At 73.3% G+C, this 43998-nt stretch carries 40 protein-coding genes (1 of these 40 only partly in view); 16 read left to right on the top strand and 24 right to left on the bottom strand.

The window, feature by feature from the left end; genetic code table 11:
* Positions 1-159: 159 nt before the first annotated feature.
* Positions 160-459, bottom strand: a complete 300-nt coding sequence (locus ACFVIU_RS06455) for a DUF5133 domain-containing protein (protein WP_358695150.1) — start codon at positions 457-459, stop codon at positions 160-162.
* 327 nt (positions 460-786) lie between these two features.
* On the opposite strand from ACFVIU_RS06455, the gene ACFVIU_RS06450 reads away from it, so the two are divergent.
* Together ACFVIU_RS06450 and glgX are read left to right on the top strand one after the other, a co-directional pair.
* Positions 787-1299, top strand: a complete 513-nt coding sequence (locus ACFVIU_RS06450) for a pep a2 (RefSeq protein ID WP_385841006.1) — start codon at positions 787-789, stop codon at positions 1297-1299.
* Entirely contained in the window at positions 1296-3440 is a 2145-nt protein-coding gene (gene glgX, locus ACFVIU_RS06445) for a glycogen debranching protein GlgX (protein WP_385841005.1), read from the top strand. The genes ACFVIU_RS06450 and glgX overlap by 4 nt, the downstream gene beginning before the upstream one ends.
* Before the next feature lie 709 nt (positions 3441-4149).
* On the opposite strand, the gene ACFVIU_RS06440 is transcribed toward glgX, so the two are convergent.
* A complete protein-coding gene (locus ACFVIU_RS06440; RefSeq protein WP_385841004.1) occupies positions 4150-4959 on the bottom strand; it encodes a VOC family protein in 810 nt (269 codons plus the stop codon).
* 128 nt (positions 4960-5087) lie between these two features.
* On the opposite strand from ACFVIU_RS06440, the gene ACFVIU_RS06435 reads away from it, so the two are divergent.
* Positions 5088-5402, top strand: a complete 315-nt coding sequence (locus ACFVIU_RS06435) for an ANTAR domain-containing protein (protein ID WP_385841002.1) — start codon at positions 5088-5090, stop codon at positions 5400-5402.
* Between the two features lie 2 nt (positions 5403-5404).
* Here the strand turns inward: ACFVIU_RS06435 and ACFVIU_RS06430 are convergent, their stop codons facing one another.
* Positions 5405-6202, bottom strand: coding sequence for an RNA polymerase sigma factor SigF (locus ACFVIU_RS06430; protein ID WP_385841001.1), 798 nt, complete (start codon positions 6200-6202; stop codon positions 5405-5407).
* Positions 6203-6628: 426 nt separating this feature from the next.
* Here ACFVIU_RS06430 and ACFVIU_RS06425 point away from each other — a divergent pair, with 426 nt between their 5' ends.
* Positions 6629-7153, top strand: a complete 525-nt coding sequence (locus ACFVIU_RS06425) for a hypothetical protein (protein ID WP_385841000.1) — start codon at positions 6629-6631, stop codon at positions 7151-7153.
* A gap of 15 nt (positions 7154-7168) precedes the next feature.
* Here ACFVIU_RS06425 and hemC read toward each other — a convergent pair whose 3' ends face one another.
* From hemC to ACFVIU_RS06410, 3 genes are all read right to left on the bottom strand, one after another.
* Positions 7169-8110 carry a hydroxymethylbilane synthase gene (hemC, locus tag ACFVIU_RS06420; protein ID WP_385840999.1) on the bottom strand — a complete coding sequence of 314 codons (942 nt, stop codon included), beginning with the start codon at positions 8108-8110 and terminating at the stop codon, positions 7169-7171.
* Between the two features lie 118 nt (positions 8111-8228).
* Positions 8229-9185 carry an ATP-dependent DNA ligase gene (locus tag ACFVIU_RS06415; RefSeq protein WP_385841343.1) on the bottom strand — a complete coding sequence of 319 codons (957 nt, stop codon included), beginning with the start codon at positions 9183-9185 and terminating at the stop codon, positions 8229-8231.
* Positions 9186-9338: 153 nt separating this feature from the next.
* A complete protein-coding gene (locus tag ACFVIU_RS06410; protein WP_385841342.1) occupies positions 9339-10151 on the bottom strand; it encodes a DMT family transporter in 813 nt (270 codons plus the stop codon).
* A gap of 153 nt (positions 10152-10304) precedes the next feature.
* On the opposite strand from ACFVIU_RS06410, the gene ACFVIU_RS06405 reads away from it, so the two are divergent.
* The 4 genes from ACFVIU_RS06405 to ACFVIU_RS06390 all read left to right on the top strand — a co-directional run bounded on the left by ACFVIU_RS06405 (position 10305) and on the right by ACFVIU_RS06390 (position 14470).
* Positions 10305-11168: a LysR family transcriptional regulator gene (locus ACFVIU_RS06405; RefSeq protein ID WP_385840998.1), complete on the top strand. Its 864-nt coding sequence runs from the start codon at positions 10305-10307 to the stop codon at positions 11166-11168.
* Between the two features lie 72 nt (positions 11169-11240).
* Positions 11241-11621: a hypothetical protein gene (locus tag ACFVIU_RS06400; protein WP_385840997.1), complete on the top strand. Its 381-nt coding sequence runs from the start codon at positions 11241-11243 to the stop codon at positions 11619-11621.
* The gene (locus ACFVIU_RS06395) at positions 11618-12085 is read left to right on the top strand and encodes a peroxiredoxin (RefSeq protein ID WP_385840996.1); all 468 of its coding nucleotides are present in this window, start codon (positions 11618-11620) and stop codon (positions 12083-12085) included. Before ACFVIU_RS06400 ends, ACFVIU_RS06395 begins: the two co-directional genes overlap by 4 nt.
* 54 nt (positions 12086-12139) lie before the next feature.
* Complete coding sequence (locus tag ACFVIU_RS06390; protein ID WP_385840995.1) at positions 12140-14470, top strand: SpoIIE family protein phosphatase; 2331 nt, start codon at positions 12140-12142, stop codon at positions 14468-14470.
* A 50-nt stretch (positions 14471-14520) separates the two neighbouring features.
* Here ACFVIU_RS06390 and ACFVIU_RS06385 read toward each other — a convergent pair whose 3' ends face one another.
* The gene (locus ACFVIU_RS06385; RefSeq protein ID WP_385840993.1) at positions 14521-15132 is read right to left on the bottom strand and encodes a DNA polymerase ligase N-terminal domain-containing protein; all 612 of its coding nucleotides are present in this window, start codon (positions 15130-15132) and stop codon (positions 14521-14523) included.
* Between the two features lie 181 nt (positions 15133-15313).
* Between ACFVIU_RS06385 and ACFVIU_RS06380 the strand changes: the two genes are divergently transcribed.
* Complete coding sequence (locus ACFVIU_RS06380) at positions 15314-16378, top strand: LacI family DNA-binding transcriptional regulator (protein WP_385841341.1); 1065 nt, start codon at positions 15314-15316, stop codon at positions 16376-16378.
* A 379-nt stretch (positions 16379-16757) separates the two neighbouring features.
* Here ACFVIU_RS06380 and ACFVIU_RS06375 read toward each other — a convergent pair whose 3' ends face one another.
* The 4 genes from ACFVIU_RS06375 to ACFVIU_RS06360 are packed head-to-tail and all read right to left on the bottom strand — an operon-like array spanning position 16758 to position 21386.
* Positions 16758-18161, bottom strand: a complete 1404-nt coding sequence (locus tag ACFVIU_RS06375; RefSeq protein WP_385840992.1) for a glycoside hydrolase family 32 protein — start codon at positions 18159-18161, stop codon at positions 16758-16760.
* The gene (locus ACFVIU_RS06370; protein WP_385840991.1) at positions 18158-19012 is read right to left on the bottom strand and encodes a carbohydrate ABC transporter permease; all 855 of its coding nucleotides are present in this window, start codon (positions 19010-19012) and stop codon (positions 18158-18160) included. The genes ACFVIU_RS06375 and ACFVIU_RS06370 overlap by 4 nt, the downstream gene beginning before the upstream one ends.
* A 14-nt stretch (positions 19013-19026) precedes the next feature.
* The gene (locus ACFVIU_RS06365; protein WP_385840990.1) at positions 19027-19980 is read right to left on the bottom strand and encodes a carbohydrate ABC transporter permease; all 954 of its coding nucleotides are present in this window, start codon (positions 19978-19980) and stop codon (positions 19027-19029) included.
* A complete protein-coding gene (locus ACFVIU_RS06360) occupies positions 19977-21386 on the bottom strand; it encodes an extracellular solute-binding protein (RefSeq protein ID WP_385840989.1) in 1410 nt (469 codons plus the stop codon). Before ACFVIU_RS06360 ends, ACFVIU_RS06365 begins: the two co-directional genes overlap by 4 nt.
* Positions 21387-21506: 120 nt before the next feature.
* On the opposite strand from ACFVIU_RS06360, the gene ACFVIU_RS06355 reads away from it, so the two are divergent.
* Entirely contained in the window at positions 21507-23069 is a 1563-nt protein-coding gene (locus tag ACFVIU_RS06355; RefSeq protein ID WP_385840988.1) for a glycoside hydrolase family 32 protein, read from the top strand.
* A 7-nt stretch (positions 23070-23076) separates the two neighbouring features.
* Here the strand turns inward: ACFVIU_RS06355 and ACFVIU_RS06350 are convergent, their stop codons facing one another.
* Positions 23077-24579, bottom strand: a complete 1503-nt coding sequence (locus ACFVIU_RS06350) for a metallophosphoesterase family protein (RefSeq protein WP_385840986.1) — start codon at positions 24577-24579, stop codon at positions 23077-23079.
* Positions 24580-24935: 356 nt separating this feature from the next.
* On the opposite strand from ACFVIU_RS06350, the gene ACFVIU_RS06345 reads away from it, so the two are divergent.
* Positions 24936-27368 carry a M4 family metallopeptidase gene (locus tag ACFVIU_RS06345; protein WP_385840985.1) on the top strand — a complete coding sequence of 811 codons (2433 nt, stop codon included), beginning with the start codon at positions 24936-24938 and terminating at the stop codon, positions 27366-27368.
* 85 nt (positions 27369-27453) lie between these two features.
* On the opposite strand, the gene ACFVIU_RS06340 is transcribed toward ACFVIU_RS06345, so the two are convergent.
* Positions 27454-28209, bottom strand: a complete 756-nt coding sequence (locus ACFVIU_RS06340) for a dienelactone hydrolase family protein (RefSeq protein WP_385840984.1) — start codon at positions 28207-28209, stop codon at positions 27454-27456.
* A gap of 166 nt (positions 28210-28375) precedes the next feature.
* Positions 28376-28996 carry an L-threonylcarbamoyladenylate synthase gene (locus tag ACFVIU_RS06335; RefSeq protein ID WP_385840983.1) on the bottom strand — a complete coding sequence of 207 codons (621 nt, stop codon included), beginning with the start codon at positions 28994-28996 and terminating at the stop codon, positions 28376-28378.
* A gap of 270 nt (positions 28997-29266) precedes the next feature.
* On the opposite strand from ACFVIU_RS06335, the gene ACFVIU_RS06330 reads away from it, so the two are divergent.
* Complete coding sequence (locus ACFVIU_RS06330; protein ID WP_385840982.1) at positions 29267-30814, top strand: helix-turn-helix domain-containing protein; 1548 nt, start codon at positions 29267-29269, stop codon at positions 30812-30814.
* A gap of 135 nt (positions 30815-30949) precedes the next feature.
* Here the strand turns inward: ACFVIU_RS06330 and ACFVIU_RS06325 are convergent, their stop codons facing one another.
* Positions 30950-32182 carry a cytochrome P450 gene (locus ACFVIU_RS06325; protein WP_385840981.1) on the bottom strand — a complete coding sequence of 411 codons (1233 nt, stop codon included), beginning with the start codon at positions 32180-32182 and terminating at the stop codon, positions 30950-30952.
* Between the two features lie 119 nt (positions 32183-32301).
* Positions 32302-33567: a serine hydrolase domain-containing protein gene (locus ACFVIU_RS06320; protein WP_385840980.1), complete on the bottom strand. Its 1266-nt coding sequence runs from the start codon at positions 33565-33567 to the stop codon at positions 32302-32304.
* Positions 33568-33804: 237 nt separating this feature from the next.
* Here ACFVIU_RS06320 and ACFVIU_RS06315 point away from each other — a divergent pair, with 237 nt between their 5' ends.
* Positions 33805-34080 carry a hypothetical protein gene (locus ACFVIU_RS06315; protein WP_385840978.1) on the top strand — a complete coding sequence of 92 codons (276 nt, stop codon included), beginning with the start codon at positions 33805-33807 and terminating at the stop codon, positions 34078-34080.
* 19 nt (positions 34081-34099) lie between these two features.
* On the opposite strand, the gene ACFVIU_RS06310 is transcribed toward ACFVIU_RS06315, so the two are convergent.
* Positions 34100-34567, bottom strand: coding sequence for a hypothetical protein (locus ACFVIU_RS06310; protein WP_385840977.1), 468 nt, complete (start codon positions 34565-34567; stop codon positions 34100-34102).
* Between the two features lie 218 nt (positions 34568-34785).
* Positions 34786-35892 carry a PP2C family protein-serine/threonine phosphatase gene (locus ACFVIU_RS06305; RefSeq protein WP_385840976.1) on the bottom strand — a complete coding sequence of 369 codons (1107 nt, stop codon included), beginning with the start codon at positions 35890-35892 and terminating at the stop codon, positions 34786-34788.
* Positions 35893-36168: 276 nt separating this feature from the next.
* Here ACFVIU_RS06305 and ACFVIU_RS06300 point away from each other — a divergent pair, with 276 nt between their 5' ends.
* Positions 36169-36810 carry a cysteine hydrolase family protein gene (locus tag ACFVIU_RS06300; protein WP_385840975.1) on the top strand — a complete coding sequence of 214 codons (642 nt, stop codon included), beginning with the start codon at positions 36169-36171 and terminating at the stop codon, positions 36808-36810.
* Here ACFVIU_RS06300 and ACFVIU_RS06295 read toward each other — a convergent pair.
* The 5 genes from ACFVIU_RS06295 to ACFVIU_RS06275 form a co-directional block, all read right to left on the bottom strand.
* Positions 36807-37691 carry a Gfo/Idh/MocA family protein gene (locus ACFVIU_RS06295; RefSeq protein ID WP_385840974.1) on the bottom strand — a complete coding sequence of 295 codons (885 nt, stop codon included), beginning with the start codon at positions 37689-37691 and terminating at the stop codon, positions 36807-36809. The genes ACFVIU_RS06300 and ACFVIU_RS06295 overlap by 4 nt on opposite strands.
* Before the next feature lie 35 nt (positions 37692-37726).
* On the bottom strand, positions 37727-38710 hold the full coding sequence (gene tgmB / locus ACFVIU_RS06290; RefSeq protein WP_385840972.1) for an ATP-grasp ribosomal peptide maturase: 984 nt from the start codon (positions 38708-38710) through the stop codon (positions 37727-37729).
* Positions 38711-38727: 17 nt separating this feature from the next.
* Positions 38728-38919 carry a putative ATP-grasp-modified RiPP gene (tgmA, locus tag ACFVIU_RS06285; RefSeq protein ID WP_385840970.1) on the bottom strand — a complete coding sequence of 64 codons (192 nt, stop codon included), beginning with the start codon at positions 38917-38919 and terminating at the stop codon, positions 38728-38730.
* Positions 38920-39029: 110 nt separating this feature from the next.
* Positions 39030-39896, bottom strand: a complete 867-nt coding sequence (locus tag ACFVIU_RS06280) for a fructosamine kinase family protein (RefSeq protein ID WP_385840969.1) — start codon at positions 39894-39896, stop codon at positions 39030-39032.
* A gap of 190 nt (positions 39897-40086) precedes the next feature.
* On the bottom strand, positions 40087-40971 hold the full coding sequence (locus ACFVIU_RS06275) for a hypothetical protein (RefSeq protein ID WP_385840968.1): 885 nt from the start codon (positions 40969-40971) through the stop codon (positions 40087-40089).
* A 370-nt stretch (positions 40972-41341) separates the two neighbouring features.
* Here ACFVIU_RS06275 and ACFVIU_RS06270 point away from each other — a divergent pair, with 370 nt between their 5' ends.
* Together ACFVIU_RS06270 and ACFVIU_RS06265 are read left to right on the top strand one after the other, a co-directional pair.
* On the top strand, positions 41342-42391 hold the full coding sequence (locus ACFVIU_RS06270; protein WP_385840967.1) for a hypothetical protein: 1050 nt from the start codon (positions 41342-41344) through the stop codon (positions 42389-42391).
* A gap of 142 nt (positions 42392-42533) precedes the next feature.
* A complete protein-coding gene (locus ACFVIU_RS06265) occupies positions 42534-43181 on the top strand; it encodes a class F sortase (RefSeq protein WP_385840966.1) in 648 nt (215 codons plus the stop codon).
* 27 nt (positions 43182-43208) lie between these two features.
* On the opposite strand, the gene ACFVIU_RS06260 is transcribed toward ACFVIU_RS06265, so the two are convergent.
* A protein-coding gene (locus ACFVIU_RS06260) for a GDSL-type esterase/lipase family protein (RefSeq protein ID WP_385840965.1) crosses the window boundary here: on the bottom strand, positions 43209-43998 show its 3' portion. The gene runs 377 nt beyond the window's last position; 790 of the gene's 1167 nt are visible here — the last part of the coding sequence; its start codon lies off the right edge, out of view — the gene reads right to left on this strand; the stop codon is at positions 43209-43211.

Raw genomic sequence — 43998 nt, 5'->3', positions numbered from 1 at the left:
CCCCTCACACCTCGCCCCTCCCGCGGTGTGCGGGGGGGGGCCCCGCTGATAAAACACCCCCCGCCGCGGCCCACGGGCGGCCCCCGGGCGCGCCCCCCCGCTCCGAGAAGCGGGCCGGCGCAGCCGGGTCCCGCAGGGAACGCCTTGTACGGTGCCAGGTCAGGGGCTTGGCGCCGTGGAACGCCGCTCCGGTGGCGGCGCTCTTCTGGCCGTCCGGCGCGGTTGCGGCCGCCCGTCCTGCTCGCGCAGATAGGTGACCAGGTTGGTGCGCAGATAGCGCTCGGCGGCGTCCGCGGCCTCGCGGGCGCAGCGTTTGCCCATCAGCACGCACAGTGTGTAACCCGAATCCTCGAAGGTGGCCCGGACCGTGCGGTCGTGCGGCGAGGCGAGCATCACGCGCTCCCACGCCCGGTAACGCCGCAACTGCCGGGCCACTTCGGCCTTGGCGGGTAGCAGCATGGCCCTCTTCACCCTCCACGCTCTCGACTGGGCGCGTTCCCGACGGTCGGGTGATGTCCGCGCAACGTAGGGCACGGCACCGTTACGGCGATCGAGGCTTTCACTTATGGTGCACGCGCGACGACGCAGCGTCTTGTTGGAGCTTCAACAACACGGCTGTCGGGTGCTCGTGTTGCACGAATGGCGTAGCGCCCGCACTGTGGAAGGTGACTCAGGAGCGAACAACGCTCACGCTGTGTGTCCGGGGTCTGTCCCGGACCGCGATCCGGGATCCCTCCCGGACGGGGCGAGGGGAGCGAGAGCTTCGCCGGTGAGGAGCAAGCGACGATGAAGACCGCAGTGCCCTGCTACTACCACCTCGATGTGGAAGTCAGCCCGGAACGGGTGGGACAGGTCAGCCGCATCCTGGCCGCCCACCTCCGCTACTGGGACCTCGAGAACCTCGCGGCCCCCGTCTGCCGCGGCGCCGAACTGCTGTTGCGGGCGATCGACGAACACGCCACCGACAAGCACACCTCGATCGAGATGTGGTGGAACGGCCAGCACCTCATCACCGCGTTCGGCGGCGACGACCCCGATCTGCGGCCCGACCAGGATCTCCGGGCCTGCCTGGCGGACATCGCCGCCATGAGCGACGGCTGGGGCTGCTGCGCCTCGGACACCGGCAGCAAGATCATCTGGTTCTCGCAGCGGGCCCGCGCCGGCGAGCGCGTCCCGCTGGTGCCCACCGCACCCGCGCCCACCCTGCGGCAGGGCCTGAAGGTACCGCGCGAACTGCCGGTGGTGGTGCTGGCCGGCCCCGCGGGGGCCCTGGAAGACGCCCTGGAGGGCAGCCGGTGAGCCGCCGTACGACCAGGAAAGGGCTGCCCGTGTGGAGCGGGCAGCCCTACCCGTTGGGTGCCGCGTTCGACGGACAGGGCACCAACTTCGCCCTGTTCAGCGAGGTCGCCGAGCGCGTCGAGCTGATCCTCGTCGACGACAGCGGCACCGAGACCCCCGTTCGGCTGCACGAGGTCGACGGCTTCGTCTGGCACGCGTACCTGCCCGGGGTCGGGCCCGGCCAGCGCTACGGCTACCGGGTGCACGGCCCCTGGCAGCCCGCCCTCGGCCACCGCTGCAATGCGCGGAAACTGCTGCTCGACCCGTACGCCCGCGCCGTGGACGGCCAGATCGACAACCACGCCTCGCTGTACGAGCGCGCCCCCGACGGGCCGGCCCCGGCCGACAGCGCCGGCCACTCCATGCTGGGCGTGGTCACCGACCCGTACTTCGACTGGGGCGACGACCGCCCGCCCCGCACGCCGTACGCGGACTCGGTGATCTACGAGGCCCATGTGCGCGGCCTGACCATGAACCACCCGAAGGTGCCCGGGCATCTGCGCGGCACCTACGCCGGCCTCGCCCACCCCGCGGTGACCGAGCACCTGACCTCGCTCGGGGTGACCGCGGTGGAGCTGATGCCGGTGCACCAGTTCGTGCAGGACGGCGTGTTGCAGGACCGCGGACTGTCCAACTACTGGGGCTACAACACCATCGGCTTCTTCGCCCCGCACAACGCGTACGCCGCCTTCGGCAGCCGGGGCCAGCAGGTCAACGAGTTCAAGGCGATGGTGAAGGCGCTGCACGCGGCCGGGCTCGAGGTGATCCTCGACGTGGTCTACAACCACACCGCCGAGGGCAACGAGATGGGACCCACCCTGTCCTTCCGCGGCATCGACAACGCCTCCTACTACCGCCTGGTCGACGGCGACTGGGGGCACTACTACGACACCACCGGCACCGGCAACAGCCTGCTGATGCGGCACCCCTACGTGCTCCAGCTGATCATGGACTCGCTGCGGTACTGGGTCACCGAGATGCATGTCGACGGCTTCCGCTTCGACCTCGCGGCGACCCTGGCCCGGCAGTTCCACGAGGTGGACCGGCTCTCGGCGTTCTTCGACCTGATCCAGCAGGACCCGGTGATCAGCCGCGTCAAGCTGATCGCCGAGCCCTGGGACGTGGGCGAGGGCGGCTACCAGGTCGGCAACTTCCCGCCGCTCTGGTCGGAGTGGAACGGCAAGTACCGGGACGCGGTACGGGACTTCTGGCGGGCCCAGCCCGGCTCGCTCGGCGAGTTCGCCTCACGCCTCACCGGCTCCTCCGACCTCTACCAGCACAGCAGGCGCCGCCCGCGCGCGAGCGTCAACTTCGTCACCGCGCACGACGGTTTCACCCTGCGCGACCTGGTGTCGTACAACGACAAGCACAACCAGGCCAACGGCGAGGAGAACCGGGACGGCGAGAGTCACAACCGGTCCTGGAACTGCGGGGCCGAGGGCCCCACCGACGACCCTGCGGTCCTCGAACTCCGCGCCCGCCAGCAGCGCAACCTGCTCGCCACGCTGCTGCTCTCCCAGGGCATCCCGATGCTCTGCCACGGCGACGAGCTGGGCCGCACCCAGCGCGGCAACAACAACGCCTACTGCCAGGACAACGAGATCTCCTGGGTGGACTGGGAGCTGACCGAGGAGCAGCGCGGCCTGGTGGAGTTCACCCGGCGCCTCATCGCGCTGCGCGCCGCGCACCCGGTACTGCGGCGCCGGCGCTTCTTCCGCGGCGAGACCGCGACCAACGCCGAGCAGCCGCTGCCCGACCTGATGTGGCTCAGGCCGGACGCCCGGGAGATGACCGACCGGGACTGGCAGCGCCGGGACGCGCACTCGGTCGCGGTGTTCCTCAACGGCGACGCCATCGCCGAACGCGACTCCTACGGGCGCCGGATGATCGACGACTCCTTCCTGCTGCTCGTCAACGGCTACTGGGAACCGGTCGACTTCCGGCTCCCCGACGGCTCCTTCGGCGAACGCTGGACCACCCTCATCGACACCGCGGACCCCGACGGCATCCCCGACGAACGCGAACGCAAGGCGGGCACGAGACTCCGGGCGGAGGCCCGCAGCCTGGTCCTCCTGACCCGGCCGTCCCGCACGGCGGACTAGGTGTGCTGTCCCGGGACGTTGGTGACACGCGTGCTGGGTTCTTGAACAGGTGAGGGCCTTCTGGGTTCGGTGTGGATTGCGACATCTACGACCGGTACTCAGGAGGCCCTCGTGTCCCACCGTAATGCCCCGCTGACGCCCGGCGTGCCGCATCGACGTCCGGCGCCCTGCGCGTGGCGATCGCTCGCATCGGCGTGGGGCCAGCGGGTCTGGCGTGCGGCACCCGTCACGGGCTCACCGCGCCCGGCCTGTTGCAGTCGCCCCCGGCCCAGGGGGATCGCCTCCGTGCGGGGTCGGCGGGCTTGGTGTGCCGCATTCGCGTGCGTCACGGCCTCACCGCGCCCCGTGCCAGGGGGAGCCAGCGCACCTGGCGTGAGCCCTCCGCGTCCGTCGCGGGCTCGTCGCGCCCCGGGCGGGGTCATCGCCCCGGCGTGGGGCCAGGAGGCCCCGTGCGATGGCTCCGCGCCCGTCAGACCTCACCCGCAGCCCATAGCGTCCACAGCGCGCCCCACGTGACGTCTCCGCGCCCGGCGTGTCGGGGACTTACCCCGCATGCGCGCCCGGAGGGGCCGTCATCGCACCCGGCGTGGGGCAGTGCGCCTGGCGTGATGGCGCCGAGTCCGTGACACGTTCGCGTCCGGCACCGTCTCACCGCACCCACCGGGTGGTGATCGCACCGGCGATGGGGCATGCGCGCCCGGAGGGGCCGTCATCGCTCCCTGCGTGACGTCACCGTGAACTGGGCGCCGTCGGGGTCGCGGAGGATGGCCTCGGTCTCGTCCTCCCGCAGCACGCTGCCGCCGTGTTTCTCCGCCGCCCGCGCACACACCGCCACGTCGCCGACCGCGAAGTGGATCTGCCAGTGCGGCCGTACGGACGGATCCGGGGCCGCCTCCACCGCGCCGGAGTCGATCCGCGCGACCACATCGCCCTGGCTGCGCAGCAGCACCTCGTCGCCGTTGTACTCGACCTCGCAGCAGCCCGGTTTCCCGGACGCCCAGTCGAGGATCTCGCCGTAGAAGATCGCGGAGTCGAAGGCGTTGCGGGTGTGCAGCCGGATGAAGGTCGGTGCCGCCCGCCGCCACGCCTCCCAGTTGGCGACCAGTTCGCCCTGCCAGATCCCGAAGGTGGCCCCGTCCCGGTCGGCGAGCAGCGCCGCCCGGCCCGGCGGGAAGGACAGCGGCCCGACCGCCGCCGTACCGCCCCGCTCCCGGGCCCGGGACACGGCCACATCGGCGTCCTCCACCGCGAAGTACGGCGTCCAGGCCACCGCCATCTGCCACATCGCGGCGACGGCGGCGATCCCGGCCACCGGGACGCCGTCCGCCAGTGCGACGCGGAAGTGTTCACCGAGCTTCACGCCGCGCCAGCGCCAGCCCAGCACCGCCGCGTAGAAGTCCTGGGTCGTCTGGAGGTCGCGGCTGGTCAGACTCACCCAGCAGGGGGCGCCGAATACGGAGTGCGTGGAGACGACGTCCCTTCTGCGCGGTCCGCCGCCGACAGGGGTCTCTGGGTTCATGGCAGTCGCGTCCTGCTCTCGGGGCCGGGTGGCCACCGCTCTGGGTTCAGTGTCCAACCACACGGGGGTGGGTCGCCTGTCGAGTACCCCGGGTGGCAGACGGACAGGCCGGTGAGGACCATGGAGGGATGGGAGAGAGCGAGTCTGACCGGATCGCCGCGTTGCAGACCGAGGTCGGCCAGCTGAAGGAGGCGATGGTCTCCCACGCCGTCGTCGACCAGGCCATCGGCATGATGGTGGCCCTCGGCCGGGTCACCCCCGACCAGGGCTGGCAGGTGCTCAAGGAGGTCTCCCAGCACACCAACATCAAGCTGCGCAACATCGCCGAGATGATCCTTGTCTGGGGACGCCGGGGCGACATCCCGGCCGAGGTCAGGGCCGAGCTGGAGGACGCTCTGGACCGGTACGGCCCGACCCAGATCCCCGGCAGCGAGGACGAGTAGCCTCAGCGGGCCTCGGCGAGCAGCTCCTCGCGCAGCCGGTCGAAGCAGCCGCTGAGCAGCCGGGAGACGTGCATCTGCGAGATGCCCAGCTGCGAGGCGATCCGGCTCTGCGTCATTCCCCGGAAGAACCGCAGGTAGAGGATGGTGCGCTCGCGCTCGGGCAGCGCCTCCAGACAGGGCTTGACGGCGGCCCGGTCGACCACGAGGTCGAACCCCGGGTCCGGCTCGCCGAGCGAGTCGCCGAGGGCGTAGCCGTCGGTGCCGGCCACCTCGGCGTCCAGGGAGAGCGCGGAGAAGCACTCCAGGGCCTCCAGTCCGGCCTGCACCTCGTCCTCGGTCAGCCGGGTGTACGCCGCGATCTCGGCGACGCTGGGCGGCCGGCCGGACGTGGTCTGCGCCAGCTCCTTGGTGGCGGCGCGGACCCGGTTGCGCAGGTCCTGCACCCGGCGGGGCACATGCAGGGTCCACATGTGGTCCCGGAAGTGCCGCTTGATCTCACCGGTGATGGTGGGTACGGCGTACGCCTCGAAGGCCCGGCCGCGGGAGGGGTCGTAGTGATCGACCGCCTTCACCAGACCCAGCGCCGCCACCTGGTAGAGGTCTTCGAGGGACTCGCCACGGCCGCGGAACCGCACGGCGATCCGCTCGGCCATGGGCAGCCACAGCCGGACCAGCTCATCCCGCAGCGCCTGCCGCTCGGGACCGTCGGTCAGGGTGGCGAGCCGTTCGAAGGACTCACCGGTGTCGGGGGCGTCGTCGTGGGGGTGGGGGCGGGGCTTCGTACTGCTGGTGACACGCATCGTGCGCACCTCTCTCAGCAGGTGCTGGATGGACAGACACCGTGGGAGGTGCGCTCGGACCGGGAAAAGGACACCGGGGCCCGGCACCGCCGGCTCCCACGGACGTGCCTCCTGTCCGAAGCACTGAGACTCTCTTTCCCATTATGGAGCACATCAAAACAAATGGGGCATATAGGATGATCGTTTAGTGGGTGGGGTGGCGACTGTGAGCGGCGAGCCGTGCACCGGGGTGCCGGCCCTGTCGCGGACGTGAGATGCGGCACGCGCGCGTACGCCGCCGGAAGCGCTCCAAAACGGATTCTTCCTGGGCAGCGCTTGATCACCGATCAAAGCGGGCGAACCGCCTGGCCACAGCGCATTCTGCTCATTTGACAGTGCGCTCAGCACACAGATAGACAGCAGCTCTCGAAGGTCGAGAGGGGCACTGTGTACGAGCCGAACGTGGTCGGTGACTGGCACGAGTACGACGAGCAGGCCGGTCTGCGAGTCCGCGTCCACCGTCTGGAGGCGGGCGAACCACCGCGCGGACGCGACGACGCGGCCGCCGGTCTGACGTACTTCAGTGTCCGGGTGACGGTCGAGAACCGTGGCGCGCGGCCCCACTGCATCCACCTTGAGGACGGTCAGCTCGACGTCCGGGTCGGCCCCGACGGCGAGGGCGCCTTCATCGACTGGCGCAACTCCCAGTTCATCGAGGGCTTCGACGTCTACCCGCTGCGCCGGGCCACCGCCGTGCTCTACGCCGCCGCCCCCGAGGCCGCACTCACCCATGTGGACGTGCAGGTGCAGCTGCGGGTGGACGAGGAGTGGGCCGAGCGCCGGCTGTGGACCGGCGGCATCGGCGTGCTGGAGGGCACCCCCGCGGCCGCCCCGGCCGGCACCGGGCAGGCCGGCCTCGCGCACCAGGTCAGCGCCTTCCTCAGGGAGCAGACGGAGCCCGACACCCCCTGAGGTCCCCGGCAGGGGTCAGTGCGGGATGCCGTCGATGATCTCCCGCGCCCCCTGCCGCAGCAGCGCCACCGCGACCGAGGTGCCGAGCGTGGCCGGGTCCAGCCGGCCCGCCCACTCGTGGGCGTTCAGCCGGATCTTGCCGTCCGGCGTGAACACGCAGGCGCGCAGGGAGAGTTCGCCGCTGCGGTCCACGCGCGCGTACCCGGCGATCGGGCTGTTGCAGTGCCCTTGCAGCACATGCAGGAACATCCGCTCGGCCGTGGCCTCCCGGTGGGTGTCCGGGTCGCCGAGCCCGCTGACCGCCTCGATCAGACCGGTGTCGTCCTCGCGGCACTGGAGCGCCAGGATGCCCGCGCCGATCGGCGGCATCATCGTCTCCGCGGACAGCACCTCGCTGATCACGTCGGTCCGGCCGATCCGCTCCAGCCCGGACACCGCCAGCAGCAGCGCGTCCGCCTCACCGGCGGCCAGCTTCTCCAGCCGGCGGTTGGCGTTGCCGCGGAAGGGCACGCAGTCCAGGTGCGGGTGGGTGGCGGCCAGTTGGGCGATCCGGCGCACCGAGGAGGTGCCGATCCGGGTGCCGGCCGGCAGCTCGTCCAGGGTGAGCCCGCCCGGATGCACCAGCGCGTCGCGGATGTCGTCCCGCTTCAGGAACGCGGCGAACACGGTCCCGGCGGGCAGCGGCCGGTCCGCGGGCACGTCCTTCACACAGTGCACCGCGAGATCCGCCTCGCCCGCCAGCAGGGCCGCGTCCACCTCCTTGGTGAACGCCCCCTTGCCCTCGACCTTGGACAGGTCGCCGAGCCACTTGTCCCCGGTGGTCTTCACCGGTACGACCTCGGTGCGCACCCCGGGATGCAGGGCGGCCAACTCGGCACGGACCCGCTCGACCTGGGCCAGGGCCATCGGCGAGTCGCGGGAGACGATGCGAATCAGTTCGGGAACCGGCATGCGCACACGATAGACCCCTGCCGCAGGGCCGTGGTTCCACAGCCGGTCCTTCGGGGGCCCGCGCCCGGCCGGCACCGGGGGAGACCGGCCCGCTCAGCCGAGGCCCTCGGGCAGGTCGGCCCGCTCAGCCCAGGCCCTCGGGCAGGTCGGCCGCCGAGTCCTCCGGCCGGAGGTCCGGGCGCAGCCGCAGCCACGACGGCTGGCGCAGCATCCCGGCCCGGGTGCGGGTGCTGTAGCTGACCTCGCCGACCAGCCGGGGCAGCACCCAGTGGGCGCCCGCGATCCGCGGTACGGGATCGAAGGGGCATCGTTCGCTCGCCGTGTCCCGCAAGCGCCGGGCCAGTTCCGTGCGCTCCGCCTCGCTCCAGCCGGTGCCGACCCGGCCGACGTACCGCAGCCGGCCGCCCGCGTCCCGCTGGCCGACGAGCGCCGCGCCGGGCAGCCCGGTCAGCCGCCCCTTGCCGGGCAGCCAGCCGCCGACGATCACATCCTCGGCCCGCATGTTCCGGATCTTGATCCAGGCGCGGGAGCGCACCCCGGGCTCGTACACCGAGTCCAGCCGCTTGCAGACCAGGCCCTCCAGACCGTGTTCCCGAGTCGCCCGCAGCGCCTCGGCGCCGTGCCCGGTCATGGCGCCCGGCGTCGACCAGTGCGGACCGGCCAGCCCCAGCTCCTCCAGCCGCGCCCGCCGGCGTACGTACGGCAGCCGGATCAGCGGCTCACCCAGGTACGGCACGTCGAACAGCACCAGGTGCACCGGCACCTGGGCGGCCCGCCGCGCGGCCCGCGCGGGGGCGTGCGCGAGGCCCATCCGGCTCTGCAACAGCTGGAAGTCGGCCCGGCCCAGCTCGTCCAGCGCCAGCACCTCGCCGTCCAGGACGGCGGGCAGCCCGCCCAGCGCCCCGCCGATCGGCCGGAGTTCGGGATAGGCGCCGGTGATGTCCTCACCCGAGCGCGCCCGCAGCAGCACGCTGCCGTCGCCGGGCAGATAGACCATCACCCGCTGCCCGTCCTGCTTGGTCTCGTACGCCCACCGCGCGTCCTGACCGGCGGGCGGCAGGGCGCCGGGTGTGGCGAGCATGGGCGCGATCAGCGGCAGGGGTACGACGGTCACGGCTGAAGGTCTCGACCACTGGGCCCGCCTTCACGCGCCCCGTGGCACCGGTTCCCCTGAACGGCCCGTTCCCGGACGGCATCGCACCTGCCGCGATCCCGCCCGCCGGATGGCGGCCGCTCAGCTCCGCGTCGTCACGATGCTCACCGCGTTGGCCGCCACCACCGCGCCGATGCCCGCCCACTCCGCGGCCCCCAGGCCCTGGCCCAGGATCGCCCAGCCGACCATGGCCGCAAGGACCGGGTTGACGCTCATGAAGAGGCCGAAGGTCTGCGCCGGCACATGGCGCAGGGTCAGCAGGTCGGTCAGGTACGGCACCGCGGAGGAGAGCAGGCCGGCCGTCACGGCGCACAGCACCGCCCCGGCCGTCGGCGGATGGCGCAGCGCGACGACGATGCCGACGGGCAGGAACACCAGCGCGGACACCGTCGCGGCCGCCGCCACGCCCTGCGCGCCGGGGATGCGCCGGCCGACGACACGGTTGAGCAGGATGTACGACGCCCAGCAGGCCGCGGCGACCAGCCCGAAGGCCATCCCGGTGTAGTCGGCGGAGGGGCGCGGCCGCATCAGGACGACGACCCCCGCCCCGGCCAGCACCGCGCACCCCGCGTCCAGCCGGCGCCGCGACGCCGCCAGCGCGACGGTCAGCGGCCCGAGGAACTCCAGGGTCACGGCCAGCCCCAGGCCGATCCGGTCGACGGCCGTGTACAGGCTGAGGTTCATGGTGCCGAAGACCAGGGCCAGCAGCAGCACCGGCCACCACTGCCGCCAGGTGAAGCCCCGCAGCAGCGGCCGGCCGACGGCGAGCAGGGCGAGTGCCGCGACGTACTGGCGCACCGCCACCACGCCGACCGGGCCGAGCACGGGAAAGGCCAGCGCGCCGACGGCGGCGCCGGTCTGGTTGGACAGCCCGCTGCCGACCATGGCGGCCACTCCGGTCAGCCGCCGGGTCTCCGGCAGGGCCCTTTCGGGCGTCAAGGAGGGGGCCGGGGCAAGGGGTTCGGTGGCGCGTCGCATGCACGGGATCGTGCGCCGCGGGCCTGCTTGCGCAAAATGCATACGCCTATCGATCTATACGCTTAGCGTATGCATATCTCGGACATCGAGCTGCGCCAGCTGCGCTGTCTCGTGGCCATCGTCGACGAGGGCACCTTCACCGACGCGGCGATCGCCCTCGGCGTCTCCCAGGCCGCCGTCTCCCGCGCCCTCGCCTCCCTCGAACGCGCCCTGGGGGTACGGCTGTTGCGCCGCACCTCGCGCGAGGTGACGCCGACCGCGGCGGGCCTGCGCGTGGTGGCACAGGCCCGCCGGGTGCTCGCGGACGTCTCCGGCCTGGTCCGGGAGGCCACCTCGGGACACTCCCGGCTGCGCGTCGGCTACGCCTGGTCGGCGCTGGGCCGGCACACCGTCGCCTTCCAGCGGCGCTGGAGCGCGGGCCACCCGGCCACCGACCTGCACCTGGTGCGGGTCAACTCGCCGTCCGCCGGGCTGGCCGAAGGCACCTGCGACCTCGCGGTGGTCCGCCGGGCGGTGGACGACCGGCGCTTCGACACCGCCATCGTCGGCCTGGAGCGACGGCTCTGCGCGCTCGCCGCCGACGATCCGCTGGCCCGGCGCCGCTCGGTGCGGCTCGCCGAGCTGAGCGACCGACTGCTGCTCGTGGACCGCCGTACCGGCACGGCCACCCCCGAACTGTGGCCGCCCGGCGCCCGCCCCACCACCGAGGAGACGCACGACGTCGACGACTGGCTCACCGTCATCGCGACCGGCCGCGGGATCGGGGTGACCGCCGAGTCGACCGCGAACCAGTACCCGCGGCCCGGGATCGTCTACCGGCCGGTGCGGGACGCGGAACCCGTCGCCGTACGGCTCGCCTGGTGGCGCGACGATCCGCACCCGGCGCTCCAGGACGTCCTCGAACTGCTCACCGAGCTGTACCGCACCGGATGAGCCGGCGCGAACGGGGCCACCCCGGCCCTACCCTCCAGTAATATCCGGCGGCAGATCACCAGAGGAGGCACCGTGTCCCGGTCCCAACGCTCACCCCTGCTGCTGGCCGGCCTGCTGGCCACGGCCGGAGTCGCCCATTTCGCCGTCCCGCGCCAGTTCGACGCCCTCGTCCCCCGCGCGCTGCCGGGCTCACCCCGGGCATGGACCTACGGCAGCGGAGCCGTGGAGCTGGCCCTGGCCGCCGGGGTCGCCGCACCCCGCACCCGCGCCGTCGCCGCCCAGGCCGCCGCGGCCTTCTTCGTCGGGGTCTTCCCGGCCAACGTGAAGATGGCCGTGGACTGGCGGCACCGGCCCGCACCGCTGCGCACGGCCGCCCTCGCACGGCTGCCCCTCCAGGTGCCGCTGGTGCTGTGGGCCCGCGGCGTCGCCCGGAACGGGGAGGGACGGTCATGACCGGACGCCTCCGGGTCGGGGACAAGGCCGAGGACTTCGCCCTGCCCGACGAGACCGGCACCACCCGCAGGCTCAGCGAGCTGCTGGCCGACGGCCCGGTAGTCCTCTTCTTCTACCCGGCCGCCCTCACCCCCGGCTGCACCGCCGAGGCCTGCCACTTCCGTGATCTCGCCGCCGAGTTCGCCGCGGTCGGCGCCCGGCCCGTCGGCATCAGTGGGGACACGGTCGACAAGCAGCAGGAGTTCGCCGGCCGGCACACCCTCGGCATGCCGCTGCTGTCCGACACCGACGGCACGGTCCGCGAGCGGTTCGGCGTCAAACGCGGCTTCTCCCTCGCCCCCACCAGGCGCGTCACCTTCGTCATCGCCCAGGACCGCACCGTCCTGGAGATCGTCCACAGCGAGCTGCGCATGAACACCCACGCCGACCGGGCCCTCGCCGCACTGCGCGACCACCGGAAGTGAACCGGTTCGTTCCCGCGCTTGATGCGCGGGAACAAACGGAACATCCTGGGGCTTATGAAGCACGTCGCCGCAGTGGCGACCATCGATTCCCACGGCACCGTCACCGGGTGGAGCGAGGGCGCGCGACTCCTCACCGGCCACTCCGCCCAGGACGCCGTGGGCCGGCCGGCCGCCGCACTGCTCGCCGAGGACATCCCCGCCGGCCTGCTCGCCGCCCGCTCCGGGACCGTCGTCCTGCGCCACCGCGACGGCCGCCGCGTCGAGCTGACCCTCACCGCCTGCCCCCTGGCCGGTGCCGACGGCGAACCCGCCGGCTTCGTCGTCACGGCCGAACCGCGCGGCGCCGCCCTGGCCGCCCAGGCCTTCCAGCAGGCGTCCATGTCCATGTCGGTCTTCGACCTCGGCCAGCACTATCTGCGCGTCAACGAGACGGCCGGCCATGTCATGGGCGTCCCCGAGGAGGAACTGCTCGGCCGGCACTTCTCCGACACCGTCGACGTCGCCGATCACAACCGTGGCTTCCTCGACCATCTGCGTCTGGTCGGCGAGACCGGACGGCCCGTGCGCTACGAGAGCTTCACCAGCGCCCCCGCCCTCAACCGGGACCACGCCTGGACCACCGAGATGTGGCCGCTGCGCGACGAGACCGGAGCGGTCACCGCCGTGGCGCTCGCCGCCTTCGACAGCAGCGACCAGTACTGGGCCCGGCGCCGCCTCACCCTCCTCAACGAGGCCGCCACCGCCATCGGCACCACCCTCGACGTCGTCCGCACCGCCGAGGAACTGGTCGAACTGCTCGTCCCCCGGTACGCCGACTTCGCCAGCGTCGACCTGCTCGACTGGGTGCTCGACGCGGACGAGCCCCCGATGATCGCCGACGGCAGTGTCCTGCTGCGCCGCGTCGCCCACGGCTCCACCCACAGCGGCAACCCCGGCGCCGCCGTGCACCTCGGCGAGGCCGACTTCTACGAGCCCTGCTCACCGCCCGCACGCGCGGTGCGCGAAGGCCACGCCGTCCTCAGCCAGGCCGGCGAGCCGGATTTCGTCGAGTGGCTCAACGAGCGCAACGCCCGCTCGCCCCAGGGCCGCCGCTTCCGGCAGGGCGCCCACTCGCTGATCGCGATGCCGCTGCGCGCCCGCGGCACCATCCTCGGCGTCGCCGTCTGCGTCCGCATGGAGCACCCGGAGGACTACGGCCCCGACGACGCCGTCTTCGCCGAGGAACTCGCCAGCCGCGCCGCCGTCTGCATCGACAACGCCCGCCGCTTCGCCCGCGAACGCACCACCGCCCTCGCCCTCCAGCACAGCCTGCTCCCGCGCGGACTGCCCGGCCAGGCCGCCGTCGAGGTGGCCCACCGCTATCTGCCCTGCAGCTCGCTGGCCGGCATCGGCGGCGACTGGTTCGACGTCATCCCGCTCTCCGGCGGCCGGGTCGCCCTGGTCGTGGGCGACGTCGTGGGCCACGGCATCCAGTCCTGCGCGACCATGGGGCGGCTGCGCACCGCCGTACGCACCCTCGCCGACGTCGACCTGCCGCCCGACGAACTCCTCACCCACCTCGACGACCTGGTCACCCATCTCGCCGCCGAGGACAGCGGGGAGGAGGTCGCCGAACTCGGCGCGACCTGCCTGTACGCCGTCTACGACCCGGTCTCCCGCCGGGTCGCCATGGCCGCGGCCGGACACCCCGCCCCGGCTCTCGTGCTGCCCGGCGGCGAGGCCGCGTTCCTCCCCATGACCGCCGGACCGCCGCTCGGCGTCGGCGGACTGCCCTTCGAGGCGACGGAACGCGACCTGCCCGAGGGCTCCGTCCTCGCCCTCTACACCGACGGGCTGATCGAGGACCGGGACCTGGACCTGGACGGCGCCACCGAGGAACTGCGCCGCGCCCTGAGCGCCCCCGCCGACTCCCTGGAGGCCCTGGCCGACAACGCGATCAAGGCCGTACTGCCCGAGCAGCCGGGCGACGACGTGGCCCTGCTGCTGGTGCGCACCCGCGCCCTCGGCACCGACCGCGTCGCCACCTGGGACGTGCCGGCCGACCCCGCCCAGGTCGCCCTGTTCCGGCAGGCCGCCGGCGAGCAGCTGGCCGCCTGGGGACTGGAGGAGGCCGCCTTCGTCACCGAACTCGTGGTCAGCGAACTCGTCACCAACGCCATCCGCTACGGCGAGCCGCCCATCCAGCTCCGCCTGATCCGGGACCGCGCCCTCATCTGCGAGGTCTCCGACGCCAGCTCCACCTCGCCGCACCTGCGCCGCGCCCACGCCTACGACGAGGGCGGCCGCGGACTGCTGCTGGTCGCCCAGCTCACCCAGCGCTGGGGCAGCCGGCAGACCGGCAGGGGCAAGACGATCTGGGCGGAACAGGCACTGCCGGACACCTGATCACCCGGAGCGCTCCCGGGCCATCTCGCCGGGGGTCCGGACCGCGCCGGTCACTCCTCGCCGGCGGCCGCCGCCACCTGGGCCAGCGTGCGGCCGGTGCGCACCGAGCGGGCCCGCCGCGGGTCCGGGGTGCCGTGCCCCGCGGACCTCGCCGGGCCCTTGCGCACCAGCAGCCAGGCCTCCTCCTCGTCCGGTCCGCCGCGGAACCGGGTGAGCGCGTACTCGCCGCGCAGCTTGTCGCCGTGCAGCCGGAAGGTGGCGTGCCCGCGCTCCAGCGACTCGGCGAAGTCCACCGGGCGGCCCCGGCGGTCATGGCTGAGCGGCTCGTAGGTCCCGCGGTCCCACACGATCACGGTGCCGCCGCCGTACTCGCCCCGCGGGATCACCCCCTCGAAGTCCTCGTACTCCAGCGGATGGTCCTCGGTCGGCACGGCCAGCCGCTTGTCCGCGGGGTCGCCGGAGGGGCCCTTCGGGACCGACCACGACTTCAGCACATCACCGACCTGGAGGCGGAAGTCGAAGTGCATCCGGCGCGCGTCGTGGATCTGCACCACGAACCGGGGCGCGCCGTCCCCCGCCGCCGACGCCCGCCCGGCCGGCTCCCGGGTCCGCTCGAAGTCACGCTTGCCGCGGTACGTCCGCAGCCGGTCCTCCGCCGCCACCTGTGGCTCCTTCCGTCCATCCCGCCGTACGCCGCCCGGGTACCCGTGCCGGGCCCGGTGACCACGTCGCCCCTGACCCCTCGGCCGTGTCCTGCGGCCCGGCGCACGGATAGGGTGAGCGGTGATCAGCCCCACGGGGAAAGCGGGCGAGAACCTGGCGGGAAGGCGGGCGGCGGACGGCATGCGCGGCGGTGCGGACGGCAACGGCACGGGCGGCGGGCGGCCCACCTCACGGGACGTCGCGCGCCTCGCCGGCGTCTCGCACACGGCCGTCTCCTTCGTGTTCAACGGCCGCGCCGAGGGCAACCTCTCGCCCGCCACCCAGGAACGCATCCGGCAGGCCGCCGCCCAGCTCGGCTACCGGCCCGACCCGGTCGCACGCGGTCTGCGCCGCCGCCGTACGGCCGTGATCGGACTGGTCACCGACGAGATCGCCTCCTCGCCGTTCGCCGGCCGGCTGCTGCGCGGCGCGATGGAGACCGCCTGGGACCACGACCACCTCGTGGTCACCGTGGACTCCGGCGGCGACCCGGCCAAGGAGGACGCGGCCGTCGCCGAACTCCTCGACCGGCGCGTCGACGGCATCATCTACGCCGCGATGTCCCTGCGCCGGGTCCGGGTGCCGGAGGGCCTGCACCGCATCCACTCCGTGCTCGCCAACTGCCTGCCCGAGGACGACTCGCTGCCCGCCGTCATCCCCGCCGAACGGGCCGGCGGGCGCAGCGCCGCGCGGCTGCTGCTGGAGGCCGGGCACCACCGGATCGCGCTGGTCGGCGGGCAGGACGACATCGCCTCCGTGGAACGGCTGCGGGGCTTCAGGGACGCGCTGCGCGCCGAGGGCATCACCGTGCCCAAGGAGTGGGTCGTCCGCACCGGCGGCGAGATCACCAGCGGCTACGAGGGCGCCGGCCGGCTCCTCGACGGCACCGACCCGCACCGCCGCCCCACCGGGATCTTCTGCTACAACGACCGGGTCGCGGCGGGCGTCCTGCACGCCGCGACCCGGCTCGGCATCCCCGTCCCCGAGGCGCTGTCCGTGGTCGGCTACGACGACCAGGAACACATGGCCGCCTTCCTCACCCCGGCCCTCACCACGGTCGCGCTGCCGCACCGCGCCATGGGCGAGACCGCCGCCCGGCTGCTGCTCGACGCCATCGACACCGGCCGCACCCCACCCGCCACGGTCCGCCGCCTCGCGTGCCCCGTGGTCAGCCGCTGTTCGGTGGGGCCAACGCCCACCCACTGACCCCGGCGTCGCCGTCGACGGTCGGTTCGGTGGGATCGTGTGGGTTGCAGGACCCGGACGCCGAGCCCGGCCGGCGGCGCCCGCACCGTGGCGGGTCCGGCCTCCTCGGCGCCGGGTGCTGTCGCCCGGCACCTACACGGTGACCGGTCCCGGCTGCGCTGTCCCGTGGTCAGCCGCTGCTCTGTGGGACCAGTTCCCACCCACTGACCTCGGCGTCGCCGTCGACGGTCGGTTCGGTGGGATCGTGCGGGGAGCAGGACCCGGCCGCCGAGCCCGGCCGGCGGCGCCCGCACCGTGGCGGGTCCGGCTTCCTCGGCGCCGGGTGCTGTCGCCCGGCACCCACACGGTGACCGGGCCCGGCGGCTCCTCTGTCCCGTGGTCAGCCGCTCCTCGATGGGACCAGTTCCCACCCACTGACCTCGGCGTCGCCGTCGACGGTCAGTTCGGGGATGTCGTCCGGGTGGCGGTAGATCCGCTCGGTGACCGAGGCCCGGTTTCCGGCGAAGAGTTCGAGCAGTGAGCCGTCCACCAGTATGCGGACGTCGAGCCGTGGGGCCGGCGGCACCCGCACCGTGACCGGTTCCGCTTCCCCGGCGCCCGCGCGGGGCCAGCCGCCGCGGTCCAGTACCACCTCGCCCGCCCGCGGGTCCACGTGGACCGTGACCGCCCGGTCCGTGGCCCGCAGCAGGGTGAGGACGGTCCGTCCGCGCGCGCTGACGCTGAGGTCGTACGACACCGGCAGCGGCACCCGGCGGCCGGGCGAGGTGACGAACGGCGCCGGGGCACGCAGGAGTTCCAGCTCCGGGGCCGGTGCGACGCGCAGGCGGCCGTCGGGGTGGACGTCGACGACCCGGGGTGCGGTGAGCGTGCCCGCCCACCCCGCTTCGCGTACCGCCGGAAGCTCCCGGGACTCCCAGGACCAGCCCCACATCAGGGCCCGGTCGGCGTCCTGGCGGACCGCGGGCGCGTAGAAGTCCCGGCCGTGGTCGAGGCGGTCGCCGAAGCGGGGGGTGAAGCGCAAGCCACCCGAGCCGTCCGCCTCCAGGCGGCCCGTCAGGTAGGCCGTGGCGCAGGGGTCGCCGTCCCACAGCGACACCACCAGCACATGGTCGCCGCCCGCCGCCCGGATCAGCTGCGGACACTCCCAGCCCACCGCCTTCGCGCCGAACGCCCCGGCCGCGACCGGGTCGTGGCCGTCCAGCAGGACACCGGCGAACCGCCACTCGGTCAGCACGGTGCAGTCGTAGAGGAGGACCGACGGCGTGCCGTCGGCGTGACCGGCGCCGACGAGGGCCCAGCGCCGGCCGGCGCAGCGGAAGACGAAGGGGTCGCGGAACATCACCACGCCCAGTCCCGGGGGCGCTGCCGCGACCACCGGGCGGGGCAGCGGCCGCCAGTGCAGCAGCCGCTCGTCGTCCGGGTCCGCCGCCCGGGCCAGGCAGATCGCACCGACACCGGTGTGCCCGTGGTCGACGCCGGTGTACACCGCCGTCGGCACGCCGTCGTCGTCCACCACGCACCCCGACCAGCAGCCCGCCTCGTCGGGGCCGCCCGGGACCGGGGCGAGGGCGATCGGGTGGTGCTCCCAGTGGACCAGGTCGGCACTGGAGACATGGCCCCAGTGGACGTTCGCGTGCACCGGGGCCGCCGGATTGTGTTGGTAGAAGAGGTGGTGGCGGCCACGCCAGACGAACGGGCCGTTGGGGTCGTTGATCCAGCCCGCGGGCGGGCGGACCCGGAAGCGGGGCGCGGCCGGGTCCGGGGCGGGAGCGAGCGGGTTCACCGGTTGACTCCCGCCGAGGTGATGCCCTCGCGCAGCGGACGCTGGCCGACGACGAACACCGCGACCGCGGGGATCATCGAGAGGACGACTCCGGCGAGCACGACGGAGATGGAGCCGGTGCCGAGGTTTCCCTGGAGCGAGACCAGGCCCAGCGGCAGCGTGTAGTTCTGGCCCGAGGTCTCCAGGATCAGCGGTCGGAAGAACTCGTTCCAGTGGTAGTTGAAGGCCAGGACACCGACGATCGCCAGCCCCGGCCGGGCCAGCGGCGCGTACACGGACCGGAAGATCCGCCAGGGCCCGGCCCCGTCCAGCATCGCCGCCTCGCCGAGGTCCTTCGGCATGCCGAGGAAGTACTGGCGCATCAGGAAGGTGCCGAACGCGGTCGGGAACGCCGGAATGATCAGACCGAGCAGGGTGTCGGTCAGGCCCATCGACTTCAGCACCAGGAACACCGGCACGATCGTGACCTGCAACGGCACCATCATGGTCGCCAGCACCAGCCCGAACAGCGGCTTCTTGAACCGGAAGTCGAGCCGCGCGAAGGCGTACCCGGCCAGCCCCGCCGTGATCATCTGGCCGATCGCGACCAGCGCGGTCACCAGGGTCGAGTTGAGCGCGAGCAGCCACACGTCGATCTGCTCGAAGACACCGTGATAGGCGGCCGTGCTCGGATGGGACGGAACGATCTGCGGGGGCAGGTCGAAGGAGTCCGCGGGGGTGCGCAGCGAGGTGGACACGGTCCAGACGACCGGGCCGAGCGTGAGCAGCGCGCACACGGTCAGTCCGGCGATCCGCGCCCACGGCCCGAGCGCGTACCGGGCGCGGCCGACGGTCAGGGTTGCATGGCTCATGGGACTCACCCGGCTCACTGGTAGTGGACGAAACGCCGGCTGAGCCGGAACTGGACGGCGGTCACCGCCATGATCAGCACGAACAGCAGCACCCCGACCGCGGACGCCTCGCCGAAGCGCAGCTGCTCGAAGGCCTTCTCGTAGATGACCATCACCACGGTCCGGGTGGCGTCACCGGGCCCGCCGTTGGTGAGGACGTACGGCTGCTCGAAGACCTGGAGGGCGTTGATGATGCCCACCACCGACGCCACCAGCAGGGTGGGGGAGAGCAGCGGCAGGGTGACGGAGAGATGCTTGCGCAGCCCGCTCGCGCCGTCGAGCGCCGCCGCCTCGTGGATCTCCTTCGGGATGTTGTTCAGCCCGCCCACGAACAGCAGGAACGAAAAACCGAACTGCTGCCACACGTACACGATGATCACCGTGGCCAGCGCGCCCCGCTCCGAGGTCAGCCAGGGCACAGGGGCGACCCCGAACAGCCCGATCAGCCAGTTGACCACCCCGAAGTCCTGGTTGAACAGGTACTTCATCACGACCGAGATGGACGCGGCCGACAGCACCAGCGGAAAGAAGAACGCCGAGCGGAAGACCGACCGCAGCCACCCGGGCATCCGGCCGTTGAGCGTGAGCGCGAGCGCCAGCGCGATCAGCAGCTGCGCCGCGACCGCGAGGACCATGAAGACGAGCGTGTTGCGGAAGGACACCAGCACGGTCGCGTCGGTGAACACCTCCCGGTAGTTGGCCCCTCCGGCGAACCGGGGCGGGTCGATCACGTTCCAGTGGAACAGGCTCAGCACGACCGAACCGACGATCGGTACGACCGTGAAGACCACGATGCCGACCACCGTGGGCGCCAGGAACAGCGCCGCCAGCAGCCGGGTGCCCCGCTCGCGCGCCGGGCGCCGCGCCACGGCCGGAGCCGGCACCGCCGCGGCCCGTGCCCGCACGGCGGGAATCTCGGTGTTCGTCATACGTCACGCTCCATGGCCTTCTCCAGATCCCCTTGCAGCCGGCGCAGCGCCGGCCGGACCGAACGCGGACTCGCCAGTGCCGTCCCGGTGTGCTTGAGCAGCGCCTGCGTCACCTCGGCGACCTGCGGCGGGGCCGGGATGGGCCCGGTGTCGGGGAACCGGTCGAGGGTGTCGTAGAAGACCCGCCAGTGCGCCGGGCCGGTCTCCCGGTAGCGCTCCGGGCTCAGCATCGAACGGCGGGCCGGAGTCGTCTGGTTGGTGGTGAACAGCTCGGTCAGGGTGTCCCGCCGGGCCGAGTACTTGATGAACTCCCAGGCCGCGTCCTGCTTGCGGGAGGTGCGCAGCAGCGCGTACCCGGCCGCGCCGAACTGGTGGCGCTGGGTGCGCCAGCGCGGGAAGTACTGCACGTCGAAGCCGTCGGACCGCAGCCCGGCCAGATGCAGCCCGCCCGCCCAGAAGCCCCCGGCCGGGGTGACCCCGACCCGGCCGGTGGAGAACACCCCGATCAGGTTCTGCCCGTTGCCCCCCTCGGGCCGGGTGCACAGGCCCTCCTGGACCAGCGCGGCGAGATAGTCGTACGCCTCCTCGACCCGGTCGGCCGTGGCCTGCGGTGTCGTCCAGCGGAAGCCGCCGCCCCGCCCGCGCCGCTGGGCTGCGGGATAGAAGGCGTCCCACAGCCAGGAGCCGCCGGGCGCCTTGGACTCGGCCAGCAGCCCGGTGCCGTTGGCGAAGAGCCACGGCACCACTCCGCCCCACAGCCGGTTGGTCCAGAAGTACGGCGTGAAGTGCGAGTCGCCGGCCTTCTTCATCCGGCGCAGCAGCGCGGTGAAGTCGTCGCGGGTCCAGTCCGCGGCAGGGAAGTCCGCGCCCGACCGCTCCAGCACCCGGGTGTTGAGGTACATGTCGGCCGCGTTGAACTCCACTGGCAGCTGGTAGAGGCTCCCCTCGTACATCATCGACTCCACCAGCGAGGGATGGACGTCGGCGAAGTACTCCCGCAGCTCCCCGGCGTCCCGCCGCACCCAGGGGTCCAGCGCCACGCCCAGATGCCGGGCGAACAACTGCACGCCCTCGGTGGCCACATAGACCAGGTCGGGTGCGGTGCCCGCCGCGATCTGGGTGAGGATTTTCGCGAAGAAGTCGGACCAGTCCACGGCCTGGACGGCGTTGACGCGGACCTTGATGTCGGGGTGCAGCCGCTGGAAGCCGTGGACAAGGGCGCGGACCCCCGCCGGGGAGAACGCGGAGCCCAGGGTCGCCACGACGAGGGAGCCGTCGTTGCGGCCGGGAATGTCGTTCCCGGTGAGGCGGTCCCAGCTCGCGGCGGTGCCGGCGAGCGCCGCGGCACCGGTGCCGTAGGCGCCGTAGCGCAGCAGGGCGCGGCGGGAGAGGAGCGAGTCGGTCATCCAAGCGCCTAACTCGTGTTAGCCAAGGGGTGATTCCCAGATCATGGGAAGCGGCCGACGGCGCTGTCAAGGTGCGGGAAACCTTGACCTTTAACGAGTTAGGTCTACAGTCCTGGTCCCATGAACCGACTGAGCCCGACGAGAAGAGCCCTGTTCGCCACGGCCGCCGCCGGAGCCGGTGCGGCTCTGCTGCCCACGGCGCCCGCGCAGGCGAAGCCCGGCCGCGCGCCGGCCCGCGGGTGCGCGAGCTACCGGGCCGGCTATCACTTCACGGTTCCCGACCAGTGGAAGAACGACCCCCAGCGACCCGTGTGGATCGACGGCGAGTACCACTACTACTACCTGTACAACGCCGACTACCTGGACGGCGAGACGGGCACCGCCTGGCGCCTGGCCACCAGCACCGACCTGGTCTCCTTCACCGACCGGGGGATCGCCGTACCGAAGGACACCACCGTCAACGGCGATGTGTGGTCCGGCTCGGCGGTGGTCGACACCGAGGGCACGGCGGGCTTCGGCGCGGGCGCGGTGATCGCACTGGTCACCATGTCGCCCGGCGGCGGCACCGACCACCAGGAACAGTTCCTGTACTGGTCCGCCGACGGCGGCCGCACCTTCCGCAACGACGGCACCGCCCCGGTGCTGGCGAGCCCGGGCACCGGCGCCGACTTCCGCGACCCCAAGGTCGTCCGCGACGACGACCGCGGCCGCTGGGTGATGGCCCTCGCCGAAGGCACCGGGATCGGCTTCTACCACTCCACCGACCTCAGGTCCTGGACCCGCGCGGGCGGCTTCCACAAGGAGGGCATCGGCACCCTCGAATGCCCCGACCTGTTCCGCATCACCACCGACGACGGCTCGGTGACGACCTGGGTGCTGGGCGCGAGCGCCGACGGCACCGGCTCCGGGCGGCCCCCCACCTACGCGTACTGGACCGGTTCGTTCGACGGAAGCACCTTCACCGCCGACTCCACCGACCCGCAGTGGCTCGACCACGGCTGGGACTGGTACGCCGCGGTCACCTTCGAGAAGCGGCGCGCGGACGGCTCCGTGGACCCCGCCGCGCGCTACGCCCTCGGCTGGCTCAACAACTGGGCCTACGCCCACACCACGCCTACCATCGACGCGGACGGCTTCAACGGCACGGACTCCGTGGTCCGCGAGATCGCGCTGCGCAGGGCCGCCGACGGTACCTGCTACCTCGCCTCCCGGCCGGTCCCCGCCCTGGACGCCTATGCCGGCCGTACGGTCCGCCTCGGCGACCTGACCGTCGACGGCCTGCGCCCGCTGGACTACACCGGCATCTCCTACGAACTGACCACCGAGATCAGCTGGTCCCGACTCACCGGCGCGGGCGTGCAGCTGCGGCGCTCACCCGACGGCGGCCGGCACATCGACGCCGGGGTCTGGGGGGACTACGCCTTCCTCAACCGGCGTGGCACCGTCAACCCCGACACCAGCGGCGGCCGGCAGGAGAGCCGCAGCCCCTTCGACCCGTCGGGCGGCCGGGTGCGGCTGCGGATCCTCGTGGACCGCACCAGCGTCGAGATGTTCGTCGACGACGGCCGGTATGTGCACTCCGCCGAGGTGTTCCCGTATCTGGTCGACAACCGCCTGGCCCTGTTCGCGGCCGGTGGGACGGCCGTCTTCCGGAACACGGTGATCCGGGAGTTCACGCTCTGACGGCGAGTCAGTTCAGCGGGATGACGACCTCGTCCTCGACCGGCGGGTGCAGTTCCTGCGCGCGGTTGCCCGTCGCGGCGAAGCAGCGCAGCCGGACCGCCTCGGCGGTGACGTCCAGGCGCAGGAAGCACTTGAAGAACGGCGGGCTGTAGGTGGCCGAGGACGGTGAGAACAACTGGGTGTACATCTTCTTCACCGGCAGCCGGAACCGGGAGCTGCGGTCCGGGCGCCCACCGGTGCCGAGCAGGCTCGCCACCAGCCGGGTGCGCCGGGTGACGCGGACGTCCGGGCCGGGGGCGCGGCCCGGCTCGATGCCCAGACGCTCGGCGACCACGGCAGTGGCCTCCGCCTCGGTCAGGGTGAAGAAGCGGCGCAGCCGGAGCCGGCGGCCGTACAGGCGGCTGTAGAAGGCCAGCGAGTCACCGCGCAGCGGGTAGCAGCGGAACGCGTCCTCGGTGACCCCGCCGACCGAGACCCGGGGAATGGTGTGCGTGGCGTGCATGAACGCCCCGCCGCCGCCCGCGACCACGTACTGGACGGTGCGGCCCGCCACATCGACGGGATACCGCTGGTAGTTGTGGATGTCGCCGCCGATCGCGGCCACATAGCGGTGCGCCGGGTCGCGGACGACGTCGTCGACCGTGCCGCCGCCCTCGATGGGGCACGGGTGGTGCTCGCCGTCGACGTACAGCGGGGAGCCGGTGACGAGGATCTTCGGCTTCGGGTCCCGGGACACCTCGCGCAGCCAGGCGCCCTGTTCCGCGTCGAGCGTGCCCAGCAGCCCGGTGTCGATGCCGACGATCCGGACCGGGCCCGCGTCGATCGCCCAGTACGGCCCCGGCTGTTCGGCCTGTTGCCCGGGCGCTGCGCGCAACGCCCGGGCGGCGGCGAGGCGTTGCTCGTCGGCCGGCGCCGGCCGGTGCCACAGCAGGGCGCGCCACCAGGCACGGGTGAGCGGGCGGGGCCGGGGCTCGGCATCGAGCGGCGGGGTGTCGGCGCAGAACACCCGCATGAAGGCGCCGAGGTCCTCGTACCAGTCGTGGTTGCCGGGTATCGCGTAGATCGGGGCGGGATAGTCCTGGTACGGCCGGAAGAACTTGGTGCCGTAGTCGTCGGCGCTGCCGACCGGATAGATGACGTCGCTCGCTATGACCGCGAACTCCGTGTCCCGGCCCTCTTTCAGAAGGCCCGGCACGACGGCGTACTGGGAGGCGTCGCCCTCGCCGGTGTCCCCGATGACCAGGAAGGAGAACCGGTCGGGGACCTCCCGCCGGATCACCTTGTCGGCCGGGGCCCCCGCCGCCTCCCGCCGTGCCACCCACCGGCTGCGGGTACGGCCGGTGGGGTCGCCGAACCAGGACGCCAGCACGCCGTTGCGGGCGGCCCACAGGACGCGCGGATTCAGCCACGACAACTGCTCGACCCGGTCGGGCATCAGCGCGGTGTAGGCGCCGCGTTCGGCAGGGCCCCAGCCGGCGCCCTGTGCGGTATCGCGTGAGGATTCAGACACCGGTGCACCGTAACAACGCGCCGGCCCGTGAGTCCTTGGCGGGTGCGCCCCAACGGCCCCGACAGCGCGCCGCGTTGCGGGTACGCGTACGACGACCCGGACGAGGCGACCGCCTTCGGGCAGCACCGCCGAACCGGAGGCGGCAAGCCCCGGACAGGGCGTAGGGAAAACCCTCGATTGACCTCGTGTGGGGTGACATGGCCGAGTCAATCCTGTCATCCTCCTCCGCAACACTGATCCTCCCCACGCTCTTCACGGACCACGGTCCCGCACAGCTCAGTTAAGCCCGGGCAGCAGACCCGTCTGCCCGGTCTGTCACCGGCCGCGACCCGGCGGCCGCAGCATGAGGAGTACGAGTGAGACCCCACGCACCCCTTCCTCAGGGACGTCTTCCCCAGGGACGTTCCGCCCGCAGGCGGGCCACCGTCGGAGCCGCCCTGGTCTCCGCCGCGGCCTTCCTCGCCGTAGGTGTCCAGGCGGTCCCGGCGACCGCCTCGCCCACCGTCCACCCCAGCCCCCTGCGGGCCGGCGGTCTGGAGGCGAAGCTCAGCCCGGCCCAGCACAGCGCCCTGCTCAAGAGCGCCCGGCAGCAGGCCGCCGCGACCGCCCGCACCCTCGGGCTCGGCGCCCAGGAGAAGCTGGTCGTCAAGGACGTCGTCAAGGACAACGACGGCACCGTGCACACCCGCTACGAGCGCACGTACGCCGGACTCCCCGTCCTCGGCGGCGACCTCGTCGTGCACACCCCGCCCGCCTCGCTGGCCGCCGGGACCGTGAGCACCACCTGGAACAACAAGCACCGGATCAAGGTCGCCTCCACCACCGCGACCTTCACCAAGGCCGCCGCCGAGTCCAAGGCGCTCAAGGCCGCCAAGGCGCTCGACGCCAAGAAGCCCACCACCGACAGCGCCCGCAAGGTGATCTGGGCCGGCACCGGCACCCCCCGGCTCGCCTGGGAGACGGTGATCGGCGGCTTCCGGGACGACGGCACGCCCAGCCAGCTGCACGTCATCACCGACGCCACCACCGGCAAGGAACTGCACCGGTTCGAGGCGATCCAGACCGGCGTGGGCAACACCCACTACAGCGGCCAGGTGTCGCTGACCACCACGCAGTCGGGCTCGACGTACACGCTGAACGACACCACGCGCGGCGGGCACAAGACGTACAACCTGAACCACGGCACCTCCGGCACCGGGACGCTGTTCTCGCAGAGCAACGACACCTGGGGCGACGGCACCAACACCAACGCGGCCACCGCGGGCGCCGACGCCGCCTACGGCGCGCAGGAGACCTGGGACTTCTACAAGAACACCTTCGGCCGCAGCGGCATCAAGAACGACGGCGTCGCCGCCTACAGCCGGGTCCACTACAGCAGCAGCTATGTCAACGCCTTCTGGGACGACAGCTGCTTCTGCATGACCTACGGCGACGGCTCGAACAACAACGACCCGCTGACCTCGCTGGACGTGGCCGGCCACGAGATGAGCCATGGCGTCACCTCCAACACCGCCGGCCTGGACTACAGCGGCGAGTCGGGCGGCCTGAACGAGGCGACCTCCGACATCTTCGGCACCGGCGTGGAGTTCTACGCCAACAACAGCTCGGACCCCGGTGACTACCTCATCGGCGAGAAGATCGACATCAACGGCAACGGCACCCCGCTGCGCTACATGGACAAGCCCAGCAAGGACGGCAGCTCCGCCGACAGCTGGTACTCCGGTGTCGGCAACCTCGACGTGCACTACTCCTCGGGCCCGGCGAACCACATGTTCTACCTGCTGTCCGAGGGCAGCGGCACCAAGGTCATCAACGGGGTGACCTACAACAGCCCGACCTCCGACGGTGTCGCCGTCACCGGCATCGGCCGGGCCGCGGCCCTCCAGGTCTGGTACAAGGCGCTGACGACGTACATGACGTCCAGCACCGACTACGCGGGCGCCCGCACCGCCGCGCTCAACGCGGCCGCCGCCCTCTACGGCACCAACTCCACCCAGTACGCGGGCGTCGGCAACGCCTTCGCCGGCATCAACGTCGGCAGCCACATCAACCCGCCGAGCAGCGGCGTCACGGTCACCAACCCGGGCAACCAGTCGTCCACCGTCGGCACCGCGGTGAGCCTTCAGATACAGGCGAGCAGCACCAACAGCGGAGCGCTCAGCTACAGCGCCTCCGGTCTGCCGGCCGGCCTGTCGATCAACAGCTCGACCGGTCTGATCTCGGGCACGCCCTCCACCGCGGGCACCTACCAGGTGACGGTCACCGCGAAGGACTCCACCGGCGCCACCGGCACGGCCACCTTCACCTGGACCGTCGGCTCCGGCGGTGGCGGCGGCGGGTGCACGTCCACCCAGCTGCTGGCCAACCCCGGGTTCGAGTCGGGCAGCACCGGCTGGACCGCCACCAGCGGGGTCATCACCAACGACACCGGTGAGGCGGCCCACGGCGGCTCCTACAAGGCCTGGCTGGACGGCTACGGCTCCTCGCACACCGACACGCTGTCCCAGTCGGTGACCATCCCGGCCGGCTGCAAGGCCACACTGAGCTTCTACCTGCACATCGACACCGCCGAGACGGGCAGCACCGCGTACGACAAGCTGACCGTGACCGCCGGTTCGACCACCCTGGCGACGTACTCGAACGCCAACGCCGCATCCGGCTATGTGCAGAAGACCTTCGACCTGTCCTCGCTGGCGGGCCAGACGGTCACCCTGAAGTTCAACGGCGTGGAGGACTCCTCCCTCCAGACCAGCTTCGTCGTGGACGACACCTCCCTGACGACCGGCTGACCCGGCACCGGACCACGGTCCCGCATCTCCTCCGGGAGTGCGGGACCGTGGCATGTCCGGCCTCGGCCCGTTCCGGCCGCCGGGGTCAGAACGTGCGCCGCAGCAGGCCGAGCAGCGCCGACCAGTGCCGCTCGTCGGCCTCCTTGCCGTAGGCGGGGGTGTCCGCCTGCGTGAAGCCGTGGTGGGCGCCCTCGTAGACCTCGCAGGTGTGCCGCACCCCGGCGTCGGTCAGGGCCTTCTCCAGCAGCTCGATCTGCTCCACCGGCAGCGAGGGGTCGTTGTCGGCGTGCCCCAGGTACACCTCCGCGGTGATGCGCGGAGCCGCCAGATGCGGGCTGTCGGGGTCGTCGGTGGCGAGCCGGCCGCCGTGGAAACCGGCCGCGGCCGCGACCCGGTCCGGGTGTGCGGCCGCCGTCCACAGGGCGAGCCGGGTGCCCATGCAGTAGCCGGTCAGCGCGACCGGACCGCCGGCCACCAGGGGGCTGTCGGCCAGCACCCGCAGATAGGCCTCGGCGTCCCGCTCGATCATCTCCGAGGTCAGGGAGGCCACCACCGGGCCGACCCGGTCCCAGAGGGTCGGGTCGGCGGCCGGGTCGATGAACTCGGGCAGCTCGACCACCGGGGTGCGGCCGAGCCGGTAGAACACGTTCGGCACCAGCACCGTGTAGCCGGCGGCGGCCAGCCGGTCGGCCATCGACTTCAGGTACGGGCGCATGCCGTAGGCGTCCTGGTAGAACAGCACGCCCGGACGGGGCTGTCCGTCGGCGGGGTGGACGAGGTAGGCGTCGCAGACGCCGTCCTGGGTCTCGATGTCGAGTGCGGCTGACTGGACGTCGGTCATGGGTAACACAGCCCTTCCTCGGAGAACGCAAGAACGCGGGAGAACCGGGAACCAGGGGACCCCGCGGCGCGGGAACGGGCGCCGCGCGGTGGCGGCCCCCGGCACCACTGCTACCGATCATGCTGCCACGCGCGATCCGGACCACCGAACCCGATGTGCCGCCCGCTCACTCGAAGCGGCCGGTGTCCCCCGCGCCGCGGCGCACGATCTCCGGCTCGCCGCCGGAGAAGTCGACCACCGTCGTGGGCTCGGTGCCGCAGTCGCCGGAGTCGACCACCGCGTCCACCACGTGGTCCAGCTGGTCCTTGATCTCCCAGCCCTGGGTCGGCGGCTCCTCCTCGTCCGGCAGCAGCAGCGTGCTGGACAGCAGCGGCTCGCCCAGCTCCGCCAGCAGCGCCTGGGTGACCACATGGTCCGGGATGCGCACGCCCACGGTCTTCTTCTTCGGGTGCAGCAGCTTGCGCGGCACCTCGCGGGTGGCCGGGAGGATGAAGGTGTAGCTGCCGGGCGTGGCCGCCTTCACCGCCCGGAACACGTCGTTGTCCACCCGGACGAACTGGCCGAGCTGCGCGAAGTCCCGGCACATCAGCGTGAAATGGTGCCGGTCGTCCAGCTTGCGGATGGCACGGATCCGGTCCATGCCGTCCCTGCTGCCCAGCCGGCAGCCCAGCGCGTAACAGGAGTCGGTCGGATATGCGATGAGCGCGCCCGAGCGCACCGCGTCGGCGATCTGCGCGATGCTGCGCGGCTGCGGGTTGTCCGGGTGCACGTCGAAGTACTTCGCCATCCGCCGAGCTTATGCCGCCGTACCGGCCGGTGCGCGCAGCGCCGGCGGCCCGGCCGCCGTCGGTGCGCCGGCGGACGGCCGCCGGCCGCCAGGTCTGCCGCGCGGAATCCCGGGCATCAGGTCCGTGAGCCGCCCGGGGTCCCCCCCTCCCCGGTGTGGCGCCTCCGCCGACGGCCACCCCCCGGGCCGTCGGCGGAGCCCTGCGCGGCCGGGTCGGGTAACGTGCGCCTGAGGACGCCCGGATGGACCCGACGACGAGGAGAGACACTGGTGGCCGGCGGAGCGGAGGAGAGTCCCGGTCCGGCGCCCGGGCAGCGCCACGGGGCCGACGAGGTCTGGGCGCGCCAACTGCTCGGCCAGTTGCGTCCCGCCGGGCGCGACCCGGGCCGGCTGCTCGCCTGGCTCGGCCGGACGCTGGAGGCGTCGGTGTCCCTCCAGGACGCCGACGGCGGCCTGCTCGCCGGAGAGCGCCTGCCGCTCGACGCGGCCGTGGCCGCCGGCATCACCGCGGGCCGGGTCGCCGGTGCCGCCCTGGAGGACGGCGCCCGGCATCTGCGCCTGGTCGGCATCCGCCGCCCGGGACCCCGGCCGGGACGGGCGGCCGTACTGGCCGTGGCCCGCCCGGCGCCCTTCGACCGGCACATGTCCGAGATCCTCAGCCACACCGCCGGAGTGCTCGAACTGCTGCTCCGCGAGCGGGAGTCGACCGAGTCCGCGGACCGGCTGCGGCGGGCCACGGCGGACCTGCGGCTGGCGATCCTGCAACTGCTCATGGTGGAGGACACCGTCTCCGCCCGCCGGGTCGCCGCGGGGCTGTGGCCGGGGCTGCTGGAGAAGGACACCACCCAGGTGTACGTCGTCGAGTGCGCCGCCGCCGAGCGCGACCGGCTCGCCGACGCCTGCGCCGAGGCCACCGAGGGCCGGGCGCTGGTCGTGCGCTGTCCCGCGATGGACGAGCACGTCATCGTCGTCGGCTCCGCCGCGGAGGTGGAGGAGCGGCTGCGGGCCCTCGTCGCCGGCCGGCCCGGCACCTTCGTCGGCGGCAGCCTCCGGCAGCGCCTGGCCCGCACCGCCACCGCCTACGGCCAGGCCGTCACCGCGCTCGCCGTGGCCCGCCACCGGCCGGAGCGCGCCGCCGTCTACGCCGAACGCACCCGCCCCGTCCAGCTCATGGACCCGGGCGCGCTGCGTGCCTGGTGCGCGTCCGCGCTGCGCCCGCTCGACCCGCTGCCCCACCACATCCGGGCCGAACTGCTCGCCACCACCCGGCTCGGCCTGGAGTTCACCGCGGTGAGCGCGGCGAAGGTGCTCGGTGTCAGCCGCAACACGGTCCGCGCCCGCCTCGACCGGGTCGCGGCCCTGCTCGGCGCCGACTTCTCCGTGCTCACCGTGCGGGCCGTGACGCATGTCGCGCTCGCCACCGAGGCGGCCTGCGGGGCGTACGACCTCGGTGCCGAGCCGGACCGCCCGCAGTGTCCGGCGACGCTCCCGGACCTGCTCGGCGCGCCCGCGCTCGGCTCCTGGGCCCAGGGCCTGCTCGGCCGCCTCGACGCGGACGGCCGGGACCTGCGCGGCACCCTGCGCGCCTGGATCGCCGCCGACGCCAACGCCGAACGCGCGGCCGAGGCACGGGGCGTGCACGCGCAGACCGTCCGCGACCACATCAGGGCCGCCGAACCCGTGCTGGAGCGCCGGCTGCTGGCCGGAGGCACCGATCTGTACGAGGTCGTCCTCGCCCACCTGGTCACCGGCGACCTCGCCGTTCCCGTGCTCGACCCCGCGAACCGGGAGCAACCGGGCGCGGCTGTGCACGGATGAGTGCTCCGCGGGTCCGGCCGGGCACCGGTGCGCTACCCCGTGCGCGCGGCCGCCGTTAAGTTCGGGAGAGTGCAGGGGCCGTGACCGGAACGGGGGACCGGTCGCGGCCCGGCGCCCGTCCCGGGTGTCCGCCGCTCAGGGGTCCAGCCGGACCGGGATCTCCTGCCAGCCGTGCGTGATGAACGACGGCAGCTGCCGCAGCTCCTCGGCGCCGACGGCCAGCCGCAGCCCCGGGAAGCGGGAGAACAGCGCGGGCAGTGCCGTGGTCGCCTCCAGCCGGGCCAGCGGCGCCCCGACGCAGCGGTGCACACCGATCCCGAACGCCAGATGGTCCGCCGCCTCCCGGGCCGCGTCGAAGACGGCCGCGTCCGCGCCGTAGTGCGCCGGGTCCAGCCCCGCCGCCGCGTACAGCGTGATGATCGCGTCCCCGGCCGGGACCGTCACGTCCCCGACCGTCAGCTCCTCGACCGCGAACCGCAGGGGCAGCGCGGCGATGGACGGATGCACCCGGAGCGTCTCGTCCACCACCGCCGCCCAGCCGACCGCCCCCGAGCGCACCGCCGCCAGCTGCGCCGGGTGGGTCAGCAGGGCGACGGCCGCGTTGCCGATGAGGTTGACGGTGGTCTCGAACCCGGCCCCCACCACCAGCAGCAGCGTGTGCAGCAGTTCCTCGTCGCCGAGGCGGTCGCCGTCCGTGTCCCGGAACCGGATCAGCTCGCTGGTGATGTCGTCGCCGGGGTGCGTCCGCCGGTGCGCGATCAGCGCGCCCAGGACCGAGCCGATCCGCTGCTGCACCGAGGCCGCGTGCTCGGGGCTGGTGTCGGAGGTGTTCATGATGTCGGCGATCAGCCGCACGGCGTCCGACTGCAACTCCTCCGGCAGGCCGAGGAGTTCGCCGATCATGCGCATCGGCAGCGGATGCGCGAGCCCCGCCCGCAGGTCGACCGTCCGGCCGTCGGCCCCCGCGGCCGCCAGCTCGTCCAGCAGCTCGGCGGTGAGCGCCCGTACCCGCGGCAGCATCGCCTCGGTACGGCGGTGTGTGAAGCTCGGTGCGACCAGCTTGCGCAGCCGGGTGTGGTCGGGGCCGTACGCGGTGAGCATGTTCACCACGCCCACCCAGGTGGCCACCCAGCCCCACTCCGGGTGCCGGCTCAGCTCCGGCCACAGCCGCCAGTGCCGGCGCGCGTCCTTGCTGACGCGGGGATCGAGGATCAGGTCTCTGAGGGTGTCGTAGCCGGTGGGAGCCCAGGCGGGGACGCCACCGGGCAGCTGCACGGGGACGAGGGGGCCGAGGGCGCGCAACCGGGCGCTCTCCGCGACGATGTCGGAGCCGAAGGGGTCGAGGGCGATACGGTCGGTGACGGTCACGACGGTTCTCCTGGGCGAGCGGCGCTCGTTTCGACGCGTTCGCCTTCAGTAGACGCCGCCCGGGGTGGCCGGCCCACCGAACAGGTTTTCCAGGGTCTGGATCCGGCCGAGATCGCGCCTCAACCGGTCCGGGTGACTGGCAGGTTGTAGACGTGTCCGGGGGAGATGATCCGGGTGATCGCCGCACCCAGCACGGTGCTGGGTTCCTGGCCGCGGTATCCGGTGTCGGTGTTGCAGAGCACGACGAGCGTGGTCCGCGTCGCCGGCAGATAGACCGTCAGGGCCTCGTACCCCGGCAGCGAGCCGTTGTGGCCGATCCAGCCCCGCACGTCGAAGATGCCCAGGCCGTAGCCGGCGCCCTTGAACGGGCCGGCCGGCAGTGTCATCAGCCGCTGCTCCTGGCTGGCGGTGCTGATCATCCGGGTACCGTCCGGGAACTGGCCGGTGGCGGCCGTCGGTGCCCAGGTGTGCAGATCGTCGAGGGTCGAGATCATCGCGCCGGCCGCCCAGGCCCAGGACGGATTCCAGTCGGCCGAGTCGGCCTCCTTGCCGTTCGCGGTCTGGAGGGTGTAGCCCTGCGCGTGCGGCGTGGGGAACTCGCTTCCGGTGGGGAAGAGTGTGTCCTTCATGCCGGCCGGTTCGAGGATGTGCTGCCTGATGTAGTCCTCGATGTGCTGCCCGCTCTCCTTCTCCACCACCAGCCCCAGCAGGATCAGATTGGTGTTGCTGTAGAAGAACTTCGCCCCCGGCTCGAACATCACCGGGTGCTTGAAGGCGTAGTCGAGCAACTGCTGGGGCGTGAAGGGCTTCTGGGGGGCGGAGGTGAGCGCCTTGTCGAAGTCGGCGTCCTCGGAGTAGTTGAACAGTCCGCTGCGCATCTCGGCCAGCTGACGCAGCGTGATCCGGTCCCCGTTGGGCACGCCGTCGACGTACCTGCCGATCGGATCGTCCAGCCCGACCTTTCCCCGGTCCACCAGTTGCAGCAGCGCGGAGACGGTGAACATCTTCGTCTCGCTGCCGATCCGCATGAACATGCCCGGTGCCATCGGCTGCCCGTCGCTCTTGTCGGCGACCCCGAAGGAGCGGACGTAACTCGGCTGTCCCGGCGTCCAGATACCGACGGTCACGCCGGGGATGTTCGCCTGCCGCATCACCCGCTGGACGGCCGCGTCGAGCTGGTTCGCCACGGCCGGTGTGAGCGCGCGGACCTCGGACTGCGAGGGCGACGGAGTGGGGGCCGGAGGAGCAGGCGTGGGGGAGACGGCGGCAGGGGCGCCGCCCGGCACGAGGACCGGTGCGGCCCCTGCGGTGAGCGGCGTCAGCAGCGTCCCCGCCGTGACGGCGACCACGGCCCCCCGGCGCAGGTGTGCGGAGAAATGCGACATGGGCTGACTCCAAGCACGTGATGGGGAGTACGTGCGAGCGGGAAGCGACGTCGGAGCCCTGCCTTCCCAGCATAGGAGCGCCCACCCGGCACTGCCCGTCGGCCACCGGCCCCTCCGTGCCGGGGGCGGGATGCTTGTCGGACGGGCGGAGCGCCTCGTTCGGGGGATGGCCTCACCCGACCCGGTGAGCCCTGCGGCCGGGGCGTACCGGGGACCGGCCGCCGGCGTTGCCCCGGCATGAACCGCTTGGACTGGATGGACCGGCTCGAACGGCTGGAGGAGATGCGCCGGAGGGAGCGGACACGCCGGACGGATCCGTTCGACCGGGTGGACCGCGCGCGGGAGCCGATCTACGCAGGGCTCGTCACCGAGTGGCGCGCGCAGGGCCGGACCGTGCCCGCCGAACCGGACGCGCTGTGGGCCGTCGCTCCGCCGGCCCCTGCACGGGACGCACTGTGGGCCGTACGTCCCGTGCCCGCCCGGCGTCCACGGCCCGAGCCGGAGCGCCCCTGATCCGCCGCAGCCCGGCCGGCTACCGGTCGGCCGGCGGTGCCAGGACGGCCAGGGTGCCGTTGGCCTGCTGCAACGCCTCCTCCAGCGGCTCGGGACCGTGCAGGGCCCCGGTGCCGTCGGGCGGTACCAGCCATTCCAGGGAGCGGGCGGGCCGGTACGGTGGCGGTACGGCGACCCAGGTGCCCTTGGCGCCGTAGCGCAGGCCGGAGCCGACCCAGCCCCCGGCGGGGTCGGGCGGGAGGAAGAAGCCGACCCGGCCCGCGGCGGTGTCGACCAGCGTGGGCCCCGGCAGGGGCAGGTCCGGTCGCCACAGCAGGTCCAGGGTGAGCAGACCCAGCCGCTCGGGGACGCTCAGCACGTCCCAGAAGCGGCCCGCTTCCAGCAGCGCGACGCCCTCGCCGTGATCCCACTCCCATTTGCAGGCCCGCGGGTCACCGGCCGCAGCGGCCAGCCACTCCACGCCCCGCATCCACATCGTGTTCGTCATGCACTGCTCCGAGGGTGTCCTCGCCCGCCTGCCATGCGTGCAGGGGGCGGCCATGGCCGGGCACTTGGTGCACCTGCACGCCAACCCGGCATATGCATGCTCGTAGATATTTCTACGTGGCGGAAGGGGTGGCGAACCGTGGCGTTTGAGGCGACACGTTCGAACTCCGCGCGTCGGTTCGGGACGGCGGGGGAGGCCGAAGTACGGGGTGGCCCAGGTCAGATGGCGTCGGCGTCCGGGGCGAGCACCAGCATGCTGACGTCGTCCCGGACCGCGCAGCCGAGCCGGGCCAGGTCCGTCCACACGGCACCGGGCAGCTCCGCGGACGCGGTTCCGGACAGGGCGGCCAGCCGTCCGGGCAGCGGATAGAAGGCGCCGGCGCCGTCCCGGGCCTCCCACACCCCGTCGGAGGCCAGGAACAGCCGGTCACCGGGGGCCAGCGCCAGCGTGACCTCCTTCGGCGGATCCACGTCGACCAGGCCGAGCCCGAGCGGCGGCCCGGGCACCACGGCCACCTCCCGCGCCTGCCCCGCGCGCAGCAGCACGGGCGCCGGATGACCGCAGGCCACCACCCGCACCGCTCGCCCGTCGGGGGAGAACTCCAGCAGCACGCCGGTCGCGAACAGCTCCGCGTCCCGTACCCCCGCCGCGTCCACCGCCAGCCTGCGGTCCATCCGCGCCGCCACCGACTCCAGCGCCGGCTGGTCCAGCACCGCCTCCCGGAACGCCCCCAGCAGCGCCACCACCGTCGCCACCGCCGACAGCCCGTGCCCCCGCACATCGCCCATCACCGCACGCACCCCGTGCGGCCCCTGCCGCACGTCGAAGAAGTCCCCGCCGACCAGCGTCCCGTCCTGCGCCGCCCGGTAGAAGCCCGCGCAGCCGACCGAGCCGACCCGCTCCGGCAGCGACGGCAGCACCGCCCGCTGCACGGCCTCACCGATCTCCCGCTCCGTGTCCAGCTGGGCGTCCCGCCGGCTGCGCACATAGGACACGAACACACTCAGCGCGGCCACGAACACGACGGTGAGCAGATCGGTGTCGCCGGGACGGTTCAGATGCGTGGCCGGCACGTTCAGTACGACCACCACGCCCACGCCGAGCAGCGCGGTCGCCAGCGGACCGTAGGACAGCACCGCCAGCGGCGGGATCGCGCCCAGCAGAAAACCGGCGTCGCGCGCGTCCGGGGTGATCGCCGTGGCCACGCTGACGGCCACGAGCAGCAGCACGGGCAGCACCCGTACCCAGCGCGGCGGCGGCGCGCCCCGCAGCCAGCCGCGATCCTCCCGGTCCCCGCGCGACGACCAGCCGCGCACCGATCTCACACGCCCACGCTACGCCGACCGCCCCGGCCGGGCCTCCCGCGCTCGGGCCGCACGGTTGCGGTGGGCCGGCGAGCCGTGCGCGCGGGAGTGCGGGGCGGCCGTACCGGAGCGCGCCCTGCCGCGCGCCGTCCGGCGGATTCCCCCCTTCGGGTGCTCAGACCGGGGTTCGCCGCCCCGGGTGCGCGGGGTGACCGATAGTGGACCGACCGCCGGGACCGGGCTCCGGCGCGTCGCAGTGGAAAGCAGAGGTGCCGACTCCATGCTCACCAGCCGATCATGACCGCACGCGAGCGGACGGCCCTGGTCGTCGTGGATCTCCAGAACGACTTCTTCGCCGGCCCCGCGGCCCGCGCCCGTTCCGGCGGCGGCCCGGCCGCGCTGGAGGCGGTGGCGGCCGGCTGTGTCCGGGCGGTGGCGGCGGCCCGGGAGCGGGGCGTGGAGGTCGTGTTCGTCCGCTTCGCCGGCGACCTGGAACACCAGGGCGCCAGCTGGCGGCTGCGCGACCGGCTGCGGGGCAGACGGCCGAAGTGCGTGGCGGGCTCCTGGGGCGCGGAGTTCCACGCCGTGGCCCCGGCACCGGGCGAGCGGGTCTTCACCAAGCAGGCCTGCTTCGACGCCTTCCTCGGCGAGGGCTTCGAGGCGCATCTGTCCGCCAGGGGCATCGGGCACCTCGTCCTCGCCGGGCTGTACGCGGACGTGTGCGTGGACACCACGGCCCGTACCGCCTTCCAGAAGGGCTACCACGTGACCGTCCTGACGGACTGCACCGCGGCCCTGCATCTGCCGGACGAGGCCGTCCTGCGTTTCATGCGGGTCGTCTACGGCGCACGGACCACCACCGCCGACGACCCCACGGCCTGGACGCCCCCCACGGCCCTCCACGCTCACCCCAGGGACGACAGTGGGGCTTCGCTCTAGTCGCTGCTCCTCAACCGGGCCTCCGCCGTCGCCAGGATCTCCGTGACGCGCTGGCCGAACGCGGCGTCGCAGGCGTGCGGCCGGCCCGTGCGGGCGGCGGTCAGCAGGGCGTCGACCGCCCGGGAGAGTGCGGGGACCGGCCCCTCCGCGCCGTCCGGCAGCTGCGCCACCCCGGCCTCGCCCCACAGCTGCACGCCCGCCCCGGCCGCCGCGGGCGGCGCCGACAGGCTGAGCGTCAGGGTGCTGGACGCGCCGGTGGCGTGGTCGAGGACCAGGTGCACGGTGTCCACGGGACCGTACCCGGCCGCCACCACCTGCCGTACGTCGCCGAGGACCGGCAGCAGCACCGACAGGGCGTGCGGGCCGACATCCCACAGGGCGCCCTTCTCCCGCCGCCACGGCGAGACCGCGTACGGGCTGCCGGAGGTGAAGACCGCCCCCAGCCAGTGCGCGCGGGCCGTGAACCAGCCCGCGGCCGCCGCCTGCTCCTCGATCCAGGCCTCCGGCTCCTTCTGGAACCGCAGGGTGAAGAAGACCACCGACGCCACCCCGGCCCGCTCCACCGCCGCGACGACCGCCCGGCCCGCCGCGACCGACACCGCGACCGGCTTGTCCAGCAGCAGATGCCGGCCCGCCCGCGCCGCGCGCACCGCCAGTTCGGCCTGCACCGAGGGCGGCAGCGCCACCGCCACCGCGTCCACCTCGGCCAGCAGCGCGTCCACGTCGTCGTACGCGGTGACGGCGTACCGCTCCGCCAGCTCCGCCGCCGCCTCCGGGCGGCGCCCCCACACCCCGGCGAACTCCACGCCGGGGTGGGCGGCGAGGGCGGGAGCGTGCGCCGCCTGCGCCCAGGGGCCGGTCCCCAGCAGTCCGATGCGCATGAGACGTTCCTCTCTCCGAGCCGTACCCCGCGTCCTCAGGATCCTGCGCGCCGATCCCCCGTCCCACACCCGCGGCCCGCCTCGCCGTGCGCGGCGAGCCAGTCGGCGATGGTGGCGGCGATCGGCTGGCCGGTGTCCATCTCGACGAACCCGAACTGCCCCGACTGGTTGCACTCCAGGAACCACCAGATGCCGTCCGGGTCCTCCGCGAAGTCGAAGGCGCCGTAGGCCAGTTCGGCCTCCGCCAGATAGCGCAGCACGCTCTCGGCGACCCGCGGCGGCACCTCGGCGGGCAGCCAGGGGGAGACCGACGGGGCGAAGCGGACGTCGACGTCGTCGGGGTGGGCGTCCGGATCGGCCGGCTTGCGCGCGGCCAGCAGGGTGCCGCCGACGGCGGTGAGCCGGATGTCGGCCCGCTTGGTGACCCGCCGCTGCAACAGGGTCGGTCCGAAGGCGACCGCCGAGAAGTCGGTGTCCGGTGCGACCCTGCTGGTCGGCACCGCACGCGCCGGCTCCTGCGGGTGTGCGCCGGAGACCGGTTTGACCACCAGGTCCGGGAAGCGTTCCGCGAACTCCCGCGCCGCCTGCGGGAACGTCGTGATGAGCGTGGCGGGCACGGCGAGCCCCGTGCGCTGGGCCAGGTGCAGCTGCCACGGCTTGTGCCGGGCGCGGCGGGCGGCGTCCGGGTGGTTCATCCAGCGGGCGTCGGTGCACCGCAGCATGCCGTACAGAGCCTGCGCGGACTCCTCGGTCAGCCAGGCGGACGGATGGGCGGCGCGCGCGGCCGCCCGGCCGGGTCTGCGCACCCAGACGGAGCGCAGGCCGTTCACGCTCACCAGGCGCCCGCCGACGGACAGATGCCCGCGGCAGGCGCCCTGCGCGTACTCGCCCGACAGTGCCACCCCCTGGGTCAGATCGGCGGGATCGAGCCGGACGACGGGCACGCCCGCCTCGCCCAGCCGGAGGACCACCATGTCCGCCGTCACGTCCTCTTCACTGGTCAGGATGAGTACCGTCATCGTCCGAAGCCCGTGGTTCAGTCGTCGAAGTGCGTCTTGGAACCAGCGGTCGACGTCGTGGTCCCGAACGCTCGCAGGGTCGCGTGATCGGTGGCCGCGATCCGTCCGTCCGGGAGGACGTTCAATTGCAGTCCGGAGTCATAGGCGTACGGAGGGGTGACGTCCAACTGCACAGCAGGTCGCGCGTAGTTGAGCGTGAACGGTTGCATGGCCTCTCCCTGGTTCGGCTTTCACGTCCTTATACGAATCGAACGGGTGATTGGGTTCCTCACGCTGAGTGATCACGATGAGAAGCTGCTTCCGCCGGTGCCGGACCGGGTCAGCCCCGGAGCACGCCCCGGGCCACGGCCAGCGCCTGTTCGGCGTATCCGCGGCCGAAGAGCACGGCGTGCACCAGCAGCGGGAAGAGCTGGTGCAGACCGATCCGGTCCCGCCAGCCCTCGGCGAGTGGTGCTGTCCGCTCGTACCCCACGAGCACACGGTCCAGGTACGGGCAGCCGAACAGGTGCAGCATCGCCAGATCGGTCTCCCGGTGCCCGCCGTGGGCCGCCGGGTCGATGAGCCGGACCTCGCCGTCCGCGCCCCACAGCACGTTCCCGTTCCACAGGTCGCCATGCAGCCGGGCGGGCGGTTCGGCGGGGCCCGCCAGCTCCGGCAGTCGCTCGCAGACCCGTTCGAACACGCCCGCCTCCTCCGGGCGGAGCGTGCCCCGGTCGAGCGCGCCGCGCACATAGGGCGAGACCCGGTGCTCGGCGTACCAGCGGGGCCAGTCGGTGCCGGGCGCGTTGCGCATGGGGGCGCGGCCGATGAACGCGTTCTCGGGGCCGCCGGGCGGCGGCGCCCCGAAGTGGGGTGCGCCCGCCGCGTGCAGAGCCGCCAGGGCCGTGCCGAAGCGCAGCGCCGCCGCGGGGCCGGCGCGCCCGGTCGCCACCCGCTCGGTCACCATCCAGCGCTCGTCGTGGCCGAGCACCGCGGGCACCCGGACCGCGTCCGCCGCGGCCAGCCAGCGCAGCCCCGCCACCTCCGCCCGCACCGCACCGGGTGCGTCCCCCCGCTTGACCATCACCGGCGTGCCGTCGGTCAGCGTCACCTCGGCGGGCGACCCTGACGCCGCCCGCACCCCGCTGACGGGCCGTCCGGTGAGCCGGGCCGCAACCTGCCCCGGATCCTCGTCTCGGTTGACCACGGCCTTAGGGTACGGCCCCCAACAGCCGCCGTGCGCACGGCAGTTCGGGGCGCGACGCGGCCGCCCGGCACGTTCCTCCGTACGGGTGCAGATCGCGGCTCCGGCGCGTCACGAGGGTGGCCGGCCGGGCCTGAGTGAGAGGTGAACCCAAGGAGGAAGGTGGGCCGACGGCCGTTGCGCTGCCCGTGGCTCAGATGCCGCCGGGCGCGGCGGCCGCGGCCCGGGTCAGGCCCACGGGGTTGCCGGTCGGCAGCAGCCCCGAGTCCTCGACCGAGCGGGCCAGCGGGGCCAGCAGCCCGGCCAGCCGTTCGGTGCGGTCCGCGCCGAGCGCGCGCCACGGGCTCTCGGCCGCCGCGTCGGTCAGCGCCTCGACCTCGGCGCGCACGGCGACCCCGGCCGGGGTGAGCGAGCCGTCCGCGCTGAGCAGGGCGCGCTCCCGCAAGCGCGTCCCGGCCGCCGCCCAGTCCGCCTGGTCCCACTTGCGGGTCTCCCGCAGGAACCGCCCGTCCGACTCGCCGGCCGCGGCCTTGAGCACCATGGCCTCCACCGGGCCGATCCCCTGGCCCACGAGCACCGCGACATGCCCGTCACCCCGGTGCTCGCGCAGGGTCGTCACCGCCTGCCACAGCCGGGCGGTGGGCCGGTCCGGGCGCTCCAGCGCCTGGTTGGCGGCGCCCAGCACCCGGCCCGCGGTGTCGGCGGCCGCGGCCGCCTCCCAGGCGAGGTCCGCGGCCTCGGCGAAGTCGCCCGAGCCGACGACGTCCGCCCCGAACAGCCTGCTCATGGCCGCGTCCATGGCGTCCCGGCGGGCCGCCAGCACATCCTCGGGAGCCGCGTACGACCAGGCGTCGGGCAGTGTCCGCGTCACCCGCGCCGGATGGAAGACGTAGAAACTGCTCGTCACCACGGACGGGGCGACCGCGCCCAGCGGTGCCGCGCGCAGTGCGAAGTACCCCATCCAGAAGCCGCGCAGTCCCAGCGCGTCCGCCGCCCGGTGCGCCTCCGGCGCGAAGTACACCAGGTCGTGCACAGGCTCGTACCGCTCCCACAGCGCCCGCGCCATCCCGTCCGCCACTGCTTCCTCCCGTTGAGCCGGCCTGTCCTGCTGACGGCACCAGCCTGCGTTATGACCGCGGTCATAACAAGCCTTTGTCCGTGTTCCGCGGATCACGGGGAGAGCCGGTCCACGGCATGCGGACCGGCGCACGGAAGCGGCGAACTGTGGTGCGCCGTGCGGGCTGTCGCGGCGGGGTGCGGAGGGCTGGGATTGGCCCGGAAGAGGGGCCGGAACGGGGTGCCGCTGGGACAGACGGGTGGTGCTTGGACCCGGCTGGGCGGCTCGGATGGTGCGTTGGCCGGCACTCGCTGACGGTGGTTCATGTCGGGACCGGGTTCAACCAGCTGATGCCGTATCCGCTGCCCGGTAACGGCGGAAGGACATGACTATGCGTTCTGCCCGCATGCTTCTTGCCACGGCGGCCACCGCCGCAGCCCTCGCCTTCGCCACGCCCGGGGCGGCACTCGCCGCGGTCGCGGGCGACGACGGGGGGCGTGACGACTCCTCGTACAGCAGGGACCACGACAACGACTCCGACCACGACAATGATCACGGCTCGGGCCACGACAACGAGCGCGGACACGACGAGCCGCGCGGCGGGATGCACACGGGTGGCGGAGCGCTCGCCACGGTGCGGGGTCACGACCGGGGCTCCGACAGTGACCGTGGCGAGGACTCTGAGCACGGCCGGGACGAGGGCTCGGACCACGGCCGGGGCGACGACGACGAGCGTGGCAACGAGCGTGGCAACGAGCGCGGACACGACGAGCCGCGCGGCGGGATGCACACGGGTGGTGGCGCGCTGGCGACGGTGCGGGGTCACGACCGGGGCTCCGACAGTGACCGTGGCGAGGACTCTGAGCACGGCCGTGGCGAGGGTTCCGACCACGGCCGGGGCGACGACGACGAGCGCGGCAACGAGCGTGGCAACGAGCGTGGGCACGACGAGCCGCGTGGCGGGGTGCACACGGGTGGTGGCGCGCTGGCGACGGTGCGGGGTCACGACCGGGGATCCGACAGTGACCGTGGTGAAGACTCCGAGCACGGCCGGGACGAGGGTTCCGACCACGGCCGGGGCGACGACGACGAGCGCGGCAACGAGCGCGGCAACGAGCGTGGGCACGACGAGCCGCGCGGCGGCGTGCACACGGGCGGCGGAGCGCTCGCCACGGTGCTGCGCGGTGACGACTGGGGCTCCGGCTCCGGCCGCGACGACAGCCGCTTCGACCCCGACAGCTACCGGGACAAGGACCACGGCAGCGGCCGCGGCCAGGAGGACTACGGCTCCGACCACGACCGCCCGCACGGCGGCATGCACACCGGTGGCGGAGCGCTCGCCAACCCCGGTGTCACCGCGGGCGGGATCGGCGTGCTCCTCGTAGGTGCCGCCGGCGCGTACGCGCTGCGCCGCAAGAAGGCCGCCCAGCCGGCGTCGTGACCGGCGGGCCTGCGCCCGGGACCGCGGTCGCCGCCGACGCGTACGTCGTGTCGGCGGCCCGCGCCCCCGGCGCCCGGTGCCACGCCGGATCCCCGCCCTGTCCTGATCCCCGTACTGCCGTGCCCGAGTGAGGTGGTGTCCGATGGCAGCAGATCCGTCTTCCCCCGAGCGCACGTCCGGCCGCGGAGGGCGGCTGACCCTGTGGGTCGCCGCGGCCGCCGCCCTCGCCTTCAGCGTGCTCGGCGGTCACCACGCCACGAACGGCATCTCCGAGGCCCCCCGGGCGGCGGGCGCCCGCGCCGCCGCGCCGGCCGACCCGCACCGGGTCGGCACGGCACTGCCCCGGGCCACACCGACCCGCCTGCTCATCCCGAAGATCTCCGTGGACGCCCCCTTCGTCCCGCTGACGCTCGCCGCGAACGGGCAGCTCGAGCCCCCGCCGGCCGGCGACACCAACCTCGTCGGCTGGTACGCCAAGGGCGCCGCGCCCGGCGAGCAGGGCACCGCGGTGATCGCCGGACACGTCGACACCGCGGTCTCCGCCGCCGTCTTCGCCAACCTCGACGAACTGAAACGCGGGGACACCTTCTCCGTGCAGCGGGACGACGGACGGCAGGCCGACTTCGTCGTGGACGACACCGAGACCTTCGCGAAGAACGACTTCCCCAGCAAACGCGTGTACGCCGACACGCCCCGCGCCGAGGTCCGGCTCATCACCTGCGCCGGGGACTACGACCACACGGTCCGGGACTACACCGACAACCTGGTCGTCTTCGCCCACCTCATCTGACGGGAGGTCGAGGACGGGAGATCCGGGTCAGGCGGCCCGCCGGGCCAGCGGGCCGTCCGCGGCGAACGCCAGCGCCGCGAACCGCTCGCCGATCCGGCGGTGCGCGGCGGCGTCCGGATGGAGGCCGTCGGGCAGCGGCAGCTCGGCGACGTCGGCCTCGCCGTACAGCTCCCGGCCGTCCAGGTGGTGCAGGTTCGGGTCCTCGGCGGCCCGTGCGCGCACGATCCGGGCCAGCTCCTCCCGTACGACGCGCAGGGTGAGCTTTCCGCTCGCCGTCTCCGCCGGGTCCCCGGCGGCCCGGAAGCTCAGCCGGCCCTCGCCCAGGGCGGCCAGGTCCGGGACGCTGGGGCCCGGCGTGTCCTCGTGGATCGGGCACAGGATCGGCGAGACCACCAGCAGCGGTGTGTCGGGATGGCCCTCGCGCACGGTGTCGAGGAAGCCGTGCACGGCGGGTCCGAAGGCGCGCAGCCGCATCAGGTCCGTGTTGACGAGATTGATGCCGATCTTGACGCTGATCAGGTCGGCCGGGGTGTCACGCAGCGCACGGGCGGTGAACGGGTCGAGGAGCGCGCTGCCGCCCAGCCCCAGATTGATCAGCTCCACCCCGCCGAGGGACGCGGCGAGCGCCGGCCAGGTGGTGGTGGGGCTCGCCGCGTCGGAGCCGTGACTGATCGAGCTGCCGTGGTGCAGCCACACCGGGCGGCCCCGGTCGGGCACCGGCTCCACCGGCGCGTCGGTGCGCAGTGCGACCAGCTCCGTCGTCTCGTTGTGCGGCAGCCAGATCTCCACGTCCTTGTCGGCGTCCGGCAGCCCGGTG

Origin of the sequence: Streptomyces sp. NPDC127190 (genome assembly GCF_042672505.1) — a bacterium.
Lineage (GTDB): Bacteria > Actinomycetota > Actinomycetes > Streptomycetales > Streptomycetaceae > Streptomyces.
The sequence above is the reverse complement of the archived record's forward strand: the minus strand, read 5'-3'. Positions and strand labels throughout refer to the sequence as shown.

Excerpts from the sequence above, each read along its gene's own strand:
- ACFVIU_RS06455 (WP_358695150.1), bottom strand. The coding sequence starts at position 459 with ATGCTGCTACCCGCCAAGGCCGAAGTGGCCCGGCAGTTGCGGCGTTAC.
- ACFVIU_RS06450 (WP_385841006.1), top strand. The coding sequence starts at position 787 with ATGAAGACCGCAGTGCCCTGCTACTACCACCTCGATGTGGAAGTCAGC.
- ACFVIU_RS06440 (WP_385841004.1), bottom strand. The coding sequence starts at position 4,959 with ATGAACCCAGAGACCCCTGTCGGCGGCGGACCGCGCAGAAGGGACGTC.
- ACFVIU_RS06435 (WP_385841002.1), top strand. The coding sequence starts at position 5,088 with ATGGGAGAGAGCGAGTCTGACCGGATCGCCGCGTTGCAGACCGAGGTC.
- ACFVIU_RS06430 (WP_385841001.1), bottom strand. The coding sequence starts at position 6,202 with ATGCGTGTCACCAGCAGTACGAAGCCCCGCCCCCACCCCCACGACGAC.
- ACFVIU_RS06415 (WP_385841343.1), bottom strand. The coding sequence starts at position 9,185 with ATGCTCGCCACACCCGGCGCCCTGCCGCCCGCCGGTCAGGACGCGCGG.
- ACFVIU_RS06405 (WP_385840998.1), top strand. The coding sequence starts at position 10,305 with ATGCATATCTCGGACATCGAGCTGCGCCAGCTGCGCTGTCTCGTGGCC.
- ACFVIU_RS06395 (WP_385840996.1), top strand. The coding sequence starts at position 11,618 with ATGACCGGACGCCTCCGGGTCGGGGACAAGGCCGAGGACTTCGCCCTG.
- ACFVIU_RS06390 (WP_385840995.1), top strand. The coding sequence starts at position 12,140 with ATGAAGCACGTCGCCGCAGTGGCGACCATCGATTCCCACGGCACCGTC.
- ACFVIU_RS06380 (WP_385841341.1), top strand. The coding sequence starts at position 15,314 with ATGCGCGGCGGTGCGGACGGCAACGGCACGGGCGGCGGGCGGCCCACC.
- ACFVIU_RS06370 (WP_385840991.1), bottom strand. The coding sequence starts at position 19,012 with ATGAGCCATGCAACCCTGACCGTCGGCCGCGCCCGGTACGCGCTCGGG.
- ACFVIU_RS06365 (WP_385840990.1), bottom strand. The coding sequence starts at position 19,980 with ATGACGAACACCGAGATTCCCGCCGTGCGGGCACGGGCCGCGGCGGTG.
- ACFVIU_RS06360 (WP_385840989.1), bottom strand. The coding sequence starts at position 21,386 with ATGACCGACTCGCTCCTCTCCCGCCGCGCCCTGCTGCGCTACGGCGCC.
- ACFVIU_RS06355 (WP_385840988.1), top strand. The coding sequence starts at position 21,507 with ATGAACCGACTGAGCCCGACGAGAAGAGCCCTGTTCGCCACGGCCGCC.
- ACFVIU_RS06340 (WP_385840984.1), bottom strand. The coding sequence starts at position 28,209 with ATGACCGACGTCCAGTCAGCCGCACTCGACATCGAGACCCAGGACGGC.
- ACFVIU_RS06335 (WP_385840983.1), bottom strand. The coding sequence starts at position 28,996 with ATGGCGAAGTACTTCGACGTGCACCCGGACAACCCGCAGCCGCGCAGC.
- ACFVIU_RS06320 (WP_385840980.1), bottom strand. The coding sequence starts at position 33,567 with ATGTCGCATTTCTCCGCACACCTGCGCCGGGGGGCCGTGGTCGCCGTC.
- ACFVIU_RS06315 (WP_385840978.1), top strand. The coding sequence starts at position 33,805 with ATGAACCGCTTGGACTGGATGGACCGGCTCGAACGGCTGGAGGAGATG.
- ACFVIU_RS06310 (WP_385840977.1), bottom strand. The coding sequence starts at position 34,567 with ATGACGAACACGATGTGGATGCGGGGCGTGGAGTGGCTGGCCGCTGCG.
- ACFVIU_RS06300 (WP_385840975.1), top strand. The coding sequence starts at position 36,169 with ATGACCGCACGCGAGCGGACGGCCCTGGTCGTCGTGGATCTCCAGAAC.
- ACFVIU_RS06295 (WP_385840974.1), bottom strand. The coding sequence starts at position 37,691 with ATGCGCATCGGACTGCTGGGGACCGGCCCCTGGGCGCAGGCGGCGCAC.
- tgmB (WP_385840972.1), bottom strand. The coding sequence starts at position 38,710 with ATGACGGTACTCATCCTGACCAGTGAAGAGGACGTGACGGCGGACATG.
- tgmA (WP_385840970.1), bottom strand. The coding sequence starts at position 38,919 with ATGCAACCGTTCACGCTCAACTACGCGCGACCTGCTGTGCAGTTGGAC.
- ACFVIU_RS06270 (WP_385840967.1), top strand. The coding sequence starts at position 41,342 with ATGCGTTCTGCCCGCATGCTTCTTGCCACGGCGGCCACCGCCGCAGCC.
- ACFVIU_RS06265 (WP_385840966.1), top strand. The coding sequence starts at position 42,534 with ATGGCAGCAGATCCGTCTTCCCCCGAGCGCACGTCCGGCCGCGGAGGG.